The organism is Bradyrhizobium sp. GCM10028915, assembly GCF_042666195.1.
Classification (GTDB): domain Bacteria; phylum Pseudomonadota; class Alphaproteobacteria; order Rhizobiales; family Xanthobacteraceae; genus Bradyrhizobium; species Bradyrhizobium canariense_D.
Window position 1 is genome coordinate 882,757 of record NZ_JBHTFN010000044.1, and the last position, 54,341, is coordinate 937,097.

53 protein-coding genes and 1 tRNA gene (1 of these 54 running past the window's edge) are annotated in these 54,341 nt (G+C 64.6%); 26 read left to right on the top strand and 28 right to left on the bottom strand.

What is annotated here, in order from left to right; genetic code table 11:
- The first annotated feature begins 41 nt into the window (after window positions 1-41).
- Complete coding sequence (locus ACFQX9_RS24380; protein WP_377790903.1) at window positions 42-392, top strand: hypothetical protein; 351 nt, start codon at window positions 42-44, stop codon at window positions 390-392.
- 143 nt (window positions 393-535) lie between these two features.
- Here the strand turns inward: ACFQX9_RS24380 and ACFQX9_RS24385 are convergent, their stop codons facing one another.
- A complete protein-coding gene (locus ACFQX9_RS24385) occupies window positions 536-940 on the bottom strand; it encodes a cupin domain-containing protein (RefSeq protein ID WP_018457909.1) in 405 nt (134 codons plus the stop codon).
- Window positions 941-965: 25 nt separating this feature from the next.
- Entirely contained in the window at window positions 966-1,664 is a 699-nt protein-coding gene (locus ACFQX9_RS24390) for a ribonuclease activity regulator RraA (RefSeq protein ID WP_018457910.1), read from the bottom strand.
- Window positions 1,665-1,911: 247 nt separating this feature from the next.
- Here ACFQX9_RS24390 and pxpB point away from each other — a divergent pair, with 247 nt between their 5' ends.
- The 3 genes from pxpB to ACFQX9_RS24405 are packed head-to-tail and all read left to right on the top strand — an operon-like array spanning window position 1,912 to window position 4,480.
- The gene (gene pxpB / locus ACFQX9_RS24395) at window positions 1,912-2,643 is read left to right on the top strand and encodes a 5-oxoprolinase subunit PxpB (RefSeq protein ID WP_085353084.1); all 732 of its coding nucleotides are present in this window, start codon (window positions 1,912-1,914) and stop codon (window positions 2,641-2,643) included.
- Window positions 2,640-3,677 carry a biotin-dependent carboxyltransferase family protein gene (locus tag ACFQX9_RS24400; RefSeq protein WP_018457912.1) on the top strand — a complete coding sequence of 346 codons (1,038 nt, stop codon included), beginning with the start codon at window positions 2,640-2,642 and terminating at the stop codon, window positions 3,675-3,677. The genes pxpB and ACFQX9_RS24400 overlap by 4 nt, the downstream gene beginning before the upstream one ends.
- A 32-nt stretch (window positions 3,678-3,709) precedes the next feature.
- The gene (locus tag ACFQX9_RS24405; protein ID WP_018457913.1) at window positions 3,710-4,480 is read left to right on the top strand and encodes a LamB/YcsF family protein; all 771 of its coding nucleotides are present in this window, start codon (window positions 3,710-3,712) and stop codon (window positions 4,478-4,480) included.
- On the opposite strand, the gene ACFQX9_RS24410 is transcribed toward ACFQX9_RS24405, so the two are convergent.
- From ACFQX9_RS24410 to ACFQX9_RS24430, 5 genes are all read right to left on the bottom strand, one after another.
- Window positions 4,481-4,633: a hypothetical protein gene (locus tag ACFQX9_RS24410; RefSeq protein ID WP_007590908.1), complete on the bottom strand. Its 153-nt coding sequence runs from the start codon at window positions 4,631-4,633 to the stop codon at window positions 4,481-4,483.
- Between the two features lie 200 nt (window positions 4,634-4,833).
- Window positions 4,834-6,441: a sulfite reductase subunit alpha gene (locus tag ACFQX9_RS24415; protein WP_018457914.1), complete on the bottom strand. Its 1,608-nt coding sequence runs from the start codon at window positions 6,439-6,441 to the stop codon at window positions 4,834-4,836.
- Window positions 6,438-8,219, bottom strand: a complete 1,782-nt coding sequence (locus ACFQX9_RS24420) for a NirA family protein (RefSeq protein ID WP_018457915.1) — start codon at window positions 8,217-8,219, stop codon at window positions 6,438-6,440. The genes ACFQX9_RS24415 and ACFQX9_RS24420 overlap by 4 nt, the downstream gene beginning before the upstream one ends.
- A 331-nt stretch (window positions 8,220-8,550) precedes the next feature.
- The gene (locus ACFQX9_RS24425; RefSeq protein ID WP_085353090.1) at window positions 8,551-9,714 is read right to left on the bottom strand and encodes a CmpA/NrtA family ABC transporter substrate-binding protein; all 1,164 of its coding nucleotides are present in this window, start codon (window positions 9,712-9,714) and stop codon (window positions 8,551-8,553) included.
- Window positions 9,711-10,301 carry an ANTAR domain-containing response regulator gene (locus ACFQX9_RS24430; protein WP_007590901.1) on the bottom strand — a complete coding sequence of 197 codons (591 nt, stop codon included), beginning with the start codon at window positions 10,299-10,301 and terminating at the stop codon, window positions 9,711-9,713. Before ACFQX9_RS24430 ends, ACFQX9_RS24425 begins: the two co-directional genes overlap by 4 nt.
- A 111-nt stretch (window positions 10,302-10,412) precedes the next feature.
- Between ACFQX9_RS24430 and rimO the strand changes: the two genes are divergently transcribed.
- A complete protein-coding gene (rimO, locus tag ACFQX9_RS24435) occupies window positions 10,413-11,738 on the top strand; it encodes a 30S ribosomal protein S12 methylthiotransferase RimO (RefSeq protein ID WP_018457917.1) in 1,326 nt (441 codons plus the stop codon).
- Window positions 11,739-11,828: 90 nt separating this feature from the next.
- Here rimO and ACFQX9_RS24440 read toward each other — a convergent pair whose 3' ends face one another.
- From ACFQX9_RS24440 to ACFQX9_RS24450, 3 genes are all read right to left on the bottom strand, one after another.
- Complete coding sequence (locus ACFQX9_RS24440) at window positions 11,829-12,248, bottom strand: carboxymuconolactone decarboxylase family protein (protein WP_026233462.1); 420 nt, start codon at window positions 12,246-12,248, stop codon at window positions 11,829-11,831.
- Window positions 12,181-12,612 (bottom strand): MerR family transcriptional regulator, encoded by a 432-nt coding sequence (locus ACFQX9_RS24445; protein ID WP_018457919.1) that lies wholly within the window; start codon window positions 12,610-12,612, stop codon window positions 12,181-12,183. The genes ACFQX9_RS24440 and ACFQX9_RS24445 overlap by 68 nt, the downstream gene beginning before the upstream one ends.
- A gap of 125 nt (window positions 12,613-12,737) precedes the next feature.
- Window positions 12,738-13,685, bottom strand: a complete 948-nt coding sequence (locus tag ACFQX9_RS24450) for a hypothetical protein (RefSeq protein WP_018457920.1) — start codon at window positions 13,683-13,685, stop codon at window positions 12,738-12,740.
- Between the two features lie 403 nt (window positions 13,686-14,088).
- Here ACFQX9_RS24450 and ACFQX9_RS24455 point away from each other — a divergent pair, with 403 nt between their 5' ends.
- Window positions 14,089-15,285, top strand: coding sequence for an acetylornithine transaminase (locus tag ACFQX9_RS24455; protein ID WP_377790912.1), 1,197 nt, complete (start codon window positions 14,089-14,091; stop codon window positions 15,283-15,285).
- A 120-nt stretch (window positions 15,286-15,405) separates the two neighbouring features.
- Here ACFQX9_RS24455 and ACFQX9_RS24460 read toward each other — a convergent pair whose 3' ends face one another.
- The 3 genes from ACFQX9_RS24460 to pcsA all read right to left on the bottom strand — a co-directional run bounded on the left by ACFQX9_RS24460 (window position 15,406) and on the right by pcsA (window position 17,954).
- A complete protein-coding gene (locus ACFQX9_RS24460) occupies window positions 15,406-16,380 on the bottom strand; it encodes a quinone oxidoreductase (protein WP_018457922.1) in 975 nt (324 codons plus the stop codon).
- Window positions 16,381-16,455: 75 nt separating this feature from the next.
- On the bottom strand, window positions 16,456-17,190 hold the full coding sequence (locus ACFQX9_RS24465; RefSeq protein ID WP_018457923.1) for a TerC family protein: 735 nt from the start codon (window positions 17,188-17,190) through the stop codon (window positions 16,456-16,458).
- Window positions 17,187-17,954 (bottom strand): phosphatidylcholine synthase, encoded by a 768-nt coding sequence (gene pcsA, locus ACFQX9_RS24470; protein WP_085353096.1) that lies wholly within the window; start codon window positions 17,952-17,954, stop codon window positions 17,187-17,189. Before pcsA ends, ACFQX9_RS24465 begins: the two co-directional genes overlap by 4 nt.
- Window positions 17,955-18,041: 87 nt before the next feature.
- Here pcsA and ACFQX9_RS24475 point away from each other — a divergent pair, with 87 nt between their 5' ends.
- A complete protein-coding gene (locus tag ACFQX9_RS24475; RefSeq protein ID WP_018457925.1) occupies window positions 18,042-19,226 on the top strand; it encodes a UbiH/UbiF family hydroxylase in 1,185 nt (394 codons plus the stop codon).
- A gap of 7 nt (window positions 19,227-19,233) precedes the next feature.
- Here ACFQX9_RS24475 and ACFQX9_RS24480 read toward each other — a convergent pair whose 3' ends face one another.
- Window positions 19,234-20,187: an AEC family transporter gene (locus ACFQX9_RS24480; RefSeq protein WP_204511255.1), complete on the bottom strand. Its 954-nt coding sequence runs from the start codon at window positions 20,185-20,187 to the stop codon at window positions 19,234-19,236.
- A 106-nt stretch (window positions 20,188-20,293) separates the two neighbouring features.
- On the opposite strand from ACFQX9_RS24480, the gene hspQ reads away from it, so the two are divergent.
- Window positions 20,294-20,623, top strand: coding sequence for a heat shock protein HspQ (gene hspQ / locus ACFQX9_RS24485; RefSeq protein WP_018457927.1), 330 nt, complete (start codon window positions 20,294-20,296; stop codon window positions 20,621-20,623).
- A gap of 77 nt (window positions 20,624-20,700) precedes the next feature.
- Here the strand turns inward: hspQ and ACFQX9_RS24490 are convergent, their stop codons facing one another.
- Window positions 20,701-21,525, bottom strand: coding sequence for an invasion associated locus B family protein (locus ACFQX9_RS24490; protein ID WP_018457928.1), 825 nt, complete (start codon window positions 21,523-21,525; stop codon window positions 20,701-20,703).
- Between the two features lie 260 nt (window positions 21,526-21,785).
- On the opposite strand from ACFQX9_RS24490, the gene ACFQX9_RS24495 reads away from it, so the two are divergent.
- The 3 genes from ACFQX9_RS24495 to ACFQX9_RS24505 all read left to right on the top strand — a co-directional run bounded on the left by ACFQX9_RS24495 (window position 21,786) and on the right by ACFQX9_RS24505 (window position 26,473).
- Complete coding sequence (locus tag ACFQX9_RS24495) at window positions 21,786-23,654, top strand: extracellular solute-binding protein (protein WP_377790917.1); 1,869 nt, start codon at window positions 21,786-21,788, stop codon at window positions 23,652-23,654.
- A gap of 4 nt (window positions 23,655-23,658) precedes the next feature.
- Complete coding sequence (locus ACFQX9_RS24500) at window positions 23,659-25,161, top strand: AMP-binding protein (protein ID WP_247296681.1); 1,503 nt, start codon at window positions 23,659-23,661, stop codon at window positions 25,159-25,161.
- An 85-nt stretch (window positions 25,162-25,246) separates the two neighbouring features.
- Window positions 25,247-26,473 carry a hypothetical protein gene (locus ACFQX9_RS24505; protein WP_085353104.1) on the top strand — a complete coding sequence of 409 codons (1,227 nt, stop codon included), beginning with the start codon at window positions 25,247-25,249 and terminating at the stop codon, window positions 26,471-26,473.
- 202 nt (window positions 26,474-26,675) lie between these two features.
- On the opposite strand, the gene ACFQX9_RS24510 is transcribed toward ACFQX9_RS24505, so the two are convergent.
- The 3 genes from ACFQX9_RS24510 to ACFQX9_RS24520 all read right to left on the bottom strand — a co-directional run bounded on the left by ACFQX9_RS24510 (window position 26,676) and on the right by ACFQX9_RS24520 (window position 30,928).
- Window positions 26,676-26,885, bottom strand: coding sequence for a cold-shock protein (locus tag ACFQX9_RS24510; RefSeq protein ID WP_018457932.1), 210 nt, complete (start codon window positions 26,883-26,885; stop codon window positions 26,676-26,678).
- A 237-nt stretch (window positions 26,886-27,122) separates the two neighbouring features.
- The gene (gene mfd / locus ACFQX9_RS24515) at window positions 27,123-30,641 is read right to left on the bottom strand and encodes a transcription-repair coupling factor (RefSeq protein ID WP_377790920.1); all 3,519 of its coding nucleotides are present in this window, start codon (window positions 30,639-30,641) and stop codon (window positions 27,123-27,125) included.
- A complete protein-coding gene (locus tag ACFQX9_RS24520; protein ID WP_018457934.1) occupies window positions 30,638-30,928 on the bottom strand; it encodes a succinate dehydrogenase assembly factor 2 in 291 nt (96 codons plus the stop codon). The genes mfd and ACFQX9_RS24520 overlap by 4 nt, the downstream gene beginning before the upstream one ends.
- A 184-nt stretch (window positions 30,929-31,112) precedes the next feature.
- On the opposite strand from ACFQX9_RS24520, the gene recG reads away from it, so the two are divergent.
- A complete protein-coding gene (gene recG / locus ACFQX9_RS24525) occupies window positions 31,113-33,221 on the top strand; it encodes an ATP-dependent DNA helicase RecG (RefSeq protein WP_377790922.1) in 2,109 nt (702 codons plus the stop codon).
- Here the strand turns inward: recG and panE are convergent.
- The 3 genes from panE to ACFQX9_RS24540 form a co-directional block, all read right to left on the bottom strand.
- Complete coding sequence (gene panE, locus ACFQX9_RS24530; protein ID WP_377790924.1) at window positions 33,218-34,147, bottom strand: 2-dehydropantoate 2-reductase; 930 nt, start codon at window positions 34,145-34,147, stop codon at window positions 33,218-33,220. The genes recG and panE overlap by 4 nt on opposite strands.
- 66 nt (window positions 34,148-34,213) lie before the next feature.
- Window positions 34,214-35,044 (bottom strand): helix-turn-helix domain-containing protein, encoded by an 831-nt coding sequence (locus ACFQX9_RS24535; protein ID WP_377790927.1) that lies wholly within the window; start codon window positions 35,042-35,044, stop codon window positions 34,214-34,216.
- A gap of 106 nt (window positions 35,045-35,150) precedes the next feature.
- Complete coding sequence (locus tag ACFQX9_RS24540) at window positions 35,151-35,540, bottom strand: nuclear transport factor 2 family protein (RefSeq protein WP_377790929.1); 390 nt, start codon at window positions 35,538-35,540, stop codon at window positions 35,151-35,153.
- Window positions 35,541-35,802: 262 nt separating this feature from the next.
- Between ACFQX9_RS24540 and ACFQX9_RS24545 the strand changes: the two genes are divergently transcribed.
- Window positions 35,803-36,234 carry an AAA family ATPase gene (locus tag ACFQX9_RS24545; protein WP_247410404.1) on the top strand — a complete coding sequence of 144 codons (432 nt, stop codon included), beginning with the start codon at window positions 35,803-35,805 and terminating at the stop codon, window positions 36,232-36,234.
- A 28-nt stretch (window positions 36,235-36,262) separates the two neighbouring features.
- On the opposite strand, the gene ACFQX9_RS24550 is transcribed toward ACFQX9_RS24545, so the two are convergent.
- From ACFQX9_RS24550 to glmS, 3 genes are all read right to left on the bottom strand, one after another.
- Window positions 36,263-37,120 (bottom strand): DUF1932 domain-containing protein, encoded by an 858-nt coding sequence (locus ACFQX9_RS24550; protein ID WP_377790931.1) that lies wholly within the window; start codon window positions 37,118-37,120, stop codon window positions 36,263-36,265.
- A 104-nt stretch (window positions 37,121-37,224) separates the two neighbouring features.
- The gene (locus ACFQX9_RS24555; protein WP_018457941.1) at window positions 37,225-37,998 is read right to left on the bottom strand and encodes a DUF502 domain-containing protein; all 774 of its coding nucleotides are present in this window, start codon (window positions 37,996-37,998) and stop codon (window positions 37,225-37,227) included.
- Between the two features lie 89 nt (window positions 37,999-38,087).
- Window positions 38,088-39,914, bottom strand: coding sequence for a glutamine--fructose-6-phosphate transaminase (isomerizing) (gene glmS / locus ACFQX9_RS24560; RefSeq protein WP_204511260.1), 1,827 nt, complete (start codon window positions 39,912-39,914; stop codon window positions 38,088-38,090).
- A 220-nt stretch (window positions 39,915-40,134) separates the two neighbouring features.
- Here glmS and ACFQX9_RS24565 point away from each other — a divergent pair, with 220 nt between their 5' ends.
- Window positions 40,135-40,353, top strand: coding sequence for a hypothetical protein (locus ACFQX9_RS24565; RefSeq protein ID WP_018457943.1), 219 nt, complete (start codon window positions 40,135-40,137; stop codon window positions 40,351-40,353).
- A gap of 6 nt (window positions 40,354-40,359) precedes the next feature.
- Here ACFQX9_RS24565 and glmU read toward each other — a convergent pair whose 3' ends face one another.
- The gene (gene glmU, locus ACFQX9_RS24570) at window positions 40,360-41,715 is read right to left on the bottom strand and encodes a bifunctional UDP-N-acetylglucosamine diphosphorylase/glucosamine-1-phosphate N-acetyltransferase GlmU (RefSeq protein ID WP_377790934.1); all 1,356 of its coding nucleotides are present in this window, start codon (window positions 41,713-41,715) and stop codon (window positions 40,360-40,362) included.
- Between the two features lie 174 nt (window positions 41,716-41,889).
- On the opposite strand from glmU, the gene ACFQX9_RS24575 reads away from it, so the two are divergent.
- A complete protein-coding gene (locus ACFQX9_RS24575) occupies window positions 41,890-43,254 on the top strand; it encodes a hypothetical protein (protein WP_247370390.1) in 1,365 nt (454 codons plus the stop codon).
- Window positions 43,255-43,364: 110 nt separating this feature from the next.
- Window positions 43,365-43,745, top strand: a complete 381-nt coding sequence (locus tag ACFQX9_RS24580) for a hypothetical protein (RefSeq protein WP_018457946.1) — start codon at window positions 43,365-43,367, stop codon at window positions 43,743-43,745.
- Here the strand turns inward: ACFQX9_RS24580 and ACFQX9_RS24585 are convergent.
- Complete coding sequence (locus tag ACFQX9_RS24585; protein WP_162496338.1) at window positions 43,705-45,264, bottom strand: beta-(1-6) glucans synthase; 1,560 nt, start codon at window positions 45,262-45,264, stop codon at window positions 43,705-43,707. The two genes, ACFQX9_RS24580 and ACFQX9_RS24585, sit on opposite strands and share 41 nt — an antisense overlap.
- Before the next feature lie 330 nt (window positions 45,265-45,594).
- On the opposite strand from ACFQX9_RS24585, the gene ACFQX9_RS24590 reads away from it, so the two are divergent.
- The 7 genes from ACFQX9_RS24590 (at window position 45,595) to ACFQX9_RS24620 (ending at window position 51,487) form a co-directional block, all read left to right on the top strand.
- Window positions 45,595-46,185: a beta-1-3, beta-1-6-glucan biosynthesis protein gene (locus ACFQX9_RS24590; RefSeq protein WP_085353125.1), complete on the top strand. Its 591-nt coding sequence runs from the start codon at window positions 45,595-45,597 to the stop codon at window positions 46,183-46,185.
- A 214-nt stretch (window positions 46,186-46,399) separates the two neighbouring features.
- Entirely contained in the window at window positions 46,400-49,075 is a 2,676-nt protein-coding gene (locus ACFQX9_RS24595) for a glycosyltransferase (RefSeq protein WP_085353127.1), read from the top strand.
- Window positions 49,076-49,393: 318 nt separating this feature from the next.
- A tRNA-Lys gene (locus ACFQX9_RS24600) sits at window positions 49,394-49,469 on the top strand.
- A gap of 386 nt (window positions 49,470-49,855) precedes the next feature.
- Complete coding sequence (locus ACFQX9_RS24605; protein WP_143273837.1) at window positions 49,856-50,038, top strand: hypothetical protein; 183 nt, start codon at window positions 49,856-49,858, stop codon at window positions 50,036-50,038.
- 105 nt (window positions 50,039-50,143) lie between these two features.
- Window positions 50,144-50,512: a hypothetical protein gene (locus tag ACFQX9_RS24610; protein ID WP_204511263.1), complete on the top strand. Its 369-nt coding sequence runs from the start codon at window positions 50,144-50,146 to the stop codon at window positions 50,510-50,512.
- A 100-nt stretch (window positions 50,513-50,612) separates the two neighbouring features.
- Window positions 50,613-50,996, top strand: coding sequence for a hypothetical protein (locus ACFQX9_RS24615; RefSeq protein ID WP_377790939.1), 384 nt, complete (start codon window positions 50,613-50,615; stop codon window positions 50,994-50,996).
- 308 nt (window positions 50,997-51,304) lie between these two features.
- Window positions 51,305-51,487, top strand: a complete 183-nt coding sequence (locus ACFQX9_RS24620) for a hypothetical protein (protein ID WP_018457954.1) — start codon at window positions 51,305-51,307, stop codon at window positions 51,485-51,487.
- Between the two features lie 83 nt (window positions 51,488-51,570).
- On the opposite strand, the gene ACFQX9_RS24625 is transcribed toward ACFQX9_RS24620, so the two are convergent.
- The gene (locus ACFQX9_RS24625; RefSeq protein WP_377790941.1) at window positions 51,571-51,777 is read right to left on the bottom strand and encodes a hypothetical protein; all 207 of its coding nucleotides are present in this window, start codon (window positions 51,775-51,777) and stop codon (window positions 51,571-51,573) included.
- A 161-nt stretch (window positions 51,778-51,938) separates the two neighbouring features.
- On the opposite strand from ACFQX9_RS24625, the gene ACFQX9_RS24630 reads away from it, so the two are divergent.
- Window positions 51,939-52,298 carry a hypothetical protein gene (locus ACFQX9_RS24630; RefSeq protein ID WP_143273397.1) on the top strand — a complete coding sequence of 120 codons (360 nt, stop codon included), beginning with the start codon at window positions 51,939-51,941 and terminating at the stop codon, window positions 52,296-52,298.
- Between the two features lie 179 nt (window positions 52,299-52,477).
- Here ACFQX9_RS24630 and ACFQX9_RS24635 read toward each other — a convergent pair whose 3' ends face one another.
- A complete protein-coding gene (locus ACFQX9_RS24635) occupies window positions 52,478-53,140 on the bottom strand; it encodes a hypothetical protein (RefSeq protein WP_085353138.1) in 663 nt (220 codons plus the stop codon).
- Between the two features lie 487 nt (window positions 53,141-53,627).
- On the opposite strand from ACFQX9_RS24635, the gene ACFQX9_RS24640 reads away from it, so the two are divergent.
- Window positions 53,628-53,798, top strand: a complete 171-nt coding sequence (locus tag ACFQX9_RS24640) for a hypothetical protein (RefSeq protein WP_007590796.1) — start codon at window positions 53,628-53,630, stop codon at window positions 53,796-53,798.
- Window positions 53,799-54,119: 321 nt separating this feature from the next.
- Window positions 54,120-54,341 carry the 5' portion of a hypothetical protein gene (locus tag ACFQX9_RS24645; RefSeq protein WP_026233467.1) on the top strand. Its footprint extends 21 nt past the window's final position, so only the first 222 of its 243 coding nucleotides appear in the window; its start codon is at window positions 54,120-54,122; the stop codon falls past the right edge of the window.

A 54,341-nucleotide genomic window follows, 5' to 3' on the forward strand; every position in this document is an offset into this window, starting at 1 on the left:
CCGTGACACGATCCCCGCATGATCAACCCTAGGGGCGTGTCATGAACGGATTTCGCAAGGCTCTCTTCGCCACAATCATAGTCATCGCGTTGCCGGCCGCGCAGGCCAGCGCCAGCACATTCGACGGCGCATGGAATGTCCGCATCTCGTCATCGAGCGAGACCTGCGGCAACGGCTCGACCGTCGCCATCGGCATCAACAACGGTCAGATCGCCTCGAGCAGCGCAATGGTGACGGCGTCGGGCCGCGTCGCGGATGCCGGCAGCATCAGTGTCACCTTGAGCACGGGCATCAAGCGCGCCGTCGGCTTCGGCCGCCTCAGCGGCACCTCCGGCTCCGGCACGTGGCGCGGCAGCATGTGCACGGGAACGTGGACCGCCGAGCGGATGTAAGGTGTCGTGCCCCGGACAAGCAGCGACGAGAAGCGTTGCTGCGCAGAGCCGGGACTCAGCAGTCCTGATGCCGTCAAAAGTTTTGGGCCCCGGATCGGCGACGCATCGCCGCGGGGCGATGCGTCTTGTCCGGGGCACGAGAGCTAGCCCAACGCGGCCCCATACTCCGCGTCGCTCACCGGCTCCAGCCACGTCGAGTAGACGCCGTCGAGCGCTTCTTGCATGGCGATATGGCACATGCCGTTGGTCGGCGATCCGCCGTGCCAGTGCACCTCACCCGGCGGAATCCAGACGGTGTCGCCGGGACGGATCTCCCTGACGGGCCCGCCTTTGGTCTGAACGCGGCCGACACCGGAGATGACGTAGAGGGTCTGCCCGAGCGGATGATGATGCCAGTTGGTGCGTGCGCCAGGCTCGAACGAGACACGCGAGCAGTTCAGCCGTGCCGGCGCGGGCGCCATGATCACCGGGTCCTGCCAGACGGTGCCGGTGAAATTTTCCTTGGGCGCGCGGCGGGTCAGCCGCGTGCCTGCAACAGTGATCTCCATTGGGATTACCTCGCTTCTTTCCCGATTACTTCTTGCTTGCTGCGTAGCGCGCCTTGGTCTCGGCGTTCATGGGATAGAGGCCCGGGAGCACCGCGCCATTGTTCACCTCGTTGACGATCCAAGCTTCCATCCGCTCCTGCTCGACACCCTCGTTGAGCACTTGTTCGAGCATCGCCTGCGGGATCAGCACGCAGCCGTCCTGGTCGGCAACAACGATGTCGTTCGGGAACACCGCAACGCCGCCGCAGCCGATCGGCTCGCCCCAGCCGACGAAGGTCAGACCGGCGACTGACGGCGGCGCGGCATAGCCGTCGCACCAGACCGGCAGGTTGGTGCCGAGCACGCCCTCGACGTCACGCACGACACCGTCGGTGACGAGTGCGGTGACGCCGCGCTTCATCATGCGCGCGCATAGGATGTCGCCAAAGATGCCGGCGTCGGTGATGCCCATGGCGTCGACCACGGCGATGCAGCCCTCCGGCATTGCCTCGATCGCGGTGCGGGTCGAGATCGGCGACGACCATGACTCCGGCGTCGCCAGATCCTCCCGCGCCGGCACGAAGCGCAGCGTGAAGGCCGGTCCCACCAGGCGCGGCAGACCCGGACGCAGCGGACGCGCGCCGCGCATCCAGATGTTGCGCAGGCCCTTCTTCAGCAGGACCGTGGTGATGGTGGCAGTGGTGATGCCGGCGAGGGTCTTGCGGGCTTCGGGGGACAGCGACATGGAAACAGACGAGCTCCGGATGGGCGGGAAAGAACGCGCGCATCTTGCGGGGTGCGGGCCTTGCGTCAAGGGCCAATAGGATACCAATCATGCAGGGCCGCAGCGCAGTTATGCGTCGCGATAACAAGGGTTTATCGCCTCCCCCTGCATTAATTTATTGGACTTGCGGGCGCATTTACGCGAAGCAGGGACAAGCGGAGCTCAAGGCCGAGCCCGCGTATCTCCAGAAGCCCGATTTCGACAGCCCATGTCCGCGACGCTTCCCCCGCCCCGCCTGCTGCCCAGTGGCGACAGCGCCGTCACGGTCGAGTTCAGCCGTACCATCGACGACGACGCCAACCAGCGCGTGCTGGCGCTCGACAAGGCGCTCGCTGCGAGTCCGATCGATGGCATCACCGAGTCCGTGCCGACCTATCGCTCGCTGCTGGTGCATTACGATCCCGGCAAGATCGGCTTTGATGAACTTGGCGAAAAGCTGCTCGCGCTCGCCAGCCAGCCGCTGCCGCCGGCCACCAAGGCCCGCCGATGGCGAATTCCCGTCGCCTATGGCGGCGAGCACGGCATCGACCTCGAGGACGTCGCGAAGGCGCTGAACACCACACCCGACGACATCGTCGCGCGCCACGTCGCCGGCGACTACAAGGTTGCCATGATCGGCTTCACGCCGGGCTGGTCCTATCTCAGCGGCCTCGACAAATCCCTGCAGATGTCGCGGCGGCAGAATCCACGGCTGCTGACGCCTGCCGGCACGATCTCGATCGGCGGCATCCAGGCCGGAATCCAGTGCCTGGCGGCCCCGAGCGGCTGGCACCTGCTCGGCCGCACGCCGGTGCGGACCTATCAGCTCCACCGCAATCCGACCTTCCTCACCGAACCCGGCGATCGCGTGACGTTTTTCGCGATCGACCACAAGACATTCGAGGAACAGGACCGCGCTGCCGAGGCCGGCGAGATCATTGCCGAGCAGGTGGTGGCATGAGCCGGCTCGTGATCGCCAGCATCGGGCCGGCAAGCTCGGTCCAGGACGGCGGACGCCATGGCGCGCAACGCTATGGCCTGACGGTCAGCGGAGCGATGGACCGCCTGTCGCTCGCGGCGGCGAACACGCTTGTCGGCAACGAACCGTTCGCAGCCGCTGTCGAGGTCGGCCCGTTCGGCGCCGCGTTCACCGCGCGCGACGGTGCCGTGCGCGTCGCGATCTCAGGCGCGCCGCGCAATGCGGACATCGCCGGCAGTCCGGTCGCCACGGACACATCGGTGACGTTGAAAGACGGCGAGACGCTGACGCTGGGTTTTGCTCGCGGCGGTGCGTTCACCTATCTGGCGATCGAAGGCGGGATCAAGGGCGAGCCGGTGTTCGGCAGTCTCGCAGTCAACGCCCGTGCCGGTCTCGGCAGCCCCTACCCGCGCCCGCTGCAGGCCGACGACGAATTCAGCGTCGATGCCGCAAGCGGTGCACCGGAACAGCGCATCGAACTCCCGAAGCCGTCGAGCGGTCCGATCCGCGTCCTGCTGGGTCCGCAGGACGACGAGTTCGACGACGCCAACAAGGCGCTGTTCCTCGACAGCGAGTGGAAGATCTCGGCGACCTCCGATCGCATGGGCTACCGGCTGGAAGGTCCCGCGATCAAGCATCTGCACGGCCACAACATCGTCTCCGACGGCACGGTCAACGGCAGCATCCAGGTGCCCGGCAACGGCGCGCCGATCGCGCTGATGATGGATCGCGGCACCTCCGGCGGCTACCCGAAGATCGCGACCGTGATCACGGCCGACGTCGGCCGTCTCGCGCAGACCTCAGCGGGAACGGCGTTCCGCTTCAAGGCGGTCAGCATGGCCGAGGCGCAGGACGAGGCGAAGAAATTTGCGCAGCTGATCCGCAACCTGCCCGATCGCCTGCGTTCTGCCGACACCGTGGCGCTCAACATCGAAGCGCTCAGCGATGCCAACGTCGCGGGCTATGCTGTCAGTGCCGTCGACGCCGGGACCTGGCAGGTCGCGGCCGAGCCGTAAACGACAAGACGACCAGAGACGGAGAGCAACCCATGAAGACGATCGATCTGAATTGCGATCTCGGCGAAGGTTTTGGCGCTTGGGAGATGGGCAATGATGCCGCCATGATCGAGCTGGCGAGCTCGGTCAACGTCGCCTGCGGCTTCCACGCGGGCGACCCCGACATCATGCGCCGAACGGTCGAGCTGGCGAAGGCGCGCGGCGTCTCGGTCGGCGCGCATCCTGGCTATCGCGACCTGCACGGCTTCGGCCGCCATCCGATCGCGGGCCTGAAGGCCTCCGAGATCGAGAACCTCGTCGCCTACCAGATCGGCGCGCTGCAGGCGATCGCGACCGCGGCCGGCCACAAGGTAACGCATGTGAAGGCGCATGGCGCGCTCTCCAACGTCGCCTGCGAGGACGACATGACGGCGAAGGCGATCGCCGCCGGCATCAAGGCGGTCGACCCGAGCCTGATTTTCGTCGTGCTCGCCAATTCCAAGCTGGTGAAGGCCGGCGAAGCCGCCAATCTGCCGATGGTGCACGAGGTGTTCGCCGACCGCGCCTATGAGGACGACGGCAATCTCGTCTCGCGCAAGAAGCCCGGTGCAGTGCTGCATGACGCCAAGGCCATCGCCGACCGCGTGGTGCGCATGGTGCAGGACGGCGCGGTGGTCTCGGTCACCGGCAAGGTCATCAAGATGCGCACCGACACGGTCTGCATCCACGGCGATACGCCGGGCGCCGTCGACATCGCGCGCGGTCTGCGGCAGGCTTTGAAGGATGCAGGGATCGAGGTCGCGCCGTTCAAGCGCGGAGCGTGATCAGAACGGGTGTACCGACAGCGTGCCGAACACGATCGCGGCGATGACGGCGAAGGCGCTGTACATTGCGGCATGATGCACGCTCGCACCGGTCCGCCGCGAGAGCGAGCGCGCGTAGAAGTGCAGCCTGGCTTCCGCCGATAGTTCGCGCATGGTCGATCTCCAACGCCCCATTCGGACGATTATGAAGGATCAACCGGGGTGGCGGGCAAGAGACCGGCGGAAATAGCGATGCGGGTTCTCTGAAAACCCCGCATCGCAGGAGCAAATTCTCCTCGCCCGCCACTTCCGAGAATCTTATTCGCTCAAATCCGAGCCAGTTGGAACCGGCTCGGATGACCGTGGGATGACATCTAGTAGACGTCAGCCTGGAAGCGGCCCGTCTTCTTGAGTTCTGCGACAAAACTGACGGCTTCGTCGGTCGAACGCGCCCCGAATTGGGCGACGATATCGACCAGTGCACGCTCGACGTCCTTGGCCATGCGTTTGGCATCGCCGCAGATGTAGAAATGCGCCCCCTCGGCGAGCCACGTCCACACCTCGCGGCCGACCTCGCGCATGCGGTCCTGCACATAGAACTTCTTCTCGCCGTCGCGCGACCAGGCCAGCGACATACGCGTGAGCAGGCCCGAGGTCTTCATCGCGTTGAGCTCCTCCTGGTAGAAGAAGTCGCAATCGCTGCGCTGATGGCCGAAGAACAGCCAGTTCTTGCCAGGCGCACCGGTCGCCTTGCGGTCGAACAGGAAGGCGCGGAACGGCGCAATGCCGGTGCCGGGGCCGATCATGATGATCGGCGTCTTCGGATCCTGCGGCAGGCCGAAATTGTGCGCCTTCTGCACATAGACCTTGAGCTTCTCGCCCTCAGCGATGCGCTCGCCGAGGAAGGTCGAGGCAACGCCGATGCGCTTGCGTTTGCCGATCACGTAGCGCACGGAATCGACCGTCAGCGACAGCTTTCCAGGCGTCGCATTGTGCGAGGACGAGATCGAATAGAGCCGCGGCTGCAGCGGCTCGAGCGCCTCCACGAAGGCTTCGGGATGCGGCCGCGTGCCCGAGAACTTCTGCAGCGCCGCCATGACGTCGAGCGTTGCGGCATCGCCATCGGGATCCTCGCCCTGTGCCAGCGCCCGCGCCTTCTCGCGCTGCGCGCCGCCGGTGATGAAGGAGAGCAGTTCGAATAGCGTGTCGGGCGCCGGCGACAACGAGACGTCGTCGATCAGCACCTCGCGCAGCGTCTTGCCGTTGACCTTCGTGGTGTGGGAGGCACCGAGCAACGCGATGACCTGGTCGACGAGGCCGAGCTCGTTCCGCGCGAACACGCCAAAACTGTCACCGACGACGTAGTCGAGTTTGCTCTCGGAGAGATCGAACTCGACGTGATAGGTTTCCTTCTCGGACTTTCCCTTGTTGAGAAGACGGCGCGACAGGAAGGTCGCCGCAACGGGGTTGTCCCGCGAGCGGCCGGGCTCGGCGATCGTCACGGTCACGGCGGGGGCCGCCACCGCGTCTTGCTTGTCAGCCGGCTTTGCCGCCGGCGCCTTGTCCAGCTCTTCGTGCAACGACTTCAGCATCCGTGCGGTTTCCTTGCCACCGGGGACGCAGAGGTTGAGGCGCGCTTCACTGCGGCTCGCGATCGCCTCCGAATAGTCGTGGCAATTGTAGCCGCACTGCCCGCAATCCTGCTGCGCCATCGCCGCCATCATCTTGCGCCGCACGGGACGGCCTTCGGCGAGCTTCATCCGATCGGCGATCGGCATGGTCTGGTCGTGCCACGGCGCTTCACCGTCGTCACCGTCACCAGCCTGCATGACCGCGGCGCCCTGCTCCGCCGACAGCGGCGTGGCCGCCTCAGGCGACAGCAGCCCGGCAAAGAAGCCGTTCAGCCAGGAGCGTTGCGCGTCGGAGAACGGGGCGCTCGTGGGAATAATGTCGAGTTTGGGTGGAGGGCTGATCTGGTTCATGAGGACACCTCGGCATCGGCAAGCTTGCGCAGCGTCTCGCCGTCGTGGCGGCGCGCAAAGGACAGGAAGGTTTCGTCAGGAGACGAGCGATGGGCGATATAGGCCTTGAGCAGCCCTTCGACCGTCTTCGGCGCGTCCTCGGCCTTGAGGTCGTGATAGACCTCCTGACCGACGTCGGCGTCAGGACCGAACCCGCCGCCGGTGAAGAGATGATAGCCCTCCACCGTGTCCTCCTCGTTGACAGGCACGCGCGCCCCGATCAGACCGATGTCGCTGATGTAGTGCTGGGCACAGGAATGGTGGCAGCCGGTGACGTGGATGTTGACCGGCTTGTCCATCTCGACGCGCGGCTCGCACCATTCGCCGATCTCGGCGGCGTGACGCTTGGTGTTGGAGGCGGCAAAGCGGCAACCGGCATTGCCGGTGCAGGCGATCAGGCCGGCGCGGATGTGCGAGGCCTCGGCCGCGAGCCCGATCTGCTTGATCGCCGCAACGGCAAGCTCGACATTCTCGTCACGCACCCCTGATATCAGCAGGTTCTGCCAGACGGTCAGACGGATCTCGCCGTCACCGAGGTCCAGCGCCACCTTGGCGAGACCCCGCATCTGATCGCAGCTGATCTTGCCGAGCGTCAGCGACACGCCGATCCAGTTCAAGCCGTCCTGCTTCTGCTTGTGCACGCCGATATGCGCCATGCGATCCGCGGCCGGCCGCGGCGCAAACGCCTCTTCCGTGACGCGCGTGAACGGCGTCTTCAGCCGCTCTTCGACCAGCTTGAGAAAGCCGTCATGGCCCATGGCGTCGAGCACGTATTTCAACCGCGCCTTGTTGCGGTTGGTGCGGTCGCCGTGCTCGATGAAGACGCGCACGATGGCGTCGGCAACGGCGGTAGCGTCTTCAGGCTTGACGACGATGCCGGAATATTTCGCAAAGTCCTTGTGGCCGGTGATGCCGCCGAGGCCGAGGCGGAACCAGATCCCGGGTTCGACGCCGAACCCATCCTTCACCTCATACGCCGTGAAGGCGATGTCGTTGGTCTCCTCGAGCACCGCGATCTTGCCGGCGCCGTCGAAGGCGACGTTGAACTTGCGCGGCAAGCCATACAACGAGCGATCGTTCAGGATGTGATAATGCCACTCACGCGCATAAGGCCGCGTGTCGATCAGCTCCTGCGGATCGATTCCCGCCGTCGGCGTTCCCGTCACGTTGCGGATGTTGTCGGCGCCGGAGCCGCGCGAGCACAGCCCGAGATCCTGTATGCCCTCGATCAGCTTCACGGCGTTCTTCGGCGGGATCTCGCGAAGCTGGAGATTGGCACGCGTCGTGACGTGGCTGTAGGGCCCGCAGGTTTCATCGGCGAGGTCGGCAAGGCCGGACAGTTGCCAGTGCTTCATGATGCCGTTCGGAATGCGCAGACGGCACATGTAGGAGTCCTGCGTCGGCGCGACGTAGAAGATGCCGTAATAGCGCCAGCGGAAATTGTCCGCCGGGCTTGGCGGCGTATTATCGAGCGCCTGCTGGCGGAGACGCGGATAGGCATCGAAGGGATGCTCGTCGCGCTTGACCTTCTCCTGGTCGGCGAGCTTCTTGCCCGCGGCGATCACCTTGTCCTGCGCCTTGATGTGCACGGCATCGGGACCGGTCGGCTCGGCGTTCGCCTTGCCGGCGCCGCCGCCGAGACCGCGACCGACGCGACTGATCTGCAGACCGGTCGTGAAGCCTTCAAGGTAGCGTTTCTGGTCGTCGGTAAAGTCGACTGAGACGGTGTCGAGTTTCATGGTCAGTAACGAAGCTCCTGCGGCCACCTGGGTGGTATCGACGGAAAGTGCACGACCCGCGAGGAGCTCGGCTGGCTCGAGAGCCGGCTGCGCACCCAGCGGTCCGAACAGCTTCGTTGCTGGGGACTGGCGCAGCAGGCATCTGTGACAGGCTGGCCGCACTGCAACATTCAAGTTGCGTGCCAGCTTCGATGAAATGAAAATGTGTGAGATATCAGGTAATTAAGAGCGCGCCGGGGAACTCTGGGCTCCGGAACTCTTATGAAATTCGAGCAGTCGGCCTAAAATTTAGACTCGGATCTCCAGCGCTCAAAAACGATGCAGACCCGAATCACACCTTCCAGCGGCCCACCTCGAAGGCCTCGAGATGCCCCCGAATATTGGCGGGATCGAAGGCGGGGCCGGCGAATGCGCCGAATGCCGCGGGGGCTTGGGCGGGTGGCCGGCGCCCGAGGGCGCCGTCGTAGAGATCGGGCCTGAACACGGCCATCGCCGTCTTGACGCCGTCGGGCGTCAGCGTCGTCTGCCCCCAGCGCACCATCTGCGCATAGAGCCAGGCGGCCTGGACCGGATCGGGGCGCCCTGCTTCCTCGCGTCCCACCAGGAGGTAGCTGCCGCTCTCGCGAAAGGTGCCGTCCGGCGAAATCTTGAGGCGCCCCGTGAGGGTGCGCTGGATGACTTCGGCATCGACGCCGATCCGCTCCGGCTGCGCCAGGATCTGCGCCGCTTCGGTCCGGTTTTCGGGATGCTCGATGAACTCGGCGGCTTTCACCGCCGCGCGCACCAGTCTGGCTACCACGTCGGGATTCTTGTCGGCCCAGACCTGGCGGAGCGCCAGCACCTTCTCCGCCGCATGGGCCAGGATGTCGGAGACGAAATGCAGGATGTAGCCGATCCCGAGATCGACCGCGATCGAATTCCAGGGCGCACCGACGCAGAACGCATCGACATGCCCATTGGCAAGACTGTCGACCATATAGGGCGGCGGCAGCACGACCAGCCGCACGTCCTCGTCGGGATCGACGCCGGCCGCCGCCATCCAGAACCGCAATTGATAATTGTGGGTCGAGAACGGGAAGGTCATGCCGAAGGTCAACGGATCGGCCCCAGCCTTGCGCCGCTTGGTGACCACGCGCGCCAACGCTTTTGCCGTGGCGAGCGGATCGAAGCGGTCGCCGTCGATCTCCTCCATCAGCGCGGTATGAAGCGCCGGCGAGACCGTGATCGCGTTGCCGTTGATGCCGAGATTGAAGGGCGCCGCGATCGGCACCTTGACGTGGCCGAGCCCGAGCGAGGACGCAATCGCGACGGGAGCGAGCAGATGCGCGGCGTCGAACAAGCCGATATTGAGCTTGTCGCGGACGTTGGACCAGGAGACCTCGCGGACCAGTTCGACCTGGAGCCCTTCAGCCGCGGCAAATCCCTTGTCGACGGCAACGATCAGCGCTGCGGCATCGACCAGCGGAATGAACCCGATGCGGAGGGGAGCGGTCATTTCAGCATCTCCGACGCGGTGATGATCGACTGGGCGATCTCGCCGATTTTCTTCTTCTCGCGCATCGCAGTGGAGCGCAGCAGCACATAGGCCTCGTCCTCGGTGAGGCCTTTCACCTTCATCAGGATGCCCTTGGCCTTCTCGATGACCTTGCGATCCTCGAGCTGCGACTTGGTACGCTCCAGTTCCTCCTGGAGTTTTGCGAAGGCATTGAAGCGCGACACGCAGAGGTCGAGGATCGGCTTGATGCGCTCCTTCCTCAGCCCGTCGACGATATAGGCGGAGACCCCCGCCTCGACCGAGGCCTGGATCGAGGATGAATCGCTCTGGTCGACGAACATCGCGATCGGCCGCTTCACGGCGCGGCTGACCTGGAACATCGCTTCCAGCACGTCGCGGCTGGGGTTTTCCAGATCGATCAGGATGATGTCGGGATCGACCGCATAAATACGGGCGAGCAGGCTCTGCATCTCGCGGATATGGACGATCTGCGTAAATCCGGCCTCCCGCAACCCTTCTTCGAGGATCGCAGCCCGGATCGGGCTTTCGTCGACGATCACGATTTTGGGCGACTGTTCGGCGCTCATTGCTCACTCACCACCAGTGATTCATCCATAGCATGCCCGCGAGCCATGCAAAGGGTTGTAATTATGGGCAATTGGGACTAGCTCAACCCTGTCAATCAGGCAGATTTGGATATGGATCAGACGGCTGCGCCGAAGGTCAGCTTCGTGTCGCTCGGGTGCCCCAAGGCTTTGGTGGATTCCGAGCGCATCATCACGCGTCTGCGCGCCGAGGGCTACGAGCTCGCCCGCAAGCATGACGGGGCCGACATCGTCATCGTCAACACCTGCGGCTTCCTCGACAGCGCCAAGCAGGAATCGCTCTCGGCGATCGGCGAGGCCATGGCCGAGAACGGCAAGGTGATCGTGACCGGTTGCATGGGGGCGGAACCCGAGCAGATCGAGCAGGCCTATCCCGGCGTGCTCTCCATCACCGGCCCGCAGCAATATGAGAGCGTGCTGGACGCCGTCCATCGCGCGCTGCCGCCCGCCCACAATCCGCATCTCGATCTGGTGCCGCCGCAAGGCATCAAGCTGACGCCGCGGCACTACGCCTATCTGAAAATCTCCGAGGGCTGCAACAACCGCTGCACCTTCTGCATCATCCCGAAGCTGCGCGGCGACCTGGTCTCGCGACCGGCCAACGACGTGCTGCGCGAGGCCGAGCGCCTGGTCGACGCCGGCGTGAAAGAGCTGCTGGTGATCTCGCAGGACACTTCGGCCTATGGCGTCGATCTGAAATACGCCGAGAGCCCGTGGAAGGATCGCCAGGTCCGCGCCAAATTCATCGACCTCGCGCGCGAGCTCGGCGAGCTCGGCGCCTGGGTCCGGCTGCAATATGTCTACCCCTACCCGCATGTCGACGAGGTCATCGCGCTGATGAACGAGGGCAAGGTGCTGCCCTATCTCGACATCCCGTTCCAGCATGCGAGCCCCGAAGTACTGAAGGCCATGAAGCGCCCGGCGGCGCAGGACAAGACGCTGGCGCGCATCAAGCGCTGGCGCGAGCAATGTCCTGATCTCGCTTTGCGCTCGACCTTCATCGTCGGCTTCCCCGGCGAGACCGATGCGGACTTTGCCTATCTCCTCGACTGGCTGGACGAAGCCGAGATCGATCGGCTCGGCTGCTTCAAGTACGAGCCGGTCGCCGGCGCCACGGCGAATGCGATCGAGAACCCCGTGCCGGAAGAGATCAAGCAGGAGCGCTACAATGCACTGATGGCGCGCCAGCAGAAAATCTCTGCGCGCAGGCTGAAGCGCAAGGTCGGCACGCGCCAGCAGATCATCATCGACGAGGTCGGCCCGACCGTCGCAAGGGGCCGCTCCAAGGCTGATGCGCCCGAGATCGACGGCGCCGTCTACCTGTCGAGCCGCCGCCCCTTGCGCGTCGGCGAGATCGTCACCGCCAAGATCGAGCGCGCGGACCAGTACGACCTCCACGGCAGCGTCGCGGGATTCTGAGATTCCGGTCGCGGCACGCCGGCAAGACCGGCGCGCCTTAGGCATTTTCCACCAGCCGGCGTTCAGGCTGGGCGTGCCCGAACTACGAGGTCATGTCGCTTCTCCCGACGCCTGCTGTTCGTCGCGTGCGGCGAACACTTCCTTGGCTGCGAACAGCCCGTTCAGCGCCGCCGGGAAGCCCGCATAGACGGCCATCTGCATCATGATCTCCACGATCTCGTCGCGAGACAGGCCGACGTTCAGACCCGCCTCGAGATGCACTTTGAGCTGAGGCGCGGCATTTCCGAGCGCCGTCAGCGCGGCGATCGTGGCGATCTCTCGATCGCGCAGGCCGAGGTCCGGGCGGCAGTAAATGTCGCCGAACGGAAACTCGATCACGTATCGTGCGAAATCCGGAGCTATGTCGGCGAGTGAGGCGACGACCTTTTCGCCGGCACTGCCGTCAATACGTGACAGGGCCCGCTGACCGCGATCGAAGCGGCTTTCGTCTTGTGTTTGGGCGTGCGTCATTTTCCTTCGTCCTCTGTTCGTCGCTGGCATAGCCGGCGATCTTGGTATCAAGGACGAGCAGGCATTCCTGGAGTTCGGCAATCTGCGTGCGTACCTGTTCCCGGTGGACTTCCAGAATCTGCCGCCGGCTTGTGCCGGTAGCGTCGCCTTCATCCCGAAGCGCCGCGTAACGCAACATGTCCCGGATCGGCATTCCCGTGGTCTTGAGCCGCCCAAGGAATGCGATCCATGTGAGGATCGATGCGTCAAAGTCGCGCTGGCCGGAGCGATCCCGGTCGGCGTATGGAAGCAGCCCGATGCGCTCATAATAGCGCAGCGTGTGCGTCGACAGGCCGGTCCGTTTTGCGAGGTCGCCGATCTTCATGTGTGCCCGTTCTCGTACTGACGCACGTACAGATACCCCTTCGAGCGCGCTCTAAGTCAAGGGGGATCGAAGGTGCAAAGATTTCGGCGCGCCGGCTGGGCGGCAGCGTCGCGGCACTCCGAGCTTCAAGATTCCGCCAGCCATTTCGGCACCCAGCGCTCCGGGCGCGGGGCGCGGGCAAGATCGGCTTGCGCCTCCGACAGCTTCGCGGGCTCGCCCTCGATGGTCGGGCGCACATCATATTCGAAGTTCGGCATGACGCGGCCGTCGGCATAGAGACCGAATTTCATGGCGTACCACAGCCCGAGCTCGGGCTGTGCGCGGCGCATCTCCTCACGCAGATCGCGCAGCAGGGATTCGATCGAGGCGGCTTCCTCGAACGGCTGCGGCCCGCGCGACAGGACGCGCGCCTCGTACTGCTTGCCGACGATCGCGACCTCGAAATGCGTCTTGTCCCAGGCGTTCTTGCCCTTGGGGAGATGCGCGGTCAGGCGCCAGCCGAGCTCGGCCATCAGGCGATGATTGGCCCAATAGTCTTCGCGCTCCCGGCTCCATCTTTCCATGAAGCCGCGAAAGTCGGGCAGCTCCGAGGGATGGTTATCGGCCGCCGCCGTCTCCCCGGTCGGCCGTCCTGTCAGCCACTGCGCGAGTTCGACCGTCTGGCATTCGACCTCGTCATGTGGCTTCAGATCGCTCCAAGCGTTGTCGAATTGCTGTGATGTCAGTTTTGCCAGCAGACCATCGAGGCTCGGCGCCAGCAGCTCGTGATCGCCCTCGGACCCAAGCCCCACGATCGGCGGATTGTCGCGGTCGAGACCCGCGCCATACCAGCCGCCAACAGCCGAGCCATCCGACAGCCGCATGAACAGCGAAAACCGGTCGCGCAAGGGACTGCCGTCAACAATAGGCGCCTGATCGGAAAACTGGCCCTGCAGCGAGAAGCAGCCGACGCTGCCCCAGGGCCGTCCCTTCAGCCAGCCGGCAAAGTCCAGCAACAGCGGCGGCGCCTCGATGCCCGGCGGAAACGCGCCGCGAATGCTGTCGAGGTCGATCGAATAAGGCGTGTCGGACAAGGCTTAAAACTATCTGGTTGGTCCCGCCCCTCTTGGTCCGAACCGTCATCCGTTCGGTTCGAGCCAATTCGCGTTCGCTGATCACAAACGCGCTAGAGACGTAATGGTTTCCAGCCGCCCATCTCTCTCCTGCCCCATGCACGCTGGGCGTGTGGTCTGCAAGGCGGCGCTTGACAAGCCCGGCCATTCGCGTGTATTGCCGCGCCCCATGATCAACGCTCGGACCCATCAGCGCACCGAAATGCTCCGCCGTCGCTTCCGCGACGATGAGAGGGTGCGCCATGTCCGACGACGCCGCTGAAGCACTGAATTCAGCGTAGGTTTTCGAGAAGGCCGTACCCGCAAGGTGCGGCCTTTTTGCTTTTCGCGCCCCCTTTTCCACCCGCCTCCAGAGGAGTTCGACATGACCACCGCCACCCATCCGTATGACGCGTTGATGGACATCGCCGCTCGGCCCAAGGCCGTGTTCGTCCGCGGCGCCGGCTCCTACCTCTGGGATGACAGCCGCAAGCGCTATCTCGATTTCGTACAGGGCTGGGCGGTCAACTGCCTCGGCCACTCCCCGCCCGCGATCGCCAACGCGCTTGCGGCGCAGGCCAAGCGGCTGCTGACGCCAAGCCCCGCCTTCTACAACGAGCCAAGCCTGAAGCTCGCGCAGGCGCTGGTTGCAAACAGCGCGTTCGACCAGGTGTTCTTTGCCAATTCCGGCGCGGAAGCCAACGAGGGCGCGATCAAGCTCGCGCGCAAATATGGCAGCCTGCATCGAGGTGGCGCGTTCGAGATCATCAGCTTCGAAGGCGGCTTTCACGGCCGCACCTTGGCGACGATGTCGGCCTCGGGCAAGAAGGCCTTTGAGCCGCTGTTCGAGCCAAAGGTCGCCGGCTTCAAGAAGGCGAAGCTCAACGACATCGCCTCGGTCGAAAAGCTGATCAACGACAACTCCGTCGCCGTGATGATCGAGCCGATCCAGGGGGAATCAGGCGTATGGCCGGCGACCGATCAGTTCTTGCAGGAGTTGCGCGCCCTCACCGACGCGCACGGCCTCCTCCTGATCTTCGACGAGATCCAGACCGGGATGGGCCGGACCGGCAAGCTCTTCCACTACGAGCACACCGGCATCGCGCCCGACATCATGACGCTCGGCAAGGGCATCGGCGGCGGCGTGCCGCTCGCGGCGCTGCTCGCGACCGAACGCGCGGCCTGCTTCGAGCACGGCGACCAGGGCGGCACGTTCAACGGCAACCCGATCATGTGCGCGGCGGGGCTTGCGGTGCTCGACCAGGTCAGCAAGCCGGAGTTCCTGAAGACGGCGACCGAAACCGGGCTGCTGCTCGAAAGCGAGCTGCAGAAGGTCTCGGCGCGGCATGGGCTCGGGGAAGTGCGAGGTCGCGGGCTCCTGCTTGCGCTCGACCTCAAGCTGCCGATCGCGCCCGGCATCGTCGCGCAGGCGTTCGAGGCCGGCGTCCTCCTCAACGCGCCGCAGGTCGACACGTTGCGCTTCATGCCGGCGCTGAACGTCACGCGGGCCGAGATCGCCGAGATGATCGATTGTCTCGACGGTATCTTGACCGGAGCCGGCGCGGCACGGCGAGTGGCGTAGACGGCTCGCTCTCTCTCCGTCATGGCCGGCTTGTCCCGGCCATGTACGCCTTGAGGCGCGGCACGAACAACGTGGATGCCCGGGACAAGCCCGGGCATGACGACTTCGGCAAGACGTTCTCTACGGCTTCAAGATCGACGCGCCCGTGGTCTTGCGACTCTCGAGATCGATATGCGCCTTGGCGGCGTCTTTGAGCGCGTAGGCATGGTTGATCGGCACGTGCAGCTTGCCGTTAATGACGGCGGCGAACAGCGTGTCAGCGCCTTCCAGCAACTCCTTGCGCGTTCCGATATAGTCGTTGAGCTTGGGCCGGGTCGCAAACAGCGAGCCGTGGGTGTTGAGCTCGGCGATCGAGAACGGCGGCACCGGGCCTGAGGCATTGCCGAAGGAGACGAACATCCCGCGCGGCTTCAGGCAGGACAGCGAGCCTGGGAACGTCGCCTTGCCGACACCGTCATAAACCACGTCGCAGCCCTCGTTGCGGCTGATCTGTTTGACGCGCGCAACGAAGTCTTCCTCGTTGTAGAGGATCACATGGTCGCAGCCATTGGCCTCGGCAAGCGCAGCCTTCTCGCGCGAGCCGACGGTGCCGATGACGTGGGCACCCATTGCCCTCGCCCATTGGCAGGCAAGCAGGCCGATGCCGCCGGCCGCGGCGTGGATCAGCACGCGATGATGCGGCTCGACCTTGAAGGTCTTGTGCAGGAGATACCACACCGTCAGCCCCTTCAGCATCAGCACGGCGCCCTGCTCGTGGGTGATGTGGTCGGGCAGCTTGACCAGCCGCTCCCAGGGGATGTTGCGCTCGCCGGTATAGGCGCCGAGATTGTGGTAGTAGGCGACGCGGTCGCCGGGATGGAAATTCGTCACGCCCGGCCCGACCGCGACGACCTCGCCCGAGGCTTCGTTGCCGGCGATGAAGGGCAGCCCCGGCGCCTTGTAGAGGCCGGTGCGGTAATAGACGTCGATGAAGTTCAGGCCGACGGCATGCTGGACGATGCGCACCTCGCCGGGCCCGGGCGCCGGAACATCGACGCTCTCATAGACCAGGGCTTCGGGGCCTCCGACCTTGTGCACACGGACGGCTTTGGTCATCACCTGACCTCCTTTTCTCGCGGGCCAGCGAAAGACATCGCGCCCGCCTTGTCAACTCGACGCGGGCTGGAACGCCTAGACCGACGGCTTGCCGGTCTTCCTGCGGTTGCGTTTCGCTAGCACGTTGAAAAACTCGACCGCTGCCGAGAACGCAATCGCGAAATAGATGTAGCCGCGCGGGATGTGGAATTGGAATCCGTCCGCAACCAGCGCGACGCCGATCAGCACCAGGAAGGCCAGAGCCAGCATTTTCGTGGTCGGATGCTCCGCGACGAACCGCGACACCGGTCCGGCCGAAATGTACATGATGAGACAGGCGATCACGACGGCCGCGATCATGATTTCGAGGTCCTGCGCCATGCCGATCGCCGTGATGATCGAGTCCAGCGAGAACACGATGTCGATGATCACGATCTGGACGATGACCCAGAAGAAAGCGTTACGAGGTGACTTCTCGCCGCCCTCGCCGTCATCGGCTTCGACCTCGCCATGAATCTCGTGCGTCGCCTTCGCAATCAGGAACAGACCGCCGCCGATCAGGATGAGGTCGCGCCAGGAGAAGCCGTAACCGGAAAACGAAAACACCGGCGCGGTCAGGCCGATCAGCCAGACCAGGAGGCTGAGCAGGATGATGCGGAAGATCAGCGCCAGCGCGAGCCCGATCTGGCGGGCGCGGTGCGCCTGCTTCTCGGGAATGCGCGAGACGATCACCGACAGGAAGATGACGTTGTCGATGCCGAGCACGATCTCGAGCGCGGTCAAGGTGAGGAGCGCGGCCCAGGCTTCGGGGCTGGTCAACAGGTGCATCATGCGAAGGATCTTGTCAGCCGTATCAATGCGTCGCTGAAGCTGATCCAGAGCGCGATCGCGCAGAGCGCGACAGTCACACCGGTGCCGACGCGAAAGTCCATCTGCAGCGTGTAGAAGGAGAGCAGAGCCCAGATGGCGATCAGCGACATCGTCAGCCAGCGCAGCCGCACGACGCGCACCGGATGCAGCACGTGGAACGGCACGAAGGTCAGCACCACCAGGGCCGCTACCAGCAGCGTCGAGAGCAGCGGCGGCCAGTGCAGCAGAAACAGATAGAACGCCGCCGCATTCCACAGCGCCGGAAAACCGCGGAAATGATTGTCGTCCGCTTTCATGCGCAGATCGGCGAAATATAATGCGCTGGTGACGATGATGGCGACGCCGAGCAGGGGAGCTGCGACCGGCAGCAGCAAGCCGCTGGCCACGATCGCATAGGCCGGCACGAAGACGTAAGTGACGAAATCGACCACGAGGTCGAGCACGTCGCCCGACCAGTTCGGCTGCACGTCCTTGACGTTGAGCCGGCGCGCGATCGGCCCATCGATCGCGTCGATGATGAGGGCGACGCCCAGCCATTGAAACATCGCCGCCCAGTGCTCACGCACGGCCTCAAGCATCGCCAGCAGCGCGATCGCCGCACCGAACGCGGTGAAGATGTGCACCGAGAAGGCAGCGGCGCGGATCGCGGGCCTGGGCTTCAGGGAATCCTCTTGGCTGTCCATGACTTCTGCTATCAGAATGACACCGGTTTGCACATAAGCCATTGCGGCGCCTGGTCGCACAATTCGTCATAAAATCAGGGAAATATGAGTGGGCTTGAATTTGCCGCGGGGCATGTCCAATGTCGTTCCATGACAGATGCATCGACACTCTTTGACGCGGCCGTGATCGGCGGCGGACCGGCGGGACTGAGCGCCGCCATCGCATTGGCGCAGGCGGGCGCACGGACCGCGCTGGTGGCGCGTCGCATGCCTTATGCCGACAATCGAACCACGGCGCTACTCGGTGCCTCCGTCGATCTGCTGGAGAGCCTCGACGTCTGGCCGCGCTGCAAGGACAAGGCGGCCGCGCTCGAAATCATGCGGCTCGTCGACGACACCGGCCGGCTGTTTCGTGCGCCGGAGGTCCGGTTCTCCTGCCACGAAATCGGCCTCGATGCCTTCGGCTACAACATCGACAACCGCTCGCTGATGCTGGCGCTGGAAGCGCGCGCGGCCGAACTGCCCGATGTCGTCCGTTTCGACGACGAGGCCGAAACTGTCGTCATCGAAGCCGATGACGTTGCGATCCGCACGGCCGCTGCGCAATTTCTCTCGGCCCGCCTCGTGGTCGGGGCCGACGGCCGGCATTCGCTGTGCCGCGAAGCCTCCGGCATCGCGGTGACGCGGCGCGAGCTGACCCAGACGGCACTGACTTTCAACGTCGGGCACGCGCGGCCCCACCGCAACGTCTCGACCGAGTTCCACACCCCGCATGGTCCTTGCGTGTTCGTGCCCCTGCCCGGCGATCGTTCCAGCGTCGTCTGGGTCTCGGCGCCTGCGGACGCCGAGCGGCTTCGCGGCCTGAGCGATGAGGAATTGTCCGCCGCGATCGAGAAGCAGTCGCATTCGATCCTCGGGCGCATGACGGTGGAGCCGGGCCGCCATCTGTTCCCGCTGGCGATCGAACGTCCCAAATCCTTCGGCGGCGACCGCATTGCGCTGGTCGGCGAAGCCGCCCATGTGGTTCCCCCGATCGGCGCCCAGGGTCTCAATCTCGGCCTCCGCGATGCCGCCGACATTGCGAGGCTTGCAGGCGAGGCCATCGCATCAGGCCAAGATCCCGGCGCAGCAGACGTGCTCAAGCGTTATGACCGGGCGCGGCGTCCGGACATCCTGAGCCGGACCTTTGCGATCGACATCGCCAACCGCTCGCTGCTCAACGATTTCCTGCCACTCCAGCCCGTCCGCGCGGTCGGCATGCACCTGCTCGGCGCGATCGGCCCGCTCCGGCGTTTTGCGATGCGCGAGGGGCTCACGCCGACTTGGCGGAAGTAACCGCCGCTCAAGGAAACGCCAGCCGGCCAGTCTGGATCGCCCACATCACGCTGGTCAGCGTGACCACGGACGCAAACGTCCCGAGCAGCACCGCGACGGAGGCAGACTCGATCCAGGCGTCGTTCTGCCGGGCGATGACGAACACGTTTAGCGCCGGCGGCAGCGAGGCCATCAGCACGGCGGTCGCGGCCCAGGGCTGCGCAAACGGGCCGAGCGCCAGCATCAGGCCGAAAGCTGCAAGCGGATGGATCAGGAGCTTGATCGCGATCACGCCCGGCACTTCCCACGGGACCCGATCGAACGGGCGGAGCGCCACGGTCACGCCGAGCACGAACAGCGCGGTCGGAGCGGCTGCGTTCTGGAGGAAGGTGATGGTGCGATCGAGTGCGACGGGCATCTCGATATGCAGCGATGCGAAGGCCGCGCCAAAGCAGGCCGACATGATCAGCGGGTTGAGCACGATCTGCTTCAGCACGACGCCGAAGGCATGCACGATCGAGGGATGATCGCGGTCGGAGAGCTCGATCAGCAACGGCACGATCGTGAACAGGAAGATGCTGTCGCAGCAGAAGATCAGGGCAGTCGGCGCGGAGGCCTTCGGCCCGAGCACGGCGAGCGCCAGCCCCGGTCCCATGTAGCCGATATTGCCGTAGCCGCCGGAGAGCCCGGCGAGCGTCGCCTCGCGCAGCGTCAGCCCGCCCAAAACCTTGCCGACGACCAGCGCGAGTGTGAACGCCGCAACGGTCGACAGGGTGGTCGCGACCAGGAACGGCGGGTTGTTCAATTCCGAAAACGGCGTCTTCGACATGATCGCAAACAGCAGCGCCGGCAGCGACACATAGAGCAGGAAGAAGTTCATCCAGGCGAGGCCCGATTCCGGCAGGGATTTGACCTTGCCACAGGCGAATCCAACGAAGATCAAGCCGAAATATGGTAGAGCCAGATTGAGGATATCGACCATTGATGAAGTGTTTTCTGAAGATTGGGGGCCTATCTGCCCCGCAACCGCGGGTTAATTCCAGATCAGGGCACTAGCATCGGCCACAATCCTGGTCTATCGACGGGGAATGATTAAAGCGCGGACCGCCAAATTCCAGATCGGACAGGTCGTGCGCCACCGGATCTTCTCGTTCCGGGGCGTGATCTTCGACATCGATCCGGAATTCAACAACACCGAAGAGTGGTGGCTGTCGATCCCCGAGGAGGTGCGGCCCCACAAGGACCAGCCGTTCTATCACCTGCTCGCGGAGAACTCGGAGTCGGAATACGTCGCCTATGTCTCCGAGCAGAATCTCGTGCCGGACGATTCCGGCGAGCCGGTCCGGCATTCCCAGGTCGCCGAGATCTTCGTCAAAGACAAGACCGGCTATCGCCCGCGCAATCCTTCGCTGAACTGAGTTTCGAAGCCATCAACTGGCCAGCAAAAAAGGCGCTCGAACCGAGCGCCTTTTTCATGTGCGGGATTGATCCCTGATTACTTCTGTCCGGCCGGAGCGGCGCCAGGCGCTTGCTGCTGCTTCTTCTGCAGCTCTTCAGCCTTCTTCTGGAGCTCTTCCTGCAGCTTCCTCTGGGTTTCCTCGAACACCTTCGGATCGGTCGGCGGGCCGTCATAGGCCTTCTGGAATTCGCCGGCGAGCGGCAGCGGCAGCGTCAGCGGTGCGCCGTTGGCATTGATCGCCTGAACAACGAGGTTCTGGCCCTTCTTCATGTTGTTGATGAACTCGGGCGTGGCTTCGTAGTCGGACATGCAGCCGTTCTGGAAGCAGATCACATACGGGCTCTGCAACGGCGGATTGTTGTCCACGATGATGCGGGTGCCGTGCACCAACTGCATGCCGAGCGGCAGCGTCACGCGCAGGATCTTTTTCGGCTCGCCTTCTGGCTCGATGATGACGGCCGCGATGACCGGCTGGCCCGACTCGATACGGCCGTCCTTGCCGGTGAAGCAGACCTGCTTGGCATTGGCGTCCTGGCCCTTGAGGCAGAACTTGGTCCAGGGGGCGTAGATCAGCTGGATTTGCTGATCGGCCGGCTGGGCCGCGCCCTGCTGCGCTGGAGCGCCCTGCGCCGGAGCGCCCTGGGCGGGTGCCGGCTGGGCCGGTGCCTGAGCGGCCGGCGCCGGAGCCTTGGGGGCAGCCTTCGGAGCGGCCTTCGGGGTCGCCTTGGGCGCGGGCGTGCCCGGAGCTGGCGCGGGAGCCTGGGCCTCGGCGGCAAACGGGACGGCCAACGCCGTCGCCGTCAACAAGGCGAGAAGTCGCCCGCGCGGCCGGACGGACGCGGCCAAGTAACGGAAATTCATTGCGGAAAACCCTTTCTGAACGGGAAGTGCCCGAACCGCTTCGACGCACCGAGCCTGGCCGCGTTGGGCGCGGCTCTCTCCCCGTCAAATGAGGCAGATAAGTGACGGGCTCGGCGCTCTTGCGCGATTGCGTGCCTTCTTAACGTGGCCGACGAAAAGATCAATGCCGACAAGCGCCTTTGACCGCGCGTCGGCGTGCGCCCCCGGGAAAATCCCTGTGATAGGATTCAGGCCTGCGGTCCTCGAATCAACGTGTCCACATGTTCATGTTCCAGCGCCTTCTCGAGGGCCGTCCTGAAGGTCTTTGCGTCCGCCTCTGTGTCCTGGCTTTCGCCTTGGGGCTCCCGTTTTCCTTGGGGCTTCCGGCCAGCGGCGCAGAGGCCGAGGAAGCCCACGCCATCGCCATGCACGGCAAGCCGGCGATGCCTGCCGGTTTCACCCACATGCCTTACGTCAACCCTGACGCCCCCAAGGGCGGCCGGCTGACCTGGGGCGTTCTCGGCACCTTCGACAGCCTCAATCCGTTCATCGTCAAGGGACTGGCCGTGCAGCCGGTCCGGAACTACGTGGTCGAGAGCCTGCTCGCGCGCGGCAATGACGAGCCGTTCACGCTCTACGGACTGCTCGCCAGATCGGTCGAGACCGATGACGAGCGCAGCTTTGTCACGTTCCACATCGATCCCCGCGCGCGCTTCTCCGACGGCAAGCCGGTCCGCGCCGAGGACGTGCTGTTCTCCTGGCAGTTGCTGCGCGACCACGGCCGCCCCAACCACCGGCAATATTACGGCAAGGTGGCAAGGGCCGAGGCGCCGGATCCCCTCACCGTCCGCTTCGACCTTGCGGGAGCCAATGACCGCGAACTGCCGCTGATCCTCGGCCTGATGCCGATCCTGCCGAAACATGCGGTCGACGTCGCGGCTTTCGAGGAGACGACGCTGTCGGGCCCGGTCGGCTCCGGCCCCTATCGCGTCACCGCCGTGAGGCCCGGTGCCAGCGTGACGCTCACCCGCAATCCCGACTATTGGGGCCGTGACCTCGCCATCAATCGCGGGCTCTACAATTTCGAGGAGATCAGGCTCGACTATTTTCGCGAAGCCAACGGCCAGTTCGAAGCTTTCAAGCGCGGCCTCTATGATTTCCGCATCGAGCACGAGCCGCTGCGCTGGCACGACGGCTACGACTTTCCCGCGGCGAAGAATGGCGACGTGATCCGCGACACCTTCAAGCCGGGCGTGCCGCAACCTTCCGAATTTCTGGTGTTCAACACGAGGCGTCCCATATTCGCCGACATCCGCGTGCGCCAGGCCTTGACGCTGCTGTTCGATTTCGAGCTGGTGAACCGCAACTACTTCTTCAACCTCTACTCGCGCGTCGCCGGCTATTTTGCCGGCTCGGACCTCTCAGCGTATGGCAAGCCTGCGGATGCGCGCGAGCGCGAGTTGCTCAAGCCGTTCGCCGCGCAGATCCCGCCTGACATCATGGACGGCAGCTACCGCCTGCCGGTGACCGACGGTTCGGGCCGCGACCGGACCACGCTGCGCGCGGCGCTGAAGCTGTTGTCGGAGGCCGGCTACGATCTCGACGGCACCGTGCTGCGCAACCGTGCGACCAAGGCGCCCTTCACCTTCGAGATCCTGGTCACGACCCGCGACCAGGAACGCGTCGCGCTTGCCTTTCAGCGCGACCTCAGGCGCGCCGGCATCGAGCCCAGCGTGCGATCGGTCGATCCCGTGCAGTTCGACCAGCGCCGGCTCGCCTACGAATTCGACATGATCCAGAACCGCTGGGACCAGTCCCTGTCGCCCGGCAACGAGCAATATTTCTACTGGGGGAGCGCTGCCGCCGACAGTCCGGGCACCCGCAACTACATGGGGGCCCGGGATCCCGCGGTCGATGCGATGATCGCCGCACTGCTGGAAGCCCGTGAACACACGGATTTCGTATCCGCGGTGCGGGCGCTCGACCGCGCTTTGATCTCCGGTTTCTATACAATCCCCCTGTTTAACGTATCCGAGCAATGGATCGCGCGCTGGAATCGGATAGAACGGCCAGAGGCCACCTCGCTGTCCGGCTATTTGCCGGAGACCTGGTGGTCGAAGGGGCAGCCGCAAGCTCATCAAGCAAAGTGACGCCGTGAACCAGCCAGCCGTATCGCCGACGCTCGACACACTGTTTCAGCGCACGCTGATGCGGCAGCCGCACGCGACCGCTCTGCTCGACCCCCTGAACAAGTTCCGCGTGACCGGGCACGAGCCGCGGCGGATGAGCTATGCCGAGGCTGACACCGCCATCGAGGCGCTGTCCGCCTATTTCGTCGAATCAGGCCTGCCGGCCAATTCCGTCATCGCCATCCAACTGCCGAATACGGTCGAGTTCGTGCTCACCGTTCTCGCCGCCCATCGCGCCGGTCTTGTCGTCGCCGTGCTGCCGCTGCTCTGGCGCCATGCCGAACTGACCGCCGCTCTCAATCGTACCGCGGCGCGCGCCATCGTCACCATGAGCACGGTCGACGGCGTCAGCTATGCCGATCTCGCCATGCACGCGGCCGCGGAAGCCTTCTCGATTCGCCATGTCTGCGGCTTCGGCACCAACCTGCCCGAAGGCATGGCCTCGCTCGACGACGTGCAGGCCCGTCCGCCCGGCACAGCGCGCGCCGTGATTCAGGATGGCCGCAAGGCGGCGATGATCTCCTTCGACGTCACCGCGGAAGGCTTTCGTCCGGTGCCGCGGCCGCATTTCAGCCTGATCGCCGGGGGGCTCGCGATGTCGCTGGAAGCCGACATCAGGCAAGGCGCAACCGTGATGGCGGCGTTCACGCCGATGTCGTTCGCAGGGCTCGCCTCCTCGCTCGCGGTGTGGCTGCTGTGCGGCGGCACGCTGGCGCTGCATCACCCCTTCGAGAACGACGTGCTGGAGCAGCAGATCAATGCGCACGAATGCGACGTGCTGATCGCACCGGCACAGTTCGCCCAGCGGCTCGGCGATTCCGAGCTGGCGGCGCGGATGCCGAGCTTGCGCAACGTCATCGGCCTGTGGCGCGCCCCCGAGCAGGTGTCGGCGAGCGAGGCATGGATTGCGCCGCATGCGCCTTTCACGGACGTCTATCTGTTCGGCGAGGCCGGATTGTTCGGCGCCCGGCGTGGCGAGGACGGCATGCCGGTGCCGGTGATGCCGGGACCGCACGGCGCGCCGCGCGAGCAGTCGGGTTCGTCGATCGCCGGCGAGATTCTGCTGACGCCGAAGGGCACGCTCGGGCTGCGCGGCCCTATGGTGCCGATCGCGGCCTACGCCCCGCCGCCGCCGGTCGGCGACACCCTGATCGCGCAACCGCCACGCGACTATGTCGACACCGGCTACGCCGCGCGGCTCGACCGTCCCAGCGGCGCGATCTGCATCACCGCGCCGCCCTCCGGGATCATGGCCGTCGGCGGCTACCGCTTCCTCTCCAACGACCTGCAGGAATGGGCGCGCCGGCTCGGTCAGGGCGCGCTGCTGACCGCGCTGCCTGACCGGCTCTCCGGTCACCGGCTCGCGGGCCGGGCCCAGGACAATGCCCGCGCCCGCGAGGCGCTCAGCGAACTCGGGCTTAACCCCCTGATGGTCGAAGCTTTTCGCGACCGTTCCGGGCCGGTCTAAGCGGAGTTTCGACCGTTCCATTGACGCTGCATTAAGGCGGCCGGACTAGATTGCGCAGCACCTGTTGCGTGACCAGAGTTTCTCGATGTCCCAGGCCGGCCCGATCCTGTTTGTGTCCAATGGCGAGCGGCCGACCTTCCTTGCGGCGCTGGACGAGGCGCGCTTCTTTCCCGTGATCGACACCGGCTGGGCCGGCGCGGTGCGCGCGGTCGAAGAGGTGCAGCCGGCCGCGGTTCTCGCCGCGATGCATGCCGGGCACGAGCCGCATCTGGCGCCGCTCGCCAGCAAGATCGCAGAGCAATCCCCTTACCTTCCCTTCGTGGCATTGGATGCGGCGGGCGCGCTCCCGCACAACGTCCTGCCCTTCTCTTCCTCGCGCGCCGGCCATTCCGAACGCCTGATCGCGCGGCTTCGCGCCGCTCTACGGATTCGCACGCTCCATGCCACGGTGCTGCGCCGGCTGCCGGAGGTCAAAGTCGCGCTGCCGGAGGCTGATCCCGTTCGCGATGCCACGGTGCTTCTGATCGGCCGCGGCGCGGCTTACCCCGCGCTTTCCGTCGCGCTCGGCGAGCGCGTCGGCGTGATCGGGGCGCTCTCGATCGAGGCAGCGGCCAAGCATCTCAACACCCGCGACCTCGACGGCGTCGTGCTCGCCGAAGGTTTTACCCCCCGCGTGACCGATGCCTTTCTCACGGTGCTCGCCGAGGACACCCGCTTCCGCAGCCTGCCCGTGGTCGTCACTGCGCATCAGTTGACGCAGACTTACGACCTGCCCAATCTCGAACTGATCCCGGGCGAGCCGGCGAAGGTCGCCGCCAACGCGCTGCCCCTGATCCGCCAGCACGCCATGGAAGCCCAGCTGAGCCGTACGCTGCGCTCGATCGATGCCGGCGGCTGGCTCGACCCGCGCAGCGGCCTGCTCACGGCGGAAGCTTTTGCGCGCGATTTTGCCAAGGCGGTCGAGCAGACGCTGGCCCGCGGCGGCGGCCTCTCGGTCGCACGCTTCGCCTTCGATCCCGGCAATTCCCGCGCCCAGCTCGATGCCGCGCGCATTCTCAGCCGGCTGATGCGGCAGATGGATTTTGGCGTGGCGCAGAAGGACGGCTCGGTCGTCGTCGTGTTCGCGGAGACCGACTTCCGCACTGCGCACATGATCGCCCGCCGCCTCTCCGCGGTGATGCGGCACACGTCGAACGGCAAGCACGAGATGCGCAGCGATCCCGTCGTTTCGGTGGATTCGCTGTCGCCCTCGGATACGGCAAGGTCGCTGCTTGGGCGGCTGTCGGCCGAGGCATCGCGGGCGGCGTCGTAATCATCCGCGAGCGCTCGCTGCCGTCGGAGCTCGACTGCTCACATGTGGAAGCTTTACGCGAAACGCACCGTTCGCATTCTCATTCGCGAGGGCCGGCCGCTGGCGCAAAAAACCCGCGGCCGGTAAACGGTCGCGGGTCAAAAAATCAGAAGCTCTGCCAGTACATCCGTGGTCAAAGCAACGTCATTGGGATTGCGACAGCCTATGCGGCGCGCAGATCTTCAGCAGCAGACTTGCCGGTCTTGCGATCTGCAACGATTTCAAAAGAAACCTTCTGCCCTTCGTTGAGGGTATTCATGCCGGCGCGTTCAACGGCGCTGATGTGAACGAAGACATCCTGGCTGCCCTCGTCCGGCTGAATGAATCCGAAGCCCTTTTGGCTGTTAAACCACTTCACAGTTCCCGTCGTCATGGGGATCGTCCTTTAAGATAGATAAACGTTTAGCCGCGCTCAGAAGCGCGGTGGGTGTCGTCGAGATCTGGAGGGAGGGTCGTCAGTCAGGCGCGCTTTTCAGCGGCGAGGCCAAGTCGTTCGGCCGAAACTCGATAGACCGAACCTAGCAACTGTTCGATCATTGCGCAAGTGATCATATGTCGCTGTTCCGAGATCCGAGTGCGGCGCGTCGTTTCGCGCCGCCTCCAGAAACCTCTACGCCGCCTTCTTGCTCTGCGCGAGCTGCGCCAGCTGGCGCATGATCTCGGTGGTGCCGGCCAGACGCTCTTCCGGCGTCTCCCAGTCCTGCAGGAACACCACCTTCATGTCGGGCCGCACCTTCGCGGCCTGGCCGTGGCTGCGGATGAAGCTCACCAGCCGGTCGGGATGGGCGAAGGAATTGTCGCGGAAGGCGATGACGGCGCCCTTCGGACCGGCATCGATCTTGCCGACATTGGCTTGGCGGCAGAACGCCTTGATCGCGGCGACCTTGAACAAATAGCGCACCTCGTCCGGCAACACGCCGAACCGGTCGCGCATCTCGGCGCCGAAGTTCTCGATCTCCTCCTCGCTGTCGAGGTCGGCGAGCCGGCGGTAGAGTGACAGCCGCACCGAGAGATCGCCGACATAATCCTCCGGAATCAGCACGGGCATGCCGATGGTGATCGTCGGCGACCAGCGGTCGGCCGCGGGCTCGGACACACCAGCCTTGAGGTTGACGATCGCCTCCTCCAGCATCGATTGATAGAGCTCGAAGCCGACCTCCTTGATATGGCCGGACTGCTGCTCGCCCAGGATATTGCCCGCGCCGCGGATGTCGAGATCGTGCGAGGCGAGCTGGAAGCCCGCGCCCAGCGTCTCCAGCGATTGCAGCACGGTGAGCCGGCGCTCGGCCTGCGCCGTGATCTTCTGCTGCGCCGGCAGCGTGAACAGCGCATAGGCCCGCAGCTTGGACCGGCCGACGCGGCCGCGGAGCTGATACAGTTGGGCAAGGCCGAACATGTCGGCGCGATGCACGATCAGCGTGTTGGCGTTGGGGATGTCGAGGCCGGATTCCACGATCGTGGTCGACAGCAGGATATCGAACTTGCCGTCGTAGAACGCCGTCATGATATCCTCGATCACGGCGGGCGGCATCTGCCCGTGCGCAACCGCAACCTTCATCTCCGGCACGTTCTTGTCGAGGAAATCCCTGACCTCGGCGAGGTCGTCGATGCGCGGCACCACGTAGAACGCCTGGCCGCCGCGATAGCGCTCGCGCAGCAGCGCCTCGCGGATCATCAAGGGGTCGTGCGGGGCGACGAAGGTGCGCACCGCGAGGCGGTCGACCGGGGGCGAGGCAATGATCGAGAGCTCGCGCACGCCGGTGAGCGCCAATTGAAGTGTGCGTGGAATCGGCGTCGCCGACAGCGTCAGCACGTGCACCTCGGCGCGGAGCTGCTTCAGCCGCTCCTTGTGAGTCACGCCAAAATGCTGCTCCTCGTCGACGATCAGCAGGCCGAGATCCCGGAACTTGATCGACTTGCTGAGCAGCGCATGGGTGCCGACGACGATGTCGACCGAGCCGTCGGCGAGGCCCTTCTTGACCAGATTGAGCTGCTTGGCGGGCACCAGCCGGGAGGCCTGGGCGACCTGGACCGGGAAACCCTTGAAACGGTCGGTGAACGTCTTGTGATGCTGACGGGCGAGCAGCGTGGTCGGCACCACGACCGCGACCTGCTTGCCTTCGAGCGCCACCGCGAAGGCGGCGCGCAGCGCCACCTCGGTCTTGCCGAAGCCGACGTCGCCGCAGATCAGCCGGTCCATGGGACGGCCGAGCTCGAGGTCCTTCAGCGTGGACTCGATCGCACCAAGCTGATCCTCGGTCTCGTCATAGGGGAAGCGCGCGCAGAACTCGTCGTAGAGGCCCGGCTGCACCGGCAGCTTCGGCGCCTCATGGAGGTGGCGCTCGGCGGCGATCTTGATCAGCTCGCCCGCGATCTCACGGATGCGGTTCTTGAGCTTGGCCTTGCGCGTCTGCCAGCCCGAACCGCCGAGACGATCAAGTTCGAGCGTGGTCTGGTCGGAGCCATAGCGCGACAGCAGCTCGATGTTCTCGACCGGCAGGAACAGCTTGGTCTCGGCGGCATAATGCAGCTCGAGGCAGTCATGGGGCGCGCCGGCGACGTCCAGCGTCTGCAGGCCGATGAAGCGGCCGATGCCGTGATCGACGTGGACCACGATGTCGCCGGCGGCGAGGCTCGTCACCTCCGAGATGAAATTGTCGAGCTTGCGGCTCGCCTTGCGCGGCCGCACCAGGCGATCGCCAAGGATGTCCTGCTCGCTGATGACAGCGATCTCGTCGGTCTCGAATCCGCTTTCGAGGCCGAGCACGGCGAGCATGGTCTCGTTGCGCGGGGTCGCCTGCACCGTGCGCCAGCTATTGACGCTGGTCACGGGGGTGAGCTTGTGATCGCGCAGCATCGAGGTCATGCGGTCCCTCGAGCCCTCCGTCCAGAGCGCGATGACCACCTTCTTGCGGTTTGTCAGCAGCCCATGCACATGTGCGACGACGGCTTCGAAGACATTGATCTTGTTATCGTTGCGCTCCGGGGCGAAGTCTCGTCCCTTGCGCGCGCCGGCATCGACCACGCTGGTACCATCGGCAGGCACCGAAAACTGGGTCAGCCGCACCAACGGCATCCCGCTCTCACGCTTGCCCCACTCCTCCTCGGTCAGGTAGAGCCTGTCAGGCGGCAGCGGCTTGTAGATGGCACCGCCGCCCGGATGCTCCATGGCGTCGCGGCGGGCCTGGTAATAATCGAGGATCTGCTTGAAACGCTCGCGGATGGCGTCCTCGGCCTGCGGCTCGATCGCGACGCAAGCTCCTTGCAGATAGTCGAACAGCGTGTCCATCCGGTCCTGGAACAGCGGCAGCCAATGCTCCATGCCGGGATGGCGGCGGCCCTCGCTGACGGCCTCGTAGAGCGCATCGTCGCGCTCGGGCGCGCCGAACTCAGCGACGTAGCCCATGCGAAAGCGGCGGATGGTCTCGGTGACGAGCTGGAATTCGGAGATCGGCACGAGATCGAGCGCGCGCATGTCGAGCAGCGTGCGCTGGGTCTCGGCATCGAAGGTGCGGATCGATTCCAGGCTGTCGCCGAAGAAATCGAAACGGACGGGCTGGTCCAGGCCGGCCGGAAACAGGTCCAGAATGCCGCCGCGCACCGCGTATTCGCCGGGCTCGCGCACGGTCGAGGAGCGGTTGTAGCCGTTGTGCTCGAGCCAGGCGATGATGGTATCCATCGGCACGACGTTGCCGGGCGCGACCGACAGCGCCTGCGCCGCGACGAGCTCGCGCGCCGGCACGCGCTGTACCACGGCGTTCACCGTGGTCAGCACGATCAGCGGCTTGTCGCTACCGGTCAGTGACGCCAGCCGCGCCAGCGTCGTCAGGCGCTGGGCGAGGACGCCACCATGCGGCGAGACGCGGTCATAGGGCTGGCAGTCCCAGGCCGGGAAGGTCAGCACGGGCAAATCGGGCGCGAAGAATTGCAGAGCACGTTCGAGCTGCTGCATCCGCGGCCCGTCGCGACAGATCACCGTGAGGCTGACAGCCGGCTTCTTCGGCCGCGCCGCGATGGCGCGCGCGAGATCAGAGATGACGAGGCCCTCGGCACCCTCGGCAACATTGGCAAGCGTGAGCGCGCGGCCGGGCGTGAGCAGCTCGGCCGGCGATTTCATCCCCTGCTTCATACGTCGCGGTCCGCGATCGGAAACCCCTTGATGCGCGCAAACAGCGGGCCAATGACGTCGGCGGCAAGCACCTTGTCGCCGGTGATGGCGGCATAGAGGTCGGGATCGGCCTCTTCGAGCAGGGTCTCGAGCTGCGTCAGCTCGTCATCGGACAGATTGCCAATCTCGGCATCCGCGAACCGGCCGAGGATCAGGTCCATCTCGCGCGTGCCGCGGTGCCAGCAGCGGAACAGAAGCCGCTTGCGGCGGTCGTCCAGCCCGTTGCTCGATCGTGTCGTTCCCGTCATGTCTCAATTCCAGTCAAACGCCAAAAGCCCGGACGTGCCGGGCCGGGGTGATATAGCCACTCGGGCGGGCCCTGTCAGCCCTCGATTTGTCATGGCCCGCTGCCGCCGCAGGGGCACGAAAAAACACGTGGATGCCAAGCATAAAGCCGGGCATGACGAGCGAAAACGGTCCTAGATTCGCCTGATGCGCCCCAGCCTGCTCAACCCGCTGTTTGCCCCCGTGACCAGCCTGCCCGGCGTCGGTCCGAAGCAGGACAAGCTGCTGCAATATCTGCTCAGCCGCAATGAGACGCCGCGGCTGGTCGATCTGTTGCTGCATTTGCCGAGCCAGGTGATCGACCGTCGCGCCCGGCCGAAGATCCGCGACGCCGTGCAGGGAACCATGGTGACGCTGGAGGTCACGGTCGACCGCCACCGCCCGCCCCCGCCGCGCAATGCGCGCGCGCCCTACCTCGTTTACGCCAGCGACGACACCGGCGACGTCGTGCTGACGTTCTTCCGCGCAAAGCCCGGCTATGTCGAGAAGCTGCTGCCGATCGGCGAGAAGCGCTTCGTCTCCGGCACGCTCCAGATGTACGACGCCATCCCGCAGATCGTGCATCCCGACCGGGTGCTGGACGAGGAGGCGATTTCCAAACTCTCCGGCATCGATCCCGTCTATCCCTTGACCGAGGGCCTTGCACTCGGCTCGCTGCGCCGTGCGGTCGCGCAGGCGCTGCAGAAGCTCCCGGCACTGCCGGAATGGATCAGCCCGGAGGTGCTGCGCCGCTGCGGCTTCCCGCCGATCGCCGAGGCGCTCACCCGCGTGCACCAGCCGGTCGAGCTCACCGACATTCTGCCCGACCAGCCGTTCTGGTCGCGCCTCGCCTTCGACGAACTCCTGGCCGGGCAACTTGCGCTTGCCCTGATCCGCGCCCAATTGCGACGCCCGGCCGGTGTGCGCAACGCCGGCGACGGGCACCTCCGCAACAAAATCATCGATGCCCTGCCCTATGCGCTGACAACCTCCCAGCGCGACGCAGCAGCCGCCATCGCCAATGATCTACAACAGCCGGTGCGCATGTTGCGCCTGCTCCAGGGCGACGTCGGCTCCGGCAAGACCGTGGTCGCGCTGCTGGCCGCCGCTGCCGTCACTGAGGTCGGCAAGCAGGCCGCCTTGATGGCGCCGACCGAAATTCTGGCTCGTCAGCATATCAAGACCATCGCGCCGCTCGCCGAGCGCGCGGGCATGCGGGTCGCGATCCTCACCGGCCGCGAAAAGGGCAAGGAGCGGCGTGACCTGCTGGCACAACTCGAAGCCGGCGAGATCGACCTGCTCGTCGGCACCCATGCGCTGATCCAGGACGACGTGATCTTTAGCGATCTCGCCCTCGCCGTCGTCGACGAGCAGCATCGTTTTGGCGTGCGCGAGCGGCTGGCGCTGACGGCAAAGGGCGAGGCCGTCGACGTGCTGGTGCTGAGCGCCACGCCGATTCCGCGCACGCTGGTGCTGACCTATTTCGGCGACATGGACATCAGCGAGCTCAGGGAGAAGCCGGCCGGCCGCCAGCCGATCGAAACTCGCACCATATCGATGAGCCGCCTCGGCGAGGTCACCGACAGCATCGGCCGCGCGCTCGAATCCGGCAAGCTGGTCTACTGGATCTGCCCGCTGGTCGAGGAATCCGAGGCCGAGGGTACCGAGCACCTGACCAATGCGACCAAGCGCTTCGAAACCCTGCAAAAGCGTTTCGGCGACCGTGTCGGCCTCGTCCACGGCCAGATGAAGGGCACCGAGAAGGACCGCGTCATGGGCCAGTTCGCCGCCCACGAGATCGGTCTGCTGGTCGCGACCACCGTGGTCGAGGTCGGTGTCGACGTGCCGGCGGCGACCATCATGGTGATCGAGAACGCCGAACGCTTTGGCCTCGCCCAGCTTCATCAATTGCGCGGCCGCATCGGGCGCGGCTCGGAGGCCTCGACCTGTCTGCTGCTCTACTCCGAGCCGCTCGGCGAGATGTCGAAAGCACGGCTGAAGGTGATCCGCGAGACCACCGACGGCTTTCGGATCGCCGAGGAAGATCTGAAGCTGCGCGGCGAAGGCGATGTGCTCGGCGTGCGCCAGAGCGGCCTGCCCGGCTACCGCATCGCCCGCTCGGAGGTGCACGGCCAGCTCATCACGCAGGCCCGCGACGAGGCGCTGCGCATCCTGAAGGACGATCCAAAACTCAAGGGCGAGCGCGGCGAGGCACTGCGCTGCCTGCTGTATCTGTATGAGCGGGATGAAGCGATCCCGCTGATCGGAGCGGGTTAGCTGGCCGCTCGTTGCCGCCCAATCTCATAAGCCGCCACATGCGCCCGGGCGAGATCCAGCAGGGGCGTGTCGATGCCGAGTGCACGAGCCCGGTTGGCCATATCGCCGAGGATATGCTCCGCCTCGGTGACCGAGCCGCGCTCGATATCACGCAGCATCGAGGCCTTGAGCGGGGAATCCGGGGTCGTGAACAGCTTCCGGTCAAACTCGATGAAAGGCGCTCGCGGCTCAAAACCCGAGCCCGTGGCGACGGCGCAGCATTCGGCAAACAGGCGGAAGATGGATTGCTCGCCGTTCGGAACGGCCAGAATGTCTCCGATGCTTGCACGCATCAGGCAGGTGATGCCGGCGAGCGTCGAGAGCTGGACGAATTTCTCCCACATGTCCTGCATGATCGCTTCGCTGGCGCGCACGTCGATACCGGGCACGTGCAGCAGCGTCTCCAGGGCGAGCACACGCTCGCTCAACGACCCCCCGATTTCGCCGAAGACGATGGTCTGATTGGCCATGAACTGAACGACGCGGCCATCCGCATCGAGCCCGGCACTGACGTTCGCGAGCCCGCCGAGAACCTGAGCGGCGCCGAACCGCGCCGTCAGGGCGTCGACATGTTTCAGCCCGTTGAGGATCGGCAAAATCATCGTGTGGGCGCCAACGGCCGGGGCAAACTGGGCCATCGCATCGTCGAGCGAGTAGGATTTCACCCCGACGAGCACGACGTCGAACGTTTCCTTGAGGTCGTTGGCCAGGATGATCTTCGGCTGCACGGCGAAATCGCCCTGCGGGCTCACGACCTGCAATCCATTCCGCCGCAATTGCTCCGCACGCCCGGCCCGCACCAGAAAGTTCACGTCGCCGCCGGCTCGGACCAGGCGCGCTCCGTAGTAGCCTCCGAGCGCTCCCGCGCCGATCACAAGCACTCTCATTCGAACTCCCATTGCGGAGTGACCGCTTTCGCAGAAACAATAACAGATGAGCCTCGCGACGTCTCCTCAACCGGCGTGCGCGCGCAAGAACCTGCCGTGCTCGGCTTCGGTCCCCTCGTTGGCGGGGAACATGCACTCGAGCCGCAGCTCCTCCGCCGTCACCGTCTGCGGCGTTCCAACCGTCGTGATCAGGGAGAAGTAGTCCAGCGTCACACCGTCCTTGACGAAGGACAACGGGATCATCGGCATCGCATCGGATGCCGACGGCGCACGCCATTCCGGCTTCACCCCGGGGTATTGCGACAGCTCCTCCAGCAACGCCTTCGTCCTGATGTCAACCACGTGTCCGACTGCCTCGCGATACACCCGCGCCAGCAGCCCGCGTGCGGTCTGCGGCCAGTTCGCGATAAAAGGGCGCATGCCCTCCGGATCGAACATAAGATGCAGCAGGTTTCGTGGCGCCGGCCGTGCGGACATGTCGATGAAGCAATTGAACAGAAGCGGCGCGGCCTCATTGGTCATCAGCACGTTCCAGTACCGGTCCATGACGATGGCGGGAAACGGCTCGTGCTGACGCAGCATGCGTTGCAGGGCACGGTTGATGCTCGTCATGGCGGGCGCCTCGAGCGCGGGCTCGGAATAGGACGGCGCATAGCCGGCGGCCAGCAGCAGCTCGTTGCGTTCGCGCAAGGGCACGTCGAGGGCTTGCGCAAGGTCAAGCAGCATCTGGCGGCTCGGAACGCTGCGGCCGCTCTCGACGAAGCTGATGTGCTTCTGCGAGACGCCGGCGTCGAAGGACAGGTCGAGCTGCGTCTTGCCGCGAATGTCCCGCCATTGACGCAGCAGCGCGCCCGCGGAACTGGCGCGCGTCTTGAGGGCACTGGCCGTCGCTTTCATGGCCGACTGATCCTTCCTGTCGATGTGCGGCATCGTCAACGCGCATCGGCGGCGGTAAGTCGGCTTGTCCGAGGCACCACCGCCGATGGTAGCAGGTTCGTGGCGATCAACCGAAGGCGACCGGCCCCACGGCACCGACCCAGTGCCGTACCTTGGTGTCGTTCCTCTCGTCCATGTAGAAGAAGTGCGTCATCGTGGGATGAACCGTCTTCATTGAGGGATCATCGGGTGTCATGTCCACGACACCCCGAAACACCTTCAGCGACCCCGCGTCCCAATATTCGGTGATGTGATGGAGCGTGGTGAATCCGGTGTCGATGAAGGCCTTCAGATTGCCGCGGATCGCCTCGCGCCCCTTCCAATCGGCGACGCCGAGGTTGCAAACGGCATCTTCCGTAAAACAGTCGAAGCCTGGTCCGAAGGTCTTGTTGTCGATCTCCCGCCACATGTCGAGCAGCCATTGCGGCGGCTCCTTCTTCGTAAACACGACTTGCATAGCTCTCTCCTCATGCACCGACACACACGCGACAGGAGGCTTGATGGAATGCTTCCTGTCGGGTGAATGAACCGGGACAGTAGCCAGGCTGCAGATGGGCTCAATTACATGCCAGGTAATAAGGCGCGTTCGGAGGCCTCCTCTTTCCCTTCGCCCGACTTTATGGAACCCTACGACGATGCGCCGGATCATCGTTGTAGGCTGTCAGGGTAGCGGAAAGACGAGCCTCTCCCGAAATCTCGGGCAAAAGCTCGCGCTGCCGGTGGTGCATCTCGACGTGCTCTACTGGCGGCCGGGATGGAAGCCATCCGACAAACCGAACTTCCGAGCACGGGTTACTGAGGCGATCGCGGGCGACGCATGGGTTGTCGACGGCAGCTTCTCGGGACTTGCCTTCGATCTCACGCTCGCGCGCGCCGATACGCTGGTCGTCATCGACCGCCCGCGCTGGCTCTGCCAGTGGCGCATTCTCCTGCGATCCGCCTTCGATCGCGACAAGGCCCGGCCTGATCTCCCGGAGGGGTGCCCCGAGCAGTTCGACTGGAAATTGATGCGCGAGGCGTGGCGCTACGACACCGAGCGCGCGCCTGTCATCGAGGCCGAGCGTATGCAGTATGGCGCTGACGTTCCGGTCGTGCGATTGAGACGCGATCGAGACATCCAGGGGTTTCTGGATTCGCTGCACGGCACATGATGGATGGCGGTGACGTGAGACCGGACGATCAGGATTTCTTCTGCGCGATGCGCGCGGCGAATGCCTTCATCAGGTCGGTATCCGCCGCCTCGCCTTTCGCATCCTCGGCGAGGTGGTCGAACCAGCGCGCAAAGCCTTCGTAAACCTGGCTCGCCGGATGATCGGGGCCGAGGAAGCCGGAAATCTCCCGCATCTCCGCGACCCAGCGATAGGCTTTCGGAATCATGTCCGGCAGCGCGACTTCGAGCCGGGCCAGAACCGCGGGCTGGCTGAGTGCGAGTTCGTCGCGCAGCGCATCCGCAGCCCCCGCTTTCGTTGCCGCGACCACCATCGCCGCGCCGATCCCGGCGAGGCCCTTGACGATCCCGGCATAGGACATTTTCAGCGCGGACGCGGCACCGACCGGCCCTTCGACGATCCGCACGTCGAGCCCGAAATCCTTCAGCACGGCGACATCCTTGGCGTGCTCGCCCGACATGTAGAAGGCCGGGCTCTTGCCACCGGGCTGGGGCGGGAACCCGATGATGCCGGCATCGACGAACGGCGCCTGTGCCGAGCCGATGATCTCCTCGATCCTCATCACGGTATCGACGTTGACGGCATTGCAATCGGCCACGACCGGCTTCTTCTCGCGCCGGACGATCAGCCCGGCCAGCCGCTCGGCGAGCGCCACGGCTTCGCCCGGCGGCACGATCGACAGGATGATGTCGGCGTCCGCGATCGCGTCGTCCTCGGCGCCGATCATGCCGGCATCCGTGGCGCGTTTGCGCGTCGCTTCGCTCCGCCCTCTCAACGACGTCAGCACACGCGCACCGTGCTCGCCGAGACGGCGGGCCACGGCACTGCCCATGGCACCGGGCGCGAGGATCGCAATAGTTTTGGACATCGTGCACTCCAGATCGAAGCCCGAGCAACGCGCTCAGTTCAATCGGAGACTAGCAGAGGACGAGACGCCCGCGTGAACGGCGGCCATCCCGCAGGGGAATGGCCCTACTCCACCTTCGCAGGCTGGGGCTGCACCGCCGCCGAGGCGTTGGCAATACGCGCGGCATTCGCCATGCCCGCCAGCGCCGCTGCCTTCTTCGAATCGGGCGCTGAGCCCGGCTGCACGACGCCGGCCGACATGATCAGCGTCGCGGCATCCTCGGTGCTCATGTCGACCTCGACGATCTTGCTCTTGGGCACATAGAAGAAGAAGCCGGTCGTCGGGTTCGGCGAGCACGGCAGGAACACCGAGACGTGCTCCTCCTGACCCGGCAGGCTGCGGGAGACGTCCTCGTTCGGCGCTTGCGAGATCAGCACGATCGACCACATGCCCGGCGAGGGAAACTCAACCAGGCCGACTTTGCGGAAGCTCGAGCCCTTGCCCGAGAACAGCGTCTCGAACACCTGCTTCAGGCCGCGGTAGATGGCGCGTACCGCCGGGATGCGGCCGAGGAAGGTCTCGCCGACATCGACCAGTGTCCGGCCGATCAAATTGGCCGCGAGGAAGCCGACCAGCGTCAACGTGAAGAATGCGACGATCAGCCCCCAGCCGGGAATGACATAGGGCAGATAAGTCTCGGGCCGATAGGCCAGCGGCACGAACGGCCGCACCACGCCATCGACCCAGGTGACGAACCACCAGACCAGATACAGCGTGATCGCAATCGGCCCCGTCACGATGAGACCGGTGAGGAAATAGTTACGGAAGCGGCCGATCAGGCCGGTATGCGGCTCGGGCACGGCATCAAGAGGCGCAGGCGCGTCGTCACGGGGGTTCATTCGGGTTCCAAGTCAGTCGCTTCGTCCAAGCTAGGGTCTTCTAGCAGGTTTTGGAAGACCACGAAGCGTCCCGCACTCGACCCCTCTGCCTATTCCACCGTCACGGATTTCGCGAGATTGCGCGGCTGGTCGACATCGGTCCCCATGATGACCGCCGTATGATAGGCGAGCAGCTGAACCGGGACCGCATAGACCATCGGCGTGAACGCCGCCGCCATATCGGGCATGACGATGGTGACGAGGGACTCGACGGTTGCCTCCTGCGCGCCTTTGGCGTCGGTCATCAGGATGATCTTGCCGCCGCGAGCGGCGACCTCCTGCATGTTGGAGACGGTCTTTTCGAACACCCGGTCGTAGGGCGCGATGACGACGACAGGCATGGTCTCGTCGATCAGCGCGATCGGGCCGTGCTTGAGCTCGCCGGCGGCATAGCCCTCGGCGTGGATGTAGGAGATTTCCTTCAGCTTCAACGCCCCTTCGAGGGCGAGCGGGAAGCTGGTGCCGCGACCGAGATAGAGCACGTCGCGAGATTTCGCGATCTCGCGCGCGAGCTTCTCGATCTGGAGCTCGGTGGTGAGCGCATCCGACATCAAACGCGGGATTTCGACGAGCCCGTGAACGAGCTTGGTCTCGTCCTCGTCGGTCAGTTCGCCGCGGGCCTTGCCGGCCGCGATCGCAAGATTTGCCAGCACCATGAGCTGGCAGGTGAACGCCTTGGTCGAGGCGACGCCGATCTCTGGGCCGGCCAGCGTTGGTAGCACGGTCTCGCTTTCGCGCGCGATCGTCGAGGTCGGCACGTTGACCACGGCCACCGTGTGCACGCCTTGGGCCTTGGCGTAGCGCAGCGCGGCCAAGGTGTCGGCGGTCTCGCCCGACTGCGAGATGAAGATGGCGAGATCACCCTTGCGCAAGGGCGCCTCGCGGTAGCGGAATTCGGAGGCGACATCGACCTCGACCGGCACGCGCGCGAAACGCTCGAACCAGTATTTTGCGACGAAGCCGGCGTAGCTCGCAGTGCCGCAAGCCGTGATGTTGATGCGCTGGATGTTCTTGAAGTCGAACGGCAGCTTGACCGGCAGCGAGACCCGCTCGGTCGCCATGTCGACATAGCGTGCCAACGTGTGGCCGACCACTTCCGGCTGCTCGTGGATCTCCTTGGCCATGAAGTGGCGGTAATTGGCCTTGTCGACCAGCGAGGTCGAGGCCGCGTGCTTGGTCTTCTCGCGCTGGACGGCATGGCCGTCCTTGTCGAAGATCGAAGCGCTTGTATGGGTCAGCACGACCCAGTCGCCGTCCTCGAGATAGCTGATCGTGTCGGTGAACGGCCCGAGCGCGATGGCGTCGGAGCCGAGATACATCTCGCCGTCACCATAGCCGATCGCGAGCGGCGGACCGTTGCGCGCGCCGATCATCAAATCGTCCTCGCCCGCGAAGATGAAGCCGAGTGCGAACGCGCCGCGCAGCCGCGCCAGCGTCAATTTCACCGCTTCCACCGGCTTGTTGCCGCGCGTGAGCAGGTCGTCGACGAGATGCAGCACGATCTCGGTGTCGGTCTGGGTGTGGAACACCGTGCCTTTCTTCTCGAGCTCCTCGCGCAGCTCGCGGAAATTCTCGATGATGCCGTTGTGAACGACGGCGACACGCTCGGTCGCGTGCGGGTGCGCATTGTTCACGGTCGGCTTGCCGTGGGTGGCCCAGCGGGTGTGACCGATTCCGGTCGTGCCCTTGAGCGGCTCGGCCTCCAGCCGCTTCTCCAGATTCTTCAGCTTGCCCTCGGCGCGGCGGCGCTCGAGATGCTTGCCCTCGAGCGTGGCGACGCCCGCGGAATCATAGCCGCGATATTCAAGACGTTTGAGCGAATCCACCAATTGCTCTGCAACCGGCTGGCGCCCGAGAATGCCGACAATCCCGCACATGCGGATCAATATCCCCCAAATCGTCGAAAAATCGCCTAAACGACGCGCTCGGTTTTTAGCGAAGTTCCTAAGGAACCAGATACTCAATAATTATTGCTGATTGAGACAGCACCGACGGCGACCGAGCCTCGCCTGCGTCGAACTGGCTGGGCCTTAAACCGCGCGCGTTAACTTGTTGTCAACAAATTTGGCCAACCCTTGCGTACCAAGGAGAGAGGCCATGAAAGGCTCATCCAACCGCAAAGGCCTGTCATCGATGGCGGTGCGCGCCAGCGAGACCACCGGCACGCACCTCGCGCATTGGCCGCCGCCCCAGCGCGGCAAGGAAAGCAAGCCCGTCTTCATCAAGCACGTCGCCGGCGAGCCGGCGAAGCGTGCCAAGCCGCGCGGCTGGCGCCTGACGCGCGCGATCTTCTCCGAATTCGCCGACGACGAATAGCGGCGCTCATTTCGCCGGCTTATTCCCTCGCGTCTTCATCTCGCGATAGCGCGCCGCACCACCTTCGCGGATGGTCTGCGGGCTGCGCTCCAGCGCCATGGCGTCGTCGGGCACGTCGCGCGTGATCACGGAGCCCGAGCCGATATAGGCGCCGTTGCCGATTGTCACCGGTGCGACCAGCGAGGAGTTGGTGCCGACGAAGGCGCCCTGCCCGATGATCGTCTTGTGCTTCTTGAAGCCGTCGTAGTTGCAGGTGATGGTGCCGGCGCCGATGTTGGAATTGGCGCCGATGGTGGCATCGCCGATGTAGGAGAGATGGTTGACCTTGACGCCGGCCTCCAGCGTCGCGGCCTTGGTCTCCACAAAATTGCCGATGCGCGCGCCGTCGCCGAGCGAGGTGCCGGGCCGCAGCCGCGCATAGGGGCCGATCGAGACCTTCTTGCCGAGCTTGGTCTCGACGATATGCGAGAAGGAATGGACCACCGTGCCGTCGCCGATCGAAACGCCGGGGCCGATCACCACGAAGGGCTCGATCGTCACGTCCTTGCCGAATACGGTATCCGCGGCGAGATAGACGGTTTCGGGCGCGATCAGCGTGACGCCGGACTCCATCGCCACTTTCCGCAACCGCGCCTGCATCACGCCTTCAGCCTCGGCGAGCTGCGCCTTGGTGTTGATGCCGCGCACTTCGTCCTCGCTGGTTTCGATCACCACGGCATCCCATCCCTGTTCGCTGATAATGCCGACCGCGTCGGTCAGATAATATTCGCCCTTGGAGTTCGCATTGCCGATCTTGTCGAGGATCGCGAGCGCGCGGCGGCCGTCGATCGCCATGACCCCGGCATTGCACAGGTCAATCTTGCGCTCCTCGGCGCTGGCATCGGCCTGCTCGCGGATCGCGACCAGGCGGTCGCCCTCGACAATGAAGCGGCCATAGCCGGTGGGATCGGCGGCGCGGAAGCCGAGTGCGGCAATTGCGGCGCCTTTGGCCAGCGGCGCGCGCAGCCGCGCAAAGGTCTCGGCCGAGATCAGCGGCGTGTCGCCGAACGCAATCAGCAGATCATCCACGCCCCGCGCAATGGCATCACGCGCCGCCAGCACCGCATGTGCGGTGCCGAGCCGTTCCTGTTGCACGAAGGTGAGCGCGTCGGGACGGATGCGCTTTGCTTCGTCCGCCACCGCCTGATGATCGGGTCCGATCACGACCGCGAGCGAGGTGCCGGTTCCCTTGGGCGCCGCGGCGAGCACGTGGGCGAGCAGGCTCTGGTGCGCGACAGGATGCAGCACTTTCGGCAGGTGTGAGCGCATACGCGTGCCTTCGCCGGCGGCGAGCACGATCGTGAGGCTGGAACGGGCGGTCATCGAAATCCTGTCAATCGGCCGAATCAATCGGCGCCAGCGGGCGACGGGCCGCCCTCATCAGCTATCGCCTTGCTACCCCCGCAAACGCCCGGAGTTCAAGTGCGACACGCTTTTCCTGTTAATGTTCCCTGATTGATTCGGGGAAGCCGGACAGGGGTTGGGCACTTAACGTTCATGGCAAAGGATTCCGACCCACTGGCGGATGCCTTCGGCGCCAAGGAGACCGGCGGGCTGTTCTCCGGACTTGTGGCCGAGGAGAGTTCGTTCGATCGCGGCATGATGTGGCGGCTGGGCTCATGGGGCGTGACGGCCGTCGGCGCCGTGGTGCTTGCCGTGTTCGCCAACCAGGCCCAGCTCGGCTGGCGGCGCGACCAGGTCGCATCCGCCGATCTCGCGCGCCAGGCCGACCGGCTCCAGATCCTGACCAAGGAGAGCCAGAACGAGGCCCGCCGGCTCGCCTCCGCCATCGAGACGCTGAACACCGATCGCGACCGGCTCTATTCGCGCGTCACCGTGCTGGAGCAAGGGCTCGATTCCGTGACCGGCGCCATCGCCAAGCAGACGACAACGCCGCCGCAGGCGTCCGTTGCGAAGCCGCAGGACGCGCCGGCCTTGATCGGCCCGCCGGCGCCCGGCATCGCGCAGGTCGCCTCGACACCGGCTCCGGCCAACGACAAGCCGCGCGCCGAGGCCGCAAAGGAGCCGTGGAGTCCGCCGCCGCAGAGCGCGGCCGCGGCCTCGCTGGTCGCGCAGTCGCCGGCGACGAATTCGGCACTGCCGATGCTTCCGTTGGTCCCATCCAAATCGATCATGGCGCCGCCCGATCCGGCCGCCCCGAAACTGGTTCAGCCCGAGGCCGCAGAGAAGGCGACCGAGAAGGCTGCCGAGACGAAGCCAGAACCGGCGCCCGCTCCGATCGAAGTCGCCGCGGCACCTGCCAAGCCGCCGGAGGCCGCCGAAAGCGAGGCTCCCGCGATCGCGGTCCAGCAGACGCGCTTTGCGATTGATCTCGGTGGCGCCAACTCGCTCGATGGCCTGCGCGCGCTGTGGCGCGGGGTCACCAAATCCAATCCCGAAATCGCAGCGCTGCGGCCGATCATCATGATCAAGGAAGGCAACACCGGCCTTGGCATGCAGCTCCGCCTCGGCGCCGGTCCGCTGATCAATGCAGCGGCTGCAGCAAAACTCTGCGCCGGCCTCGCCGAGAACGACCGCCACTGCGAGACCACCGTGTTCGACGGCCAGCGGCTGTCAATGCGCGGCGGCCAAGAGAAGAAGCAGGACAAGACCCAAGACAAGACCCAAGACAGGGTTCAGGAGAAGGACTCCGACAAGCCCCAGGACTCGGTGCCGCAAGCCGAGACCGCCCCAGCGCCCGCGCCGGCCGCCAAGCCCGACAAGCGTCGCCGCAGCTATTCCTCAAAACGCTCATCGAAGCGCGAGGAGCCCGCGCCTGCTCCTGCGGCGCAGCCGGCCGCACAGCCGAAGCCCGAGACGGCGTCGGCGGGATCAACGCTGTCGTCGTTCTTCAGAAGGTAGCTTACCTCGCGGCAATTCATCAGCGTAATGGGTGAAGGATCTCACGCAGGTCGCGAGAAACTTGCGCCTCCCCTGTTGCCCCGTTCCACCATCCCGACCATATTGCCGCCATGACAAAAAAGCCCTTCCGCCTCACGCCCTACCAGGTGCAGTTCCTGATCGTCGTCGGCTTCGCCAGCGTCGGCTATGCGCTCTATCTGCGCTATCTCGGAATCGAAAACTCGCAGGTCGGTCTCGCCTGCGACGCCGGGCTTCAGACCCTGGTCTGCAAGGCGCGCTCGGTCTCGACCGTGCTGTTCAAGAATTCGGTGTTCGGCATCGTCGCGCTGGTGGTGGCAACGCTGAACCTGATGCGGCCGTCCATCGTGCTGCTCACCGCCGGCATCATCGCCGCGGGCCTTGGCATCGTGCTCTACAATGTCGTGCTGTCGGGCCTGGCGATCGGCCTGCTCATTCTTGGATTTGCTCGGCCCGCGCCCGCCACAGCGTGAGCGCGAACAAGAGATAGATCGCGCAGGTCCACAGCGACTGCCAATTGTCGCGGCCCTCGTTGAACAGCACATAGGCCGCCGACAGCGTCAGCACGCCGGCGAAGACCGATTCCGCGATCGGACGCTGGCCGATCTGCGGCCGGTTCAGCATCAACAGCGCAAACGGCACAACCGCCATCGTCAGCGCGGCGTAAGGGAAATCCTTGTAGCGCGGGTCGAACACGAATCCGAGCGCGGTCTGCGCCGCGATGACCGCCGTCACTGCCAGCGTCAAGCCGAGCACGGCGGTGAGCTTCGACCATTTCCGGCCCTCGCGCGGACCAAGCAGATCGAGGAAGGTCGGAAGGCTGCGGCCGATCACCATCGCCTGCGCGCAGAAGATCGGCGACAGGATGCCAGCCGCGAGCAGCGCGCCCCACAGCAGCCAGCCGCCGATGCCGTAGCTCTCGTAGTACATCTTGTCGGCGCCGATCCCGAGCAGAATGCCGGCCGAGGTTGCCGAGATCGCCACGCCGAGCCAGGACGAGAAGCGCGGCGTCCAGGGTCTGCGCCGCAACGTCAGGCCCGCGACCGCGAACACCAGCACGGAGAGGCCCATGCCGGCGGCCATGTACCATTTCCAGTACGGGAAATTGCTGATCGGCTCGCCCGGCGGATATTTCAGGCTCCGGCGCACCGAGTCATAGAGGCCCCAATAGCCGCCGACGGTGCCTTCCAGTTTGCGCTTCCACGGCTGGTCGTAGGACTCGATCAGATTGACGCGGAATTTCTGCGCTTTCGCCAGACTCAGGATCTCCGAGACCACGCGCGCCTGGTTGGTGCGCGACGGCAGCGCGCCATCTCGCATGCGCCCTTCGCTCGGCCAGCCGGTTTCGCCGATCAAAATCTCCTTGCCGGGAAATGCGACCGCCATGCGCTCGCGGATCTGTTCAACATGGGAGGCGGCGAACTTGGCCCGCACCGGATTGTCTTCCCAATAGGGCAGGATGTGGATCGTGACGAAGTCGACGGCGTCATAGATCTCGCGATTCCTGAGCCAGAACTCCCAGACATCGGCATAGGTGACGGGCACGCTGACCTGCGCCTTCACCGAGCGGATGATGGAGACGAGGTCCGCGGTCGTCATCTCGCCGCGCAGCAGCACTTCGTTGCCGACGATGATGCTGGTGATGATCCCGGGGAAATCCTTGGAAAGGCGAATGGCGAGCGCGGCCTGCTCGAAATTCTTGGTGCGGTTGCTGGAGAGCCAGATGCCCTGGAGCACCTTCAGCCCGCCGATCCGGGCCGCGATCGCCGGCACCTGGTCGAGCCCGTTCTCCATCGAATAGGTGCGGACGCAGTCGGTGATCTCCTTGAGCTGGCGCAGGTCCTGCTCGATCTGATCGGCCTCGATATGAGTCCATGCGTTCAGCGGCGACTGCTCGCCGCGGAACGGCGCGTAGGAGACGCATTGGACCTTGTCGGCGGGATCGATCGGGGCGCGCGCGAGCGAGATCGGCGTGGCAAGCCACCACCACACGGCAGCGATCGCACCCAATGAAACGAGCAGAAGCGCCAGTGGCGTACGAAGAGAAATCGGTTCCGTCCTCCGCGAAGGGCCGTCGATTACCTGCTAGCACGCCGTCTGCCAAGGGGGTGACTCCGTTATGGATCCATCCCTCCCCTGAGGAATTTACCTGCGGCCGTTCGACCGAGGCCTAGGATCGTGACTTTGCTGGACAAAATTCCAGATTCAGGCCATGGACTCGGGAGGACTTTTCCGCCGCATTGGAGACCCATTTGGACGCCATCACCGGGCGCGTCCGCGAAGGTCCTGACGCGGACGGTCAGTGATTATATTGGGGAATTCATGCGGCAACGGGTGTTCGAGTTACGAAATGCGGTCCTGCGGCAGTTCGCCGCCACCTTGGCCGTTTCTTCCCTTGTCATCCTGATGGGTATCGGCGCGGCCTCCGCCCAGAGCGGCACGCCCGCCCCCGACCAGAGCAAGGCAGCCGCCCAGCCCGCCGACACGGCCAAGGATGCCGCCCAGAATCAGCGCCGCACCGACGAATTCGCCGAAGCAGCCCAGGTCATCAGCGGCCCGGCCGGCAACCCCGAATGCGTCTGGCTCGGCCGCCGCGTGGTGCGGCTGATGTGGCGGGACGACCTCGATACCGCATTCCGCCATCTCGACCTCTATGACCGTTTCGGCTGCCCCGGCGGCCACATCCAGGCCGCCTTCCGCTGCCTGACCCGCTTCGGCGGCCAGATCGATCCCAAGGTCGCCGAGACCCTGGACAGCCGTGTGCACGCTTGCTGGATCAACCCGGCGTCGCAGCCACAGCAGGCGGCGGCCGCGGCCTCGCAGCCGGCCGCGCCCGCATCGGGCAATGCGCAGCCGCAGCCGGCCGCGAGCCCCTCGCCGGCGGCAAGCCCGTCACCGGCGCCCCCGAAATAGCCGCGATTGTTTCAGCCTCCGTTCAGGAACGATCGGCGATAGAAGCAATTGGCACTGCTGCGAATTTCGAAATGTGCATGCCCTCATTCGGTCATGAGGCGATGACAGTTGTGAAACCGCGCGGCAGAGGTATGCTCCATTTGCCGCGGACTTGGTCGGATCTCGGGGTCGGATCCGCTTCCCTGCCCCCTCAGCCCCTTTTGGTTTAGCCGCGATGCGGGTTGTCGCCGCCGTTCTGTTGCTTGTGTCCGCGCTCCACGCCGGCCTCTGGGGAGTCTCGCGCGACAAGGAACCCGCGCCCGACTTCAAGGGCCTGCTGCCCAGCGTCTCCTACGCCCCGTTCGAGGGCTCGGCTCATCCTGATATCGACAACATTCCGACGGTGGAGAAAATCCGCGCCGACCTGAAGACGCTGTCGACGATGACGCGCGCGATCCGCCTTTATTCGTCCACGGGCGGCGTGGAACTGGTGCCGCCGATCGCGGCGGAGTTCGGCCTCAAGGTCACCGTCGGCGCGTGGATCGACAAGGACAAGGATCGCAACGAGCGCGAGATCAAGGCCGCCATCGAGCTCGCGCGCAAGAACAGCAACGTCAACGGCGTCGTCGTCGGCAACGAGGTGATCTACCGCGGCGAGCAGAAGGTCGAAGACCTCATCGAGATGATCAAGAAGGTCAAGGGCTCGGTCCGCGTACCCGTCACGACCGGTGAGATCTGGAACATCTGGCGCGACAATCCCGACCTCGGCTCCAACGTCGACTTCATCGCCGCCCACGTGCTGCCCTATTGGGAAAACTTCCGCTCGGATCAGGCGGTCGACCAGGCCGTCGACCGCTACAATCTGTTACGCAACCTGTTCCCCGGCAAGCGCATCGTGATCGCCGAATTCGGCTGGCCGAGCGCGGGTTACAATTTACGCAACGCCGACCCCGGTCCGTTCCAGCAAGCACTGACCTTGCGCAACTTCGTCAGCCGCGCCGACGCCATCGGCATGGAATACAACATCGTCGAGGCCATCGATCAGCCCTGGAAATACTTCGAAGGCGGCGTCGGTCCGTACTGGGGCATCCTCAACGCCAGCCGTGAGCCGAAATTTGCCTGGACCGGCCCGGTGCAAAATCCCGATTATTGGAAGCTGATGGGTGTGGCGCTCCTCGTCGGTATCCTGCTGTCGCTGCCGATCCTGCGGCTGCAGCAGCCGACGGCGAAGCAGGCGTTCCTGCTGTCGGCCACCGCCAACGGCGTCGGCGCCTGGGCTGCCACCGTGTTCGCGTTCTGGAACGGGCACTATTTCATCTTCGGCTCGGCCTTCGCGCTCACGCTCGGCATGATCCTGCTTGTTCCCCTCGTGCTGATCGCGATGGCGCGCATCGACGAGATCGCGGCCGTCGCATTCGGCCGGCCGCCGCAGCGGCTGCTCACGAAAGGTAAGCCGGTCGAGGACGTGCCCGAGAATTATTGCCCGAAGGTCTCGATCCACATCCCCGCCTATTTCGAACCAGTCGAGATGCTCAAGCAGACGCTCGATGCGCTGTCGCGGCTGAACTATCCGAACTACGAATGCGTCGTCATCATCAACAACACGCCGGACCCTGCCTTCTGGCAGCCGATCCAGGATCATTGCCGCGCGCTCGGTGAGCGCTTTAAGTTCATCAACGCCGAGAAGGTGCAGGGCTTCAAGGCCGGGGCGCTGCGCATCGCGATGGACCGCACCGCCGTCGACGCCGAGATCATCGGCATCCTCGATGCCGACTACGTCGTCGATCCCGACTGGCTGAAGGACCTCGTGCCGGCGTTCGCCGATCCCAGCGTCGGCCTGGTGCAGGCGCCGCAGGAACATCGCGACGGCGACCTGTCGATCATGCACTACATCATGAACGGCGAGTATGCCGGGTTCTTCGACATCGGCATGGTCCAGCGCAACGAGACCAACGCCATCATCGTGCACGGCACGATGTGCCTGATCCGCCGCGCCGCGATGGACATGGCCGGCGGCTGGTCGTCGGACACGATCTGCGAGGACTCGGATCTCGGCCTTTCGATTCAGCAGCTCGGCTGGACCACGCACTACACCAACCACCGCTACGGCCAGGGCCTGCTGCCCGATACCTACGAGGCCTTCAAGAAGCAGCGTCACCGCTGGGCCTATGGCGGCCTCCAGATCGTCAAGAAGCACTGGCGGAACTTCCTGCCCGGACGGAGCCGGCTGACGCCCGACCAGAAGCGCGAATATGGCCTGGGCTGGCTGAACTGGCTGGGTGCCGAAAGCCTCGGCGTCGTCGTGGCGCTGCTCAACCTCGTCTGGGTGCCGATCGTCGCCTTCGCCGACATCGCCATCCCCGACAAGATCCTGACGCTGCCGATCATCGGCGCCTTCATCGTCTCGCTCGTACACTTCTTGTCGATGTACCGCGCGCGCGTCGCGATCAAGCCCGGCCAGATGCTGGGCGCGATGATCGCGGCGATGAGCGTGCAGTGGACGGTGTCGCGCGCGGTGGCGCAGGGACTGATCACCGAGCACATTGCGTTCGCGCGCACCTCCAAGGGCGGCCTGTCCAGGATGTCGATCGAGTTCCAGGCGTTCTGGGAGGCCGTGATCGGCGCCCTGCTCCTGATCGGCGCCGGCGTGCTGGTGGCCTCCAACAGCTACCGCCAGATCACCGAGATCTACATCTTCGCCGGCGTGCTGGTGCTGCAGAGCCTGCCGTTCCTGGCCGCGGTCGCCATCGCCATCCTCGAGCTCAGCCGCATCAACTCGTTCCAGTTCTGGCGCGACAGCGCGATCCGCACCGCCGAGCTGATCGGCTTGCGCCCGGTCGCGCTACCCACCCCCGCCGGCACGCCGCAGCAAGTGCCGGTGCCGAGCGAGGTCCGGCGGGAAGCGAACTGACGGGGCTCCGAACGTGGCATCCTCCGTCCCGTGGGCGGACGTCGCGGCTTCTTCGGCGTGGATGACGGCCGCCATTCGGGTTGAAAATCCCGGCTCAAGCATTGGAAACGGCGAGCGAATTCCCGCTGTTGCCTTCAAGTTCGGCAACCACCCGAGCTATTGACCTCCGCGCCCCATCCCCCTACACAGCGCGGGCCGAAAGCATGATCCGGAAACAGCCGGTTTTTCCGCAACGCTTGCGTCGATGTGGCGGCAAGACATGCTTTTCCAAATGACCGAAGACGATGGCGATTTCTTTGAAGCCATCAGCGGCCATGGGAGCGCGTAGCTCAGCCGGTAGAGCACGTGACTTTTAATCACGGGGTCCTGGGTTCGAGCCCCAGCGCGCTCACCAACACAATGAAGCAGTAATCCCAAACGCAACTTCGACAGAAAGCTCCATGTCGGCACTGTGTCGGCAGCTGGAATTCCGCTGCTGACGCGTCCTGCCGCCGCAAATGAGCGGCGCTTTGATGTCGGCGCTTGCCGACGAGACTCTTCCGGAAAACTGGTGTGCCCAAAGCCATTCCGCCCCAAATAGGCCGCCTCAGTTGCCGCTCTCTCAGACGGTGCCGACGTCCCGCACGCCGGGCTCCGCCTCGTCACCGGAGCCAGAGAACAAGTAAAGTAAGGCGGCGCCGGTCGTCCCCGCCTTAAGCGCGCAATCTTGATTTGGGCTCTCTCCCCGGCGACAGGCCAATCCTATATGATAACCAACGGACCATCGGCAGGAGCCACTCCATGCTTGCCTCAATCATGTTTGGCTTTGTCATTGTCACCCTGATGATGTGGTGTGGGCGCGTGACCGCCAATTTCGCGGCACAGAGAGGCCGGTCTAGGCGCATTTGGTTCATCTGGGGAGCGCTGCTGTTTCCACTGTTTCCGGCTCAATGGTTCGTCTTGGGACTTCTGCCAAAGAAGTAAGGCCGCTTCTCAAACGTCCGCCTCTTTCATTTGCCTATCGGCCTGAGTTCCGGGCGGAACGAACGGACAGTCGAACGATTGCTCCTCTTGAGTAGGAGTTGCGTCATGCGTCATGCGCCGTCGATTGTGCCGCTGGATCGGCTCGACCGGGAGATTTACCTGGTACTGGAAGACTTCGGCGCGCGCGCCGGCTGCTCCTGGCGCGAGGCCGACGAGCAGGATACCGACGTCGAGACCATCATCCGCGACCTACTCTCCGGGCAGTACGCGTATCCCGTCCGTATCGTCGCCTTCAACGCCATCGAGGGCTGGTCTCGCGATGCCACCAGCGAGATCGCAGATGAGCTTGCCGAGCGTGTCACGAGTAGCGAGATCACGCCGGCCTTGCAGGCCTTCGTCCAAGCAAATGCTTCCCGACCTTTTGCTGTACAACTGGCGCTTCCTCTACGGGGGCCGCCTGAGTTCAATCTGTGATCGTGATGTTGCGTGGGGATTGCGGTGCCAGTGCACTAAACAGGCACAGCCGTCGGAAGTTCGCGCTTCCCTTCGGCATGATTTTTTGGTACCAAATAAAATGAAACCAGCAAAAAAGATTCGTGCCAAAAAGCATCGCGGCCGCCCCGCTACTGGTCAAGGCGTCCAGATCGGCACGCGCTGGCCGGAGGCGACTGTCGCTCAGATCGACGCATGGGCGTCGGGGCAGGAAGACACTCCGGCTCGCTCTGAATCCATCCGTCGGCTGGCTGATATTGGCTTGGGCAAACCCGCCCCCGCCCTCGCGGTTACGTCTACCGCCAAGGCCTCGTCCGAGCGGGCTCGGGAAATGGCGGGTAATGCGATCGACAAGCTCAAAGACAACAAAGCGAGCCCGGATGACCAGGCCAGCCGCAAGCGGCGGCTCGTCAAGGGACCCGAGGAATTCCAGAATGTTCGACGCGACCGGCCAAATCGAAAATGAATTGACCGGCGCCCGCCTGGTCAATCTCGCCTGAAGGCAAAAAGCAAATGATCAAACCCAAACGGTCGGCCGCGCAACAAGTCGCGGACGAAGCCGATCGAAGGACCCTCAATCCGATAGGATCGAGACAGACAATAGCGGACAGCCAAGCCACTCCGGAGTTTCAGGAGAACCTCAAACGCCTGAAGTCCGAGCGGCTGGAGCGTGAGGCTAGACTGAATCCGAAGCACAAGGTCTGATTTGAGCTTATCGACCCTTCGCCTCGCCTGGCTGGGCCGGTCAGGCGAACGGGCCGCGTCGGATGGCGGGTGCAGAAGGTCATGGGAATGTTGAACCGACGGTGGATGATCTTCCTGCTGGTTTCCGTGGTGATTGTTTGCTCGATCTTCGCAGGCGCTCGGTACTATCTGAGCAAATGCCATGGCATGGATGCGTGCGCGGCCGCCGAAGCCGAGAGCCATGAGCGAGACAAGCCAACCGAGCCACAATAGTTTTTGGGTGAAAAGCAGGCTGCGGAGGCGGATGAAGCCACCGGCGAGTTCGCAAACGAATGTCAGTCGACCCCGACGACGGCCTACACCACGCCGCCGAAGTCGATTCCTTCCTTGGCAAGCGCCTCGGCTTCCTCGGCGGACGTTGTCGGCTTCGTGTCGAGGTAGGGTAGCTCGGTCGCTGGCAGAATCGTGCGGATGTTTTGGCCGTCTGTCCGCGTGATGCGAGCAACCCAGCGCTTGGGCCCGTGCTCGACTTGCTGGATGTGGTACTGCTTATAGGTAATCATGACTCACGGACGCAACTGACGCTAACGGCGGCTCCCTTTATATCCAACGGCACGCCGCCGAACAACGATTTCCTAAAGTGAGGTTAAGATCGCCGGCGTGAACCCGTTCAGCGATCATTCAGCCGCTCAGGCGTAGGCATAGTGCGATTGGGAGAAGTCCGATGATCGGTGCAGTTGTGGCAACCTTGCTGGCTCTACAGCTCGGTGAGGTTCATCAGGTTCAATACCGTGTCCCTGTGCACCCACCGCCGTGCGGCCACGGCTGGGACGTCAGCGCCCGCGACGGCATGTGCTACCCCAACGGCTACTTGCCGCCGCAAGAACAGGCCGCACGGCAGTACTATGGTGGCGGTAGAGGCTATGGCCACTATCCCGTTCCTTGCGGAAACGGTGCCGATATCGATACCCGCGACGGCCAGTGTTACCCGACCGGAACGGTTCCGCCGCAGTTTCAACAGGGCCGGCAAGGCTATTACGGCGATGATTATTACGAGCGTCGTCCGCGGCGCCGTTACTATTGAACGGCCCCTCGGGGCAAACGGGCGGGCCCCTGATCATCGCTTCTTAGGATTCGCGGTGAGAGTGCCGGAGCGTACTGTCACCAGCATTCGGTAGTTCCAAGTCGGGCAAAAAGCCGCGCTCACGTGAGCCCGCCAAGTGAGCGCGGACAAAGTCTCAGATCACCTGCCTGACCCTATCTTCAGCTCTCCGGGCCCGAAACTGTGGCAGGCACGCTCAACGGCGCTCCTCCAACTGAAACGGGACCTGCAGATTTCGACTGCCGAACGATCCGCTTGCGCATCGCTGCGGACAGTCCATAGCGCGCATGCGCTCTTCGAACCGAGGACGTGACGTCCGACATCATGGCATTTTGCAGCGAGTCGATCTTCGCAATCAGCGTGGACAGCTGCGAAGATACCTTCCTCACATCGACCCGTTCATCCGTGATGCTCTGCCGCAGCGAAAGCAGCACCATCGAATCCGCCTGCAGCACAGCCGCGTTTTGTTGCAAGGCCTGATTGCTCTCCTGCAGCGAAGCCGTGTGTTGCTGCTGGGTCGACTGAATATCCTTCAAGGCCGCGACAACCGGATCCGGCTTTGGCGCTGAAGCCTCTTGGCGCGGGAGCAGATCAGCCAGGCTGCTCAGATTCAGCGATGGCAGGCCGGACGGCCATGTGTAGATCGCCGCGGCGCCGTTGATGGCCAGGGCACACACCGACAGCGCCATGACCGATGTCCGGCTGGATCGCTTGATCGGTTCCGGAGCGTCCAAACTTGCGGGTTCGCCGGCGGCGATGGCCGCAGCCAGTGCTGCAGGGTCGAGCTGTTCGACAAGGCCTTGCGTTTCGAAAGTCGCGGTCATGGCATTGACCCCAAATGAGCGAGCAACAGGAAGCCGTCGCCGGAACGTCCTCGCGACAGCTCCCTTACGCAGCACCCATCTACAACTGTCTAAAATTGTGGGCTTTTCAGCTTAATTCCACGTTAGCGGCGGCGGCCTGCTGCAGACCCCGCCACCCCCCGCCGACTACGGGGTCGTGCGAGGGTCATGACAGGCAGGCCGGTGCGCGAGCTCCTCCCGATCCCGGGAAGCCGCCCTGGTCCGAAGCGGATTTTCCGAAGTTGGCAGACTACCCCTGTTTTGCCCGACGCGTCAACCGGCGTCTCCGCCGTATGCAGGACCGCGTGGGCCAAAAAGAAAGCGTTGCGCCAGCTGGACTTAGCTACTGTGCATGGGGTTGTTTTCGCGATTTTGGCCACCGCCTGCTCGTGCGCCGGGCCCCTGTCCCAAAAGCCGCGAGACAACCCGCTCAAAAAGTGTAGGATTCGACAAAACAGGGAGGAGCGGCATGTTTGAAATCAGCGGTTTCGACACGGCAGGAATCGTCAGCCTCAAGCGGCTGTCACTCACCGCCGCCCTCAAGAAGGCCAAGGAGCTCATCGCCGACGGGTGCTGGGGCGTTCAGGTGATCGGTCCAGGTGGCCAGGTCTACACCTCGTTCGAGGAGCAAGCCGCGTAGTCGCCCGCCTTCGGCACCAGCCTTCGGCATCATTCGAAAAGCACCCGACCGATCGCGCGCCGCGCGCTCTGGCCGTGGCGGTGATCGACGTGAAAACCCCAGCGCCTGGTGGAGCGCTGGGGCGTTTTCAAAATATCAATCGGTCAAGCAATGAGGCCTTCGTAGCAGCGATCTCGACCATCGCTTGTGAACTGCTTCACACGGCCTTCGATCTTTCCACATCTTGACGAGGCTCACCTGCCGCGCGCCGTGCCGTTGCCAATCAACTCGTTTGGGAGCACGCTCTCTCCAGGCGCGCAGACGCCGCTCAGGGAGAAAGCCATGAAGGACACGGGCCTGGATCATCGCCACCGCGACAAGGATGGCGCGATCAGCAAGAAGCACGGCAACACGCTGGTCGGTACGTTGCGCAAGATCTACGGCAAGGGTTTTGCTGCCGGTTATCCGGATACGACTGAACTCAGCGAGGTCTTGCATCAGCTGAACGAGACATCGCTCAGCCAGTTGCGGCGCGATCACGACACCGGGCATCTCAGCCACAAG

Excerpts from the sequence above, each read along its gene's own strand:
- ACFQX9_RS24630 (WP_143273397.1), top strand. The coding sequence starts at position 51,939 with ATGATCGGTGCAGTTGTGGCAACCTTGCTGGCTCTACAGCTCGGTGAG.
- ACFQX9_RS24640 (WP_007590796.1), top strand. The coding sequence starts at position 53,628 with ATGTTTGAAATCAGCGGTTTCGACACGGCAGGAATCGTCAGCCTCAAG.
- ACFQX9_RS24490 (WP_018457928.1), bottom strand. The coding sequence starts at position 21,525 with ATGAATTTCCGTTACTTGGCCGCGTCCGTCCGGCCGCGCGGGCGACTT.
- pcsA (WP_085353096.1), bottom strand. The coding sequence starts at position 17,954 with ATGGCTTATGTGCAAACCGGTGTCATTCTGATAGCAGAAGTCATGGAC.
- ACFQX9_RS24540 (WP_377790929.1), bottom strand. The coding sequence starts at position 35,540 with ATGCAAGTCGTGTTTACGAAGAAGGAGCCGCCGCAATGGCTGCTCGAC.
- ACFQX9_RS24405 (WP_018457913.1), top strand. The coding sequence starts at position 3,710 with ATGAAGACGATCGATCTGAATTGCGATCTCGGCGAAGGTTTTGGCGCT.
- ACFQX9_RS24505 (WP_085353104.1), top strand. The coding sequence starts at position 25,247 with ATGTCCCAGGCCGGCCCGATCCTGTTTGTGTCCAATGGCGAGCGGCCG.
- rimO (WP_018457917.1), top strand. The coding sequence starts at position 10,413 with ATGGATCAGACGGCTGCGCCGAAGGTCAGCTTCGTGTCGCTCGGGTGC.
- ACFQX9_RS24385 (WP_018457909.1), bottom strand. The coding sequence starts at position 940 with ATGGAGATCACTGTTGCAGGCACGCGGCTGACCCGCCGCGCGCCCAAG.
- ACFQX9_RS24520 (WP_018457934.1), bottom strand. The coding sequence starts at position 30,928 with ATGACGGGAACGACACGATCGAGCAACGGGCTGGACGACCGCCGCAAG.
- ACFQX9_RS24455 (WP_377790912.1), top strand. The coding sequence starts at position 14,089 with ATGACCACCGCCACCCATCCGTATGACGCGTTGATGGACATCGCCGCT.
- ACFQX9_RS24445 (WP_018457919.1), bottom strand. The coding sequence starts at position 12,612 with ATGAAGATCGGCGACCTCGCAAAACGGACCGGCCTGTCGACGCACACG.
- ACFQX9_RS24625 (WP_377790941.1), bottom strand. The coding sequence starts at position 51,777 with ATGATTACCTATAAGCAGTACCACATCCAGCAAGTCGAGCACGGGCCC.
- ACFQX9_RS24420 (WP_018457915.1), bottom strand. The coding sequence starts at position 8,219 with ATGAAACTCGACACCGTCTCAGTCGACTTTACCGACGACCAGAAACGC.
- ACFQX9_RS24550 (WP_377790931.1), bottom strand. The coding sequence starts at position 37,120 with ATGTCCAAAACTATTGCGATCCTCGCGCCCGGTGCCATGGGCAGTGCC.
- ACFQX9_RS24430 (WP_007590901.1), bottom strand. The coding sequence starts at position 10,301 with ATGAGCGCCGAACAGTCGCCCAAAATCGTGATCGTCGACGAAAGCCCG.
- ACFQX9_RS24465 (WP_018457923.1), bottom strand. The coding sequence starts at position 17,190 with ATGATGCACCTGTTGACCAGCCCCGAAGCCTGGGCCGCGCTCCTCACC.
- hspQ (WP_018457927.1), top strand. The coding sequence starts at position 20,294 with ATGATTAAAGCGCGGACCGCCAAATTCCAGATCGGACAGGTCGTGCGC.
- ACFQX9_RS24495 (WP_377790917.1), top strand. The coding sequence starts at position 21,786 with ATGTTCATGTTCCAGCGCCTTCTCGAGGGCCGTCCTGAAGGTCTTTGC.
- glmS (WP_204511260.1), bottom strand. The coding sequence starts at position 39,914 with ATGTGCGGGATTGTCGGCATTCTCGGGCGCCAGCCGGTTGCAGAGCAA.
- ACFQX9_RS24480 (WP_204511255.1), bottom strand. The coding sequence starts at position 20,187 with ATGGTCGATATCCTCAATCTGGCTCTACCATATTTCGGCTTGATCTTC.
- ACFQX9_RS24555 (WP_018457941.1), bottom strand. The coding sequence starts at position 37,998 with ATGAACCCCCGTGACGACGCGCCTGCGCCTCTTGATGCCGTGCCCGAG.
- ACFQX9_RS24475 (WP_018457925.1), top strand. The coding sequence starts at position 18,042 with ATGACAGATGCATCGACACTCTTTGACGCGGCCGTGATCGGCGGCGGA.
- ACFQX9_RS24380 (WP_377790903.1), top strand. The coding sequence starts at position 42 with ATGAACGGATTTCGCAAGGCTCTCTTCGCCACAATCATAGTCATCGCG.
- ACFQX9_RS24595 (WP_085353127.1), top strand. The coding sequence starts at position 46,400 with ATGCGGGTTGTCGCCGCCGTTCTGTTGCTTGTGTCCGCGCTCCACGCC.
- ACFQX9_RS24510 (WP_018457932.1), bottom strand. The coding sequence starts at position 26,885 with ATGACGACGGGAACTGTGAAGTGGTTTAACAGCCAAAAGGGCTTCGGA.
- ACFQX9_RS24615 (WP_377790939.1), top strand. The coding sequence starts at position 50,613 with ATGAAACCAGCAAAAAAGATTCGTGCCAAAAAGCATCGCGGCCGCCCC.
- panE (WP_377790924.1), bottom strand. The coding sequence starts at position 34,147 with ATGAGAGTGCTTGTGATCGGCGCGGGAGCGCTCGGAGGCTACTACGGA.
- ACFQX9_RS24460 (WP_018457922.1), bottom strand. The coding sequence starts at position 16,380 with ATGACCAAAGCCGTCCGTGTGCACAAGGTCGGAGGCCCCGAAGCCCTG.
- pxpB (WP_085353084.1), top strand. The coding sequence starts at position 1,912 with ATGTCCGCGACGCTTCCCCCGCCCCGCCTGCTGCCCAGTGGCGACAGC.
- ACFQX9_RS24575 (WP_247370390.1), top strand. The coding sequence starts at position 41,890 with ATGGCAAAGGATTCCGACCCACTGGCGGATGCCTTCGGCGCCAAGGAG.
- ACFQX9_RS24400 (WP_018457912.1), top strand. The coding sequence starts at position 2,640 with ATGAGCCGGCTCGTGATCGCCAGCATCGGGCCGGCAAGCTCGGTCCAG.
- ACFQX9_RS24415 (WP_018457914.1), bottom strand. The coding sequence starts at position 6,441 with ATGAACCAGATCAGCCCTCCACCCAAACTCGACATTATTCCCACGAGC.
- ACFQX9_RS24565 (WP_018457943.1), top strand. The coding sequence starts at position 40,135 with ATGAAAGGCTCATCCAACCGCAAAGGCCTGTCATCGATGGCGGTGCGC.
- ACFQX9_RS24410 (WP_007590908.1), bottom strand. The coding sequence starts at position 4,633 with ATGCGCGAACTATCGGCGGAAGCCAGGCTGCACTTCTACGCGCGCTCG.
- ACFQX9_RS24580 (WP_018457946.1), top strand. The coding sequence starts at position 43,365 with ATGACAAAAAAGCCCTTCCGCCTCACGCCCTACCAGGTGCAGTTCCTG.
- ACFQX9_RS24605 (WP_143273837.1), top strand. The coding sequence starts at position 49,856 with ATGCTTGCCTCAATCATGTTTGGCTTTGTCATTGTCACCCTGATGATG.
- ACFQX9_RS24535 (WP_377790927.1), bottom strand. The coding sequence starts at position 35,044 with ATGAAAGCGACGGCCAGTGCCCTCAAGACGCGCGCCAGTTCCGCGGGC.
- mfd (WP_377790920.1), bottom strand. The coding sequence starts at position 30,641 with ATGAAGCAGGGGATGAAATCGCCGGCCGAGCTGCTCACGCCCGGCCGC.
- ACFQX9_RS24610 (WP_204511263.1), top strand. The coding sequence starts at position 50,144 with ATGCGTCATGCGCCGTCGATTGTGCCGCTGGATCGGCTCGACCGGGAG.
- ACFQX9_RS24635 (WP_085353138.1), bottom strand. The coding sequence starts at position 53,140 with ATGACCGCGACTTTCGAAACGCAAGGCCTTGTCGAACAGCTCGACCCT.
- ACFQX9_RS24590 (WP_085353125.1), top strand. The coding sequence starts at position 45,595 with ATGCGGCAACGGGTGTTCGAGTTACGAAATGCGGTCCTGCGGCAGTTC.
- ACFQX9_RS24425 (WP_085353090.1), bottom strand. The coding sequence starts at position 9,714 with ATGACCGCTCCCCTCCGCATCGGGTTCATTCCGCTGGTCGATGCCGCA.
- glmU (WP_377790934.1), bottom strand. The coding sequence starts at position 41,715 with ATGACCGCCCGTTCCAGCCTCACGATCGTGCTCGCCGCCGGCGAAGGC.
- ACFQX9_RS24390 (WP_018457910.1), bottom strand. The coding sequence starts at position 1,664 with ATGTCGCTGTCCCCCGAAGCCCGCAAGACCCTCGCCGGCATCACCACT.
- ACFQX9_RS24440 (WP_026233462.1), bottom strand. The coding sequence starts at position 12,248 with ATGACGCACGCCCAAACACAAGACGAAAGCCGCTTCGATCGCGGTCAG.
- recG (WP_377790922.1), top strand. The coding sequence starts at position 31,113 with ATGCGCCCCAGCCTGCTCAACCCGCTGTTTGCCCCCGTGACCAGCCTG.